The sequence below is a fragment of the Frigoribacterium sp. NPDC087798 genome (assembly GCF_044742985.1).
Lineage (GTDB): Bacteria > Actinomycetota > Actinomycetes > Actinomycetales > Microbacteriaceae > Frigoribacterium.
Map to the genome: position 1 here is coordinate 1185566 of NZ_JBIUVP010000001.1, position 56205 is coordinate 1241770.

The window sequence follows — 56205 nt, forward strand, 5'->3', positions numbered from 1 at the left end:
GCAACTGGTCGGGGTCGAGCAGGTACGAGGTGACGGCGCCGACCGCGTCGTCGACGTCGACGTCGAACCCGACGGTCTCGACGGCCTGCTGCACCCAGGGCTGGCGCGAGAGCTCCTGCAGGGCGGCGGGGGCCGTCTGCACGACGTGCCCGATCTGCTCGATCAGCGCGGGCACGACGGCCGCGACGATGCCCACGACGACCCCGACGACCAGCACGACGGCGACGACGACGCCGACCCAGCGCGGGGCGCCGGCGCGCGCGAGGCGTCGGACGACCGGTTCGAAGGCGAGCGCGAGGAAGAACGCGAGGCCGATGTAGACGAGGATCGTCGACAGGGCCATGAGGGCGACGATGATGCCGACGCCGAGCCCTCCGCCGAGGGTCGCGATGAGGCCGAACCGGAAGGCGCCGGGGCGCTGCATCGGGCTGGGGGGTGTGGCGGTCTGCGTGGCCGTACCGGCCGATCGACGCACGAGACGGGCGCGGGGTGACGAGGGCATCCGACCATCCTGACCTGCTCGAGCCGATCGAGGCCACGCCGACCCCGGTCGGCCGCGGTCCGAGTCGCACGATCACTCCATCGGCAGGGAGCTCCTCCGCCCGGTCACGTGCGAAGGCCCGCCCCGACTCTCGTCGGGACGGGCCTGTCTGCGTCCGTCGGGACGCGGGCCGCGAAGGGTCAGGCTCCTTGCACGTTCTCCTTCGACTGCTGGGCGCTGTCCTTCACGTCGCCCGCGGCGCTCGAGGCGTGGTCCTTCACGGTCGAGGCGGCGTCCTGCGCCGTGCCCTTGACCGAGGCGAACGCCTCCTGGGCGGGCTCCTTCAGGTTCGACGCCACGTCCTGCGCCGCACCCTTGACCGAGTCGATCGCCGGACCCGCTGCGTCCTTGGCGTCGGAGACGAGCTCCTTCTCCTTGTCCGAGGCGGGGATCAGCGACGACACGAGCCAGCCGGCTCCGAAGGCGATGAGGCCGACGGCGAGCGGGTTGCCCTTCGCCTTGCGCACGGCCGCCGACGAGGCGTCCGAGACGCTGCCCGCGGCGTCGTGACCGGCACCCGAGGTCGTCGAGGCCGCATCGTGCGCCGCACCCATGACCGACTCCTTGACGCCGGAGAAGCGGCTCTTCACCTTCTCGGTCTGACGATGCGCGATGCTCGACGGGTTCACCTTGTCGGCGAGCGCGTCGACGTCGTTGCCGAGTCCGGCGCGCGTGCGCTCGATCTCGGCGCGGATCTCGTCGGGCGTGCGGCTGCTGCCGTTCTGGTCGGTGGTGCTCATGCGGTGCCTCCAGGCGTGACGGTCTCGGGGATCTTCTTGAGGGAGTCGACCGTCTTCGGTGCCCCCTTGATGCTCTTCAGTTCTTTCCTCCCGCGCAGGAACAGCACGAGGGCGACGATCGCGTAGACGACCGCGATGATCAGCGACGACCAGCCGAGGCCGATCAGCACGCCGAGGCCCCACATGGCGGCCAGCGAGACGAACAGCAGGGCGAAGAGGGCGGTGAGACCCGCTCCGCCGAACATGCCCGCACCCTTGCCGGCTTTCTTGGCCGACTCGGTGAGCTCGGCCTTGGCCAGCTCGACCTCTTGACGGAAGAGGGTCGAGATGTCACCGGTCACGCCGGAGAGCAGGTCGCCGAGCGACGTGGTCGCGGCCTTGTCCTCCGGGGCGGGAGGCGTCGCCACGGGCTCGCGGAACGGGTCGCTCACGCGCGCGTCCCCGAGGTGCCGGGCCACGTCGTGGGCACGCTGGAGTCGGGCGTCGACGTGCCGACGCCGGGGACGTCGCCCTCGGTGACGACGTCGTACTCACCGGCCACGGGGCCGACGTCACCGACGAGACGGCTCGGCGCGGCGGCGGACGCAGGAGGCGCGGGCCGGCTCGCCGCACCTCCGGCGTCTCCGGTCGTGGCGGCGTGCTCGTCCCCGGCCTCAGCCGTCAGCGACTTGACGACGCGTCCGGCGAGCAGGCCGGAGACCGCGGCGATGGCGATGAACGTGCCGGGCTTGCGCGCCGCGTACGACTTCACGTCGTCCAGCAGGCTGCCCGGGTCGCGACCCTCGAGCCAACCGGCGACGCCGTGGGCGCGACCGGACAGGTTGCGGACCAGCTCGCCCGCGATGCCGCTGTCGGCGGAGTCGGCCATCGAGCCGAGCTGGTCGCCGACCTGGCGGAGGCCGGCCGCGGCCTTCTCCTGCTGGGCGCCGGCCTGCTCCTTGAGCTCGCCCGTCGCCTGGCCGAAGAGCTGCTTGGCCTGGCCGCCGGCCTCGGAAGCGACCTTGGAGACCTGCTCCTTGGCACTGCCGGCGACGTCGGAGGCCGCGGACTTCGCGTCGTCCGCGACGCCGGCCGCCTCGTCCTTCGCGGCACCGGCCTTGGCCTTCGCGGTGTCGGCGGCGCCGGTGCCGGTGCCGGAATCGGCGTCGGTGCCGGTGTGGTCGTGCCCGAGGTGCTCCTCGACGACCGGGGCCGCGGTCGCGCTGAAGTCGCTCGCCGTCGCGTCGGGGTCGGTGATGTCGGCGTACGCGCCGACCTGGTCGCCCAGGTCGGTCACGGCGTCGTCGCGGCGCAGGTGGTCGTGCCCGGAGGCGGCGCCGCGAAGCGGCTGCCCCTCGGAGGTGGTGTCGTAGACCGGGGTGGACGGGTCTCCGTCGTAGCGTTCGTCGTCGCTCATGTCGTGCCTCTCGGATCGTCGGCGACCGTCCGGGTGACGGTCGTGATCGGGGTAGGACCTGTCACTCTGTCCCTCTCCCGAGGGGCGGTGACCGGACATGGTGAAAACGCGACGGGGGGGGTTGACACCGGCCGGCCGGAAGGGGCGTGATCGGGACGGATCGTGTCGGGGAAACGCGACATGCCGCCCACGTTCGCACGTGAGCGGCATGTCGTGACCTGTCGGGGCCGGAGCCCGGGCGACTAGCTGTCCTTGCCGTCCGAGACCTCGCTGTCGTCGCTCTGCTCGGAGTCGTCGACGAGGCCCTGCTTCGACCCGTCGGCCAGGTCTTCGGTGTACTTCTTGTCGTCTTCGGTCATGTCGGTCGAACCGTCGGGGATGCCGTTGTCGTTGGTCATGCCCGCACGATACTCGCCGGCCCGCCGACCGGGCCGTCAGTGGAACTGGGGGACGATCAGCCACAGACCGACGAGCACGGCAGCGATCCCCACGGCGAAGCACAGCCCGCCGGCGACCGTGGCGCCCAGCGGTCTCGACTGCGACGGTCCCCCGCTCGGGACGGCGGCACCTGCCCCGCCGTCGGACTCGACGGCACCGTCCGCGAACAGACGGACCCCCGTCGCGAACGCGGTCACGATGACGGCGGTGGCGGCGAGCGCGGTCGCGAAGACCACGACGAAGGCGCCCCAGTCGACTCCCAAGAACATGGTCACTCCCCTCGTCCGCGGCTCGCGCCGACCCGTTCGGCGGCCGGGGCCTCGTCGCTGTCGTTGACGGTCTCGTGGGTCACCGGGTGCCGTCGGGCGAGGAGGGCGAAGGCGAGCCCACCGCCCAGGGCGAGCACCGCGACCACCACCAGGCCCGCCGTGCTCGAACTGGCCAGCCAGGCCGAGAGCCCTCCGACCAGCGCGGCGGCCGGCAGGGTCACCACCCAGGCCGACGCGATCCTGCCGACGACGCCCCAGTGCACCGTGGCGAGCTTCTTGCCCAGCCCTGCCCCGACGATGGACCCCGACGTCACCTGGGTCGTCGACAGGGCGAACCCGAGGTGGGACGAGATCAAGATGGTCGCGGCCGAGCTCGTCTCGGCCGCGAACCCCTGCGGGGCCTGGACGTCGGTGATGCGCTTGCCCACGGTGCGCATGATGCGCCAGCCCCCGAGGTAGGTGCCGAGCGCGATGGCGAGGCCACAGGCGAGGACCACCCAGAGCTGCGGGGCGCTGCCGGCTCCCTGGTAGCCGGCGGCGATCAGGGTCAACGTGATGACGCCCATCGTCTTCTGGGCGTCGTTCGTGCCGTGGGCGAGCGAGACCAGGGAGGCGCTGATCGTCTGCCCGTGCCGGAAGCCGGCGGTGGACCCCCGCAGGGTGGCCTGCCGCGTGATCCGGTAGGCCACGTAGGTGGCGACGAGGGCGACCACGCCCGCCACGACGGGCGAGATCAGGGCCGGCAGGACGACCTTCGACAGGACCACGCCGAAGTCGACGGCCCCCACGCCGGCACCGATGACCGCGGCCCCGATCAGACCGCCGAAGAGGGCGTGCGACGAGCTGGACGGCAGCCCGAGGTACCAGGTGGCGAGGTTCCAGATGACGGCTCCCACGAGACCGGCGAAGATCATGACCGGTGTCACCTGGACCCCGCCGTCTCCCTCGCGGATGATGCCGTTCGAGACGGTGCTCGCGACCTCGGTCGAGAGGAAGGCACCCACCAGGTTGAGGACGGCCGAGATGAGGACGGCGACCTTCGGCTTGAGGGCACCGGTGGCGACCGAGGTGGCCATGGCGTTGGCCGTGTCGTGGAAGCCGTTCGTGAAGTCGAAGACCAGCGCGATCACGACCACGAGCACCACGGTGACGAACACGTCCATCGGTACCGCCCTCCGGGACCCTCGCCGGTCACCGACCGATGACCGCGGCACGATGGCCCCGGTGCGACGCTAGGCCTCGTGGACGCGCTCGAAGATGAACGCCGAAGGAATCTTGCACATCATGCAAATGGACCGGAGGGCTCGGTGCTCACCACCGTCGGGACCGGCCGTTCCGCTAGGCGCAGCCCCGCGAGGCGCGTACGGTGGGCGCAGGCAGCCCCAGCTCCCGGTCGCCGTCCTCCCGCACCTCGGGAGGTGGTCCGACCGGAGGCACCGAGCACCCCGACCCGACGGACCCCATGGCACGCACCACCCTCCCCGAGACCGCACCCGAGCAAGTGACCGAGTGGCCGTCGCTCGACAGCGACGACCACTTCACGGACGATCCCGCCCTCTGAGGAGCGATCCCCCACGGGGCGTCCCGCGCCTCCTCGGCGTCAGGCCGCCGTGCGTGACCGACGCGAGCGGGCCAGGACGAACGGCAACTGCGTCTCGTCGACCACGGGCACCCCGTAACGGAGGGCCTTGCGGACCTTGCCCGATGCGCAGGCGACGTCCGCGGCGACGACCAGCGACGTCTCGGTCGTGACCGCCGGCCAGACGACCAACCCGGCACGTTCGAGCGTCCGCACGAGGGCGTCCCTCTCCTGGCTGAGCGATCCGGTCAGCGCGACGTGTGCGCCGGGTGCCAGCGGACCGACGTCGGGCCGGGCCAGGGACGGCGTGCGGGGCTCCGGTGCCGCTCCGAGGGACTCGTCGAGCCCCTCGATGACCTCGAACTCGTCGAGCTCGTCGTCCTCCGCCGGACGGGGCGCGCGCTCGAGCACCGACGGCACGAGAGCCGCGTCGCGCCGGTGCGGGGCGATGCCGAGCATCTCGGCGACCGCGTCCACCTGCCGCCGTTCGTCGTCCGAGAGCACGTCGTGCGCCCAGACGGTCGAGACGAGGGAGGCGAAGTAGCGGTCGTGCACGAGCGCACGGGACAGGTCGTCGAGGTCGAGCTCGGCGGCGAGGGTCGCGAGGTTCCCGGCCTCGTCCCTCGAGAGGTAGCCGTCGGACAGTGCCTTGTCGAGCATCGCCGCGTACTGGTCCTGACGACGGTCGAGGCCGAGCTGGGGCAGCAGCTCGGTCGCCCGCTCGAGGAAGCGCGGCTCGGTGGGCGCCGGCTCGACGGACAGGCCGTAGACGTCGCGATCGAGGTCGAGGTCGACGGGACCCGCGAGGTGCGTGCCGCCCGCGGGGCTCGCCGGGGGCACCGCCGCCGGAGCCGTGGGCCCCACGGCGCCGGACGCCGAGAGGACGGCGGAGGGGGCGGGCGCGAGGTCGCGCACCCGGGCGACCCGGCGCCGGGCCCGCCAGGCCGCGCGGCCGGGGACGTGGCCTCCGTCGTCGGCGCCACCCGCGCCTCCTGCGTACCGGGGGTGAGGCGTGGACCGCGGGGTCTCGGCCGTCGGCCATTGCTGCAGGGCGGCGTAGCGGCCCCAGTCCTGCCACCAGGCCGACTGGGCGTCACCCATGCGCAGGTAGGCGGACAGCAGCTGGGCGGTCGCCGCCGCGTCACCGAGCGACTCGTGGGCGACGGAGAGGTCGACGTCGATGGCCGCGCAGCAGTCGGCGAGCGTGCGGCCGGCGCCGGGAAGGTACGTGGGGGCGAGCTTCATCGTGCAGAGTGCGCCCGACCCGTCGGCCCCGAGCGGTGACACGAGCCCGAGGCGCGCGAACTCGGCGGCCAGGAACTGCGCCTCGAAGCGGGCGTTGTGCGCGACGACGACGCGTCCGCGCAGGCGGTCGCAGAGGTCGTCGACGACGTGCTCGAACCGGGGTGCCCCGCGGACGTCCGCGCTGCGGAGCCCGTGGACGTGGATGGGCCCGAGGTCCCGCGAGGGGTCGACGACGGTCTCGAACGACGCCTCGACCTCACCGTGGACGTCGAGGTGCACGATGCCGATCTCGATCACCCGATGGTGTCGCCCGGGCCAGAGACCCGTCGTCTCGACGTCGATGACCGCGTAGCCGCCGTGAACCATGTCATCCCTTTCGTCGGGGCGAGCCTGGCAGGTTGCCCGATGGGCATCCAGCCCGCAATCGGGTGACACCCGTCGTGGGGCGGTGGGGGGACGCGGGGTCAGGAGGCGCGGCTCGGTGCTTCCCGTCGGTCCCGTCGTCCGCCACGATGGGGGCATGACCGCCGCACCCGTCTCCGTCACCGCCGCGACCGCCTCCGTCACGGCCCCGACCGCGTCCGTCACGGCCGTCTGCCGGGTGTCGGCCCTGCTGCCCGACTCGGGCACGATCGGCGTGACCGCCATCGACAAGCGCCCCGTGGACGGGCCCGTCCACGTGCGCCCCCTCGGCCTCCGTGCCGACGTGCAGGCCGACCGCAAGCACCACGGCGGGATCGACCAGGCGGTGTACGCCTTCGCCGACGAGGACGCCGCCCACTTCGCCGAGCTGCTCGGCCGCGAGGTGGTGCCGGGGCTGTTCGGCGAGAACCTGCGGACGTCCGGGGTCGACGTCACGGGCGCGGTGATCGGCGAACGCTGGGCCGTGGGCGGCACCCTCGTTCTCGAGGTCACGAAGCCTCGCGTCCCGTGCGGCACGTTCGCCCGCCGACTCGGCGAGGCCATGTGGGTCAAGCGGTTCTACGCCGAGGGCCGCCCCGGCACCTACCTGCGGGTGGTGAAGGCGGGGCCCGTCCAGGCGGGTGACGGCGTCACGGTGCTGTCACGACCGTCGCACGGGGTGACGATCGGCGAGGCCTTCACGGGGCTCGGGCCCGACCGGGCCGAGGCCCTCCTCGCGGCCGTCGACGGACCCGACCGCCTGAGGCTCACCGACGAGGTCCGGGGCTTCGCCGAGAAGGCCCTGCGAGGGCGCGTCCCCGCCTGAGCGCCGGCACGCACGCTCCACTAGCCTCGACCGAGAGGGCCCGGACGGGGCCCGCGCCAGAGGAGGCACCCATGTTCGAAGCCGAGAACATCCGCGACTGGATCGGCATGCCGGTCGTCGACCCCGACGGCGACAAGGTCGGCTCGCTCGAGAGCATCTACTTCGACACCGCCGCCGACCAGCCCGCCTTCGCCACGGTGACCGCCGGACTGCTCGGCCGCTCGCGCCTGGTCTTCGTGCCGCTGCAGGGTGCCGTCGTCGCCCCCAAGCACCTCAAGGTGCAGTTCGCGAAGAAGCTCGTCAAGGACGCCCCGTCGATCGAGACCGACGGCGAGCTCGAGGCAGCCCGCGAGCCCGCCGTGTTCGAGCACTACGGCCTCGTGTACCAGACCGGTGCGGCCGGCGAACGCCGCCTCGGCCGCCGCTGACCGCCGCCGCTCCCGACCGCGAAGGGCCCCGCCGCATCGGCGGGGCCCTTCGGCGTCCGCTCCGGCGGTGGTGCGCGGACGAGTGCAGAACGTGCAAAAATCAGGAGGCGCGGGTCGGTGACCCGCGCCTCCTGCGTCGTGCGCCCGCCCCGACGCCGCCGCCACGTGCTCCGGCCTCGTGCCGCCCCTCCCCCCTCGCCTCGCTCCCGTCGCCTCGCCCCACGCCCCCTTCGCCTCGCCTCACGCCCCCTTCGCCTCGCCTCACGGCCCGTGCCGCTGCCCGAAAGGCCACCCCATGACCCACGCCCCCGCCCCGACCGGCGCCACGTCGCCGTCCTCCCCCGGAGCGGGCCCCGGCCAGCCCGCCGGGGTGCCGCGTCACGCCTGGTACGCCCTCGTCGCCCTGCTCCTCGGCATGTTCATCGCCCTGCTCGACACGACGATCGTCAACGTCGCCCTGCCGACGATCCGCACGACGCTCGACGCCTCGGAGTCGACCCTGTCGTGGATCATCTCGGGGTACGCCCTCGCCTTCGGCCTCGCGTTGATCCCCGCCGGGCGCATCGGCGACCGCATCGGCCACAAGTGGGTCTACTTCACGGGAGTCCTGCTCTTCACGCTGGCGTCGCTCGCCTGTGGCCTCGCCCAGGACGACACCCAGCTCGTGGTGTTCCGCGTCGTGCAGGGCCTCGCCGGCGGCATCTTCGTGCCGGCCGTCACGGCGTTCATACAGTTGCTGTTCCCCGGTCGCTCGCGGGGCAAGGCCTTCGCCATCATGGGCGCCGTCATCGGCGTCTCGTCGGCGCTCGGTCCGATCATCGGCGGCCTGATCATCCAGGCCTTCGGCGACGAGAACGGGTGGCGTCTCGTCTTCTACGTCAACCTGCCGTTCGGCATCATCACCCTCGTCGCCGCCGCCGTCCTGCTGCCCAAGCGCGACGAGTCGGTGCCCCGTCCCGACCGCGGGCTCGACTGGATCGGCCTCGTGCTGGTCTCGGGCGCCTTCGTCGCCCTGCTCGTCCCGCTGATCCAGGGGCAGGACGAGGGCTGGCCGCTCTGGACCTACCTGACCATCGCCGCCGGCGTCGTGCTGCTCGCCCTGTTCGGCCTGTGGGAGGTCGCGTACACGAAGCGCGGCAAGACCCCCCTCGTCCCGCCCAAGCTGTTCGCGCACCCGTCGTTCACCGGTGGCGTCGTGCTCGCGCTCGTCTACTTCGCGGCCTTCACGAGCATCTTCTTCACGATCTCGCTGCTCTGGCAGTCGGGGCTCGGCCACAGCGCGTTGGCCTCGGGTGCCGTGGCGATCCCGTTCGCGGTCGGCAGCATCATCAGCTCGTCGCAGAGCAACCGCATCGCCGCCCGGCTCGGTCGCGGCGTGCTGATCCTCGGCACGGCCCTCGTCACCATCGGCCTCACCTGGATGTGGCTCGTGCTCGTCACGGTCGACGCCTCCGACCTGACCAACTGGATGCTGCTGGTCCCGCTGCTGCTCGCCGGCCTCGGCAACGGCTTCTTCATCGCGCCGAACGTCCAGTTCATCGTCGCGACGGTCGACCGGCAGGACGCCGGCTCGGCCAGCGCCGTCATCTCGGCGATCCAGCGCATCGGGTCGGCCGTGGGCATCGCGATCATCGGCAGCGTGCTCTTCGGCACGCTGACCATCTCGGGCCGCACGCCGGCCGACGTCGCCACCGGCTTCACCGACGCGGCGGCCCACGCCATGCTCGTCAGCGCGATCTTCGCCCTGGCCTCGTTCGTGCTCGTGTTCGCCCTGCCGCGTCGCGTCCCGCAGCAGCGCGGATAGCGCCGTCCGGGCGCCGCCACGCGCGGGTGGGGCCGGGATGCGAACCCGGCCCCCTCGTTCGGGCGGCACCAAGGAAGGTGAGGCACACTGCAACGATGCCCTCAGCCCTGCCGACCACAGAGCCGACCGTCCGCCCCGTCTCGACGACCCGTCGAGACCGGGTGCTGCCGCTCGACGGCCTGCGCACGCTGGCCATCGCCCTCGTCGTGCTCTACCACCTGCACGTGCCGGGCTTCGGCAGCGGTTTCGTGGGCGTCAACGTCTTCTTCGTGCTGTCGGGCTACCTGATCACCACGTTGCTGCTGCGCGAGCACGCGTCGACGGGACGCATCCGGCTCGGCCGGTTCTGGGTCCGCCGCCTGCTGCGGCTCTACCCGACGCTGCTCGCCGTCGTCGTGGTGGGCGTCTCGCTGTGGTGGCTCGTGGGTGACTACCAGGGCTCGACCCTCGGCCCGGTCGGTGCCGCCCTGATCGCCCTCACCTACACCGGCAACGTCGCCCGGGCGTTCTTCGACACCTCGCAGGGCGTCTTCGCGCCGATGTGGAGCCTGTCGATGGAAGAGCAGTTCTACCTCGTCTGGCCGCCGGTGCTGGTGCTGCTGCTCGCCGTCGCGGTCAGGCGCAAGGCCCTGGTCGCCGGCCTCTCGGTGGTCGTGGTCGCCTCGGCCGTCGCCACCTGGTTCCTCTACGACCGCCCCTCGGGCGGTGCGACCCCCGACATCTACTTCAGCCCCGTCCTCAACGTGGCCCCCCTGCTGATGGGCTGCGTGCTCGCGGTCGTCCTGCGGTCCGACCGCGTGCGGGCAGCCCTCGCCGGCCGCTGGGGAGCCCTCGCCACCTGGCTCGGATTCGCCGGGGTCGTGGGGTCGCTCTTCGTCATCGGATCGGGGTGGCAGCAGAGCGTCCTCACCTTCGCGGTCGCGTTGCCCGCCGTGGGCCTGGCCTCGATGCTCCTGATCGGTGGTCTCGTCACGGCGTCGTCCCCCGTCGCCTGGGTGCTGTCCCTGGCACCGGTCGCCTGGTTCGGACGGGCCGTCTCGTACCCGCTCTACCTCTGGCACGTCGTCTTCATCGCCCTCGTCGAACCGTACGTGCAGGGTGCGCTCGGCGTCGTCCTCGTGCTCGCGGCGGCGATCGGCACGTCCGTTCTCTCGCACCACTTCGTGGAGAAGCCGGCCCTCGCGCTGAAGGGCCGTTTCGAGCCCCGGGAGCCTCGCCGCGCCTCCTCGACCGTCTCACGCGACCGCGAGCTCACGAACGCCTGACGCCTGACTTCCGGCGCCTGACGCCTGACGCCAGGCGGGCCGGGGTCAGAGCCAGCCGCGCTCGCGCGCGACCCGGGCGGCGGCGTGCCGCGACGAACTGCCGGTCTTCTGCATCGCCGACGACAGGTAGTTGCGCACCGTGCCGGACGCGAGGTGCAGCCGGGCGCTGATCTCGCGCACCGAGAAGCCGTCGGTCGTCAGTCGCAACGTGTCGAGCTCGCGCTCGGTCAGCGGGCAGTCGTCCATCATCGCCGAGGCCGAGATGTCGGCGTCGATGTAACGGCGGCCGTCGTGCACCTGCACGATCACCCGTTCGAGCTCGTCGGGGTCGACCGACTTCGGCAGGAACCCCCGCACCCCGGCACGGAGGGCACGACGGAGCACGCCGGGGCGGCCGTGACGGGTCAGCAGCACGACCGCCTGCTCGGGTCGTCGACCCAGGATCGCGATCGCCGCGTCGATGCCGTCCATGCCGGGCATCTCGAGGTCGAGCAGCACGACGTCGGGCTCGTGCAGCGCGGCGAGGGCCACGGCCTCGGCACCGTCGGCGGCCTGGGCGACGACGGTGATCGTGTCGCTCAGGTCGAGCAGGGCGGCGATCGATCGACGCAGCAGGGTCTCGTCGTCGGCGAGCAGCACGCGGATCATGCGGACCTCGTGCCGGTCGACGCCCCCGGGGCCGCCGCGGGGCCGCCCCGGCCCGTGTCGCCGTCGGCCGGGATGCTCCGCCGGCTCCCGTCGCCGTCGCCCTCGCCTCGACCCGGAACCGGCCGTTCTCGAGCCGGGTGGTCACCGTGCCGCCGACCGCGGCGAACCTCTCGCCGAGACGGGCGAGGCCGCTGAGTCCGCGCAGGGGCTCGGGGGCACCGTCGTTGACGACCTCGACCGACTCGGGGCCGAGCACGATGGAGACCCGCTCCGCCTGGGCGTGACGCAGCACGTTCGTCGTGGCCTCACGCACGACGTGGCCGAAGAGGTCGTCGGCCGGGTGACCGACGGGAGGGACGCCCGTGACCTCGAGCTCGATGCCCGCCGCCCGGATCAGTTCGGCCGAGTTGGCCAGTTCGCCGGCGAGCGTGAGCGTGCGTTCGCCGTAGGCCAGCCGCCGGGTCTCGGCGATCGTCTGCACGATCAGCTGCTCGGCCTCGCGGAGGTGCCGTCGCGCGGCGGCCGGGTCGCGGTCCAGGGTCTTGTCGGCCAACTGCAGCTGCAGGCGACCGACGTGCAGGGCCTGCCCCTGGATGTCGTGCAGGTCGACCGAGAACCGGTACCGCTCGCGCATCACGGCGAGCTCGGACTGGGTCTCGCGGGCCGCGTCGATCTCGAGGTACAGGTCGAACCCGTACCGGTTCAGCCGACAGATCCCGTAGAGCGACAGCAGGCCGATCACGACCACCGTCGACAGCCCCACGAGCGGTGCGGCCGCGTCGACCTCGACGACCACCACGGGCACGAGCGCCGCGACCACGGCGGCGACGACCCATCGCCAGGAGGCGGACGGGGGCGTCGTCGCCAGGTACCCGACCGTGAGGCCGAAGGGGAAGAGCAGCAGGGCGTTGTGCCCGCCGAGCGGGACCGCCAGCCAGACGAGGTACGAGACGACGAGACCGGCGACGGCCAACGGCACGGGTGGGCGGCGTTCCCAGAAGAACGAGTGGGCCGTGACGAGCGCCCCCGCGGCGCCGGAGGCCGCCACCAGCCACCAGGAGGCGCCCTCTGCCACCAGCGTCACGACCAGGACGAGGGTGGTGAAGAGCGCGAGCGCCACGAACGACCACGTGACGTACCGCCGCATGCGCGCGAGCGGGGGCAGGTGGCCGCCCGGTCGAGGACGCACGGCCAGCGGGAGGTGGGGCATGCGACCACGCTAACGGAGGCCGCCGACGCACGGAGGTGCCCGATGTCACGGCCGAGCATGACCGATGTCACACGGCACGGGTGGCACGCCGGCACTACCCGTCGTCCGCCCGGCACGAGATCGTCGAGGTCATGACGAACTCCACCGACACCACGCCCCGACCGGCCGTCGCGCCCGGCTCCGCCGAGCGCGGCGACGCCGTCATCTCGACGCACGGCCTCCGCTGTTCGTACGGCTCGTTCACCGCCGTCGACGGCCTCGACCTGACCGTCCACCGCGGCGAGCTGTACGCGCTCCTCGGCACGAACGGTGCCGGCAAGACCACCACGCTCGAGGTGCTCGAAGGGCATCGCACGGCCGACGCGGGCCGGGTCGAGGTGCTCGGCGGCGATCCGACCGACCGGGGGCGCATCCGACCGCGCATCGGCACGATGTTGCAGGACTCGGGCCTCGCCCCCGAGCTCACCGTGCGCGAGAGCGTCCAGCTGTCGGGCGCCGTCTCGGGTCGCGACGACGACGTCGACCGCGTGCTCGGCCTCGTCGGCGTCGACCACAAGGCCTCGGCCCGGGTCGCACGGCTCTCGGGCGGCGAGCGGCGGCGGGTCGACTTCGCCGCGGCCGTCTGGGGCACGCCCGAGCTGGTCTTCCTCGACGAACCCACCACGGGGCTCGACCCCGCGGCACGGGACGCGCTCTGGGCCGTGGTCGCCGGACTCCGGGAGGCGGGGGTCACCTTCGTCCTGACCACCCACTACCTCGAGGAAGCCGCCGAGAACGCCGACCGCATCGGTCTGATGCACCGCGGGCGCATCCGTCGCGAAGGGACCGTCGCCGACCTCACCGCCGGCAGCACGACCTCCATCCGCTTCGTGGCCCCCGGCCCGCTGGACGGCCTCCCGCTGCAGGTCGCCCGGACCGAGAACGACCTCGTCGTGATCGAGACCGACGACGCCCAGCGCGACCTCGGGGCGTTGCTCGGCTGGGCGACCGACGCCGATCGCCCGTTGGCCCGTCTCACGGTGCACGAGTCGGGACTCGACGACGTGTTCCGCGACCTCGGCCGCGCCTCCTGACCGTCGACCGTCGCCGACTCCGCTCCCCACGCCCATCCCCGAAAGGACATCCCATGACCACCGTGACCCGTCCCTCCCCCACCCGGTCGGCAGGCTCGCGACGTCGTTCCGGCCCGCTCGCCATCGCCCTCGCCGAGCTGCGCATGCTCGTGCGCAACCGCACCGTCGCCCTCTGCGCCCTGCTGCTGCCCCTGGGCTTCGGGGCCCTCACCTACGCCTTCGACTCGTACGGCACGGCCGGCATGCTCGCCGGCGTGCAGATCATCGGCATGGTGGGCCTCGGCGTCTACGTCACCGCGACGACCACCCTCGCGGCCCGTCGACAGTCCCTGTACCTGAAGCGGTTGCGCAGCGGGTCCGTCGGCGACGCGGGCATCATCGCCGGGCTCGTGCTGCCCGTCGTGGCGGTCAGCGTCGCGCAACTCGTCATCGTGCTCGGCGTGCTCGCGCTCCGCCAGCCCCCGGTGCACCCCGGGCTGCTGATCGTGGCCGTCCTGGTCGCCGAGGCCATGTTCGCCGGCTTCGCCCTGGCCACGGCCGGGTTCAGCACCTCGCCCGAGCACGCCCAGTACACGACCATGCCGCTCTACCTGATCACGCTCGGGGTGGCGATCTGGTGGACGGTCACGGGTGCCGACGACCTGCTCTGGCTCAAGCGCATCCTGCCCGGGGGCGGACTGATGGAACTGATCACCCTCGCCTGGAACGGCGGCGACCTGTCGCTCGTGTCCGTGCTGCTGGCACCGACGCTGGTCTGGGCCGCCCTCGGAGCCCTCGCGGCCACGAAGGCCTTCCGGTGGGAACCTCGGCACTGAGCGGCCCCGACCTCGTCCCGAGGGCCGACGCGGCTTCGTCAGGGTCGACGCGGCTTCGTCAGGGCCGATGCGGCTAGGTCAGGGCCGACGCGGCCGGGCGACGGCGGGCACGCCCACCGCGACCGACCCGGCCGGGACGTCCTTGGTCACGACCGCGTTGGCCCCGACGACGCTGCCGCTGCCCACGGTGACGCCGCCGAGCACGGCGGCCCCGGCACCGATCATCACGCCGTCACCGACGGTGGGGTGCCGGCGGCCGAGCGCGCCTCCGCGTCCCTTGCCCCCGAGGGTCACTCCGTGGAAGATCGTGCAGTCGTCACCGACGACCGCGGTCTCGCCGATCACCACGCCCATGCCGTGGTCGATGAACAGGCGGGCCCCGAGGCGGGCCCCGGGGTGGATCTCGACGCCGGTCAGCGATCGGACCATCTGCGACAGCAGGCGGGCGGCGAACCGCGACCCGAGGAGGCGCGGTGCCGGCCCCGCACGCCACAGTCGCGAGGTCACGCGGTGCGCCCACACCGCGTGCAGGCCCGAGTAGACGAGGGCGGTCTCGAGGCGTCCTCGGGCAGCCGGGTCGTGCCTCCGGACGGTGTCGAGGTCCTCGCGGAGGCGCGCGACCAACCGCACCCTAGGCGTCCGCGAGGTCCTGGAACAGCACGGTCGACAGGTAACGCTCTCCGGTGTCGCAGACGATGGCGACGATGCGCTTGCCGGCGTTCTCGGGTCGCTTCGCGATCTCGAGCGCGGCGTGGATGATCGCCCCCGACGAGATGCCCGAGAGGATGCCCTCCTTCGTGGCGAGGTCGCGCGCGACGCGCAGGGCGTCGTCGAGCTGCACGGGGAACACCTCGTCGATCTGCGAGCGGTCGAGCACCTCGGGCACGAAGTTCGCCCCGATGCCCTGGATCTTGTGCGGGCTGGCCGTGCCCTCGCTCAGCAGGGGCGAGTCGGCGGGCTCGACCGCGACGACCTTCACGCCGGGGACCTTCTCGTGCAGCACCTGACCGACGCCCGTGATGGTGCCGCCGGTCCCGACGCCCGCCACGAAGAAGTCGATCTTCCCGTCGGTGTCGCGCAGGATCTCGGGCGCGGTCGTGCGGCGGTGGATCTCGGCGTTGGCCTGCGTCTCGAACTGCTGGGCCCAGATCGCGTTCTCGGTCTCGGCGGCGATCTGCTTGGCACGTTCGACGGCGCCCTTCATGCCCTCGGGTCCGGGGGTCAGCACGATCGTCGCGCCGTAGGCCTTCATGACGGTGCGTCGTTCGACGCTCATCGTCTCGGGCATCGTGACGATCACCCGGTAGCCGCGGGCGGCGCCGACCAGGGCCAGCGAGATGCCCGTGTTGCCGCTCGAGCCCTCGACGATCGTGCCGCCGGGCTTCAGGTCGCCGGAGGCCTCGGCCGCGTCGACGATGGCGACGCCGAGACGGTCCTTCACGCTGGCACCCGGGTTGTAGAACTCGAGCTTGGCCAGCACCTCGGCCCCGCCCTCGGCGGGCAGCGAGTTGAGCTTGACGAGCGGGGTGTTGCCGAAGGCCGAGGTGATGTCGGCGTGGATTCCGGGCATGCGCGGGTCTCTTCCGTGAACGGGGGTCTGTGCGGACGGATCGATGCTCATCTTAGGCAGCCGTCCTGCACCGTCCCCCTGTGTGTCCCCGAGCGACGTGTGCGTCCCCCGCCGCCTGCCACCCCGCCGCCGCCGTCCCGCCACCCCGCCACCCCGTCGCCGCCCCCCGCCACCCCGCCACCCCGCCACCCCGCCACCCCGCCACGAAGTGGTCACAGCACCATGCCTAGATCTGGCGGTGTGGCCACATCCTGGCGTTCTGCCGTGGCCTGAGCTCGACCTCGAGGTCTCGGAGAACCCTGGCGAGCGGTAGGCGGAGCGCAACGTCCTCGGCGTCGCATCGACCGATCGCCGTGATCGCACCCGATCGCACGAGTCGCCGCTCACGGGCCTTTTCGGCCTTCACCACCGCCGACGGCACCCGTCCCGCACGCATCGCCGCGTCGTCGTACTTGGCCTTGCCATCGAACTCGAGCGCCACGTCACCCATCACGAAGTCGCAACGTCCCGCCAGCCCTGCGCCGTCGAAGATCTCGACCTGCATCACGGGCTCGGGAGCACCGAGCTCGAGGAGCGCGAGCCGACAGAGCGATTCGCCGCCGTTCTCCGCCCAGGGCGTGCCGAACGCCGTGACCTGACGAGCCGTCGCGAGTCCTCGGGCACCGGGTTCGCGGTCCAGGCGCTCGAACAGCAGACGGCGCATGGCGTCTGCCGCCGCGTCCACGCCCGACCGGTGACCGGCGGACGGATGCGGGTCGCGTCGCGCGGGCACGTCGAAACATCCCGCCCGGGCGGCGGCGCGGCGAAGGACGGCGTCGACACAGAGCACTCCGTCGGCGAACGACGCCGTCCGCGACCTGTCGACCGCCGTACGCCCCTCGCTCGTCACGACGAGCCCGTCGACCGTGACCGTGTCGCGGGCATCGATCGGACCCGGGTGGCGAACGACTCGTGCGGTCGCCTGCGTCCGGTCCCGACTGGGATCGATGACGTGGATGGGCCCCCGCGGCCAGTCGACGCTCGGCAGCCCGTGGAGGGCGACGGCGGAGCCGTGCGACACGACGACCCGAGGCGACAGGCCTGCCATGACCGCTCTCGTCGTCAGGACGTGCCGTCGACGTCCGTCGAGACGCGCCCAGTCGGCCGCGTCGACGTAGGCCCCGGGGTGCACCCGATGCAGAAGGCCGCGACTCGCGTCACGTCGCAGGGCGGTGCCGTACCTGCTCTGAGAACCGTAGGTGGCGGCGAAGACGAGGGGTGGAAGCGCGTCGGTCACGCACCCGAGAGTGTCCCCGCAGCCCACCCTCGAGAGCCGAGCTGCGCCTCCTTGTGGACGGCCTCCACGCAGCCATCGCTGTGTGCGAGACGCGCACTGTCGCACAACACCGAGAAATGGTCACAGCACCCGGATTAATCGGGGTGCTGTGACCATCTCGTGGCGGGGTGCGGCGGCGCGGCGGCGGCGGCGCGGCGGCAGCGCAGGAGGCGCGGTGCGGGACTACGCGCCCGTCACCTTCCCGGGGTTGAACACGCGCCCCGGGTCGGCCGAGTCGAACAGCCCCTGCATGACGGCCACGCCCTCGGGCGAGACGTCCTGCGCGAGCCACGGCTGGTGCTCGAGCCCGACGCCGTGGTGGTGCGAGACGGTCGCCCCGGTGTCGATGAACGCCTGCTGGATGGCGTGCTTGACCACGTCGTACTCGGCCTCGGCGTCGTCACCGTGCTCGAAGGCGAAGGTGAAGTACAGGCACGCGCCCGAGTGGTACGAGTGCGACAGGTGGCCCATGATCCAGCCCTGCTTGCCGATGCTGTCGAAGGCCTGGTTCGCCGCGGCGTAGACGCGCGACGACACGAGGCGCAGCTTCGACCAGGGGGCGGCGGTCTCGGAGACGTCCGCCGCGCCTCCGTGGTCCATGAAGAAGTCGCGCAGGTAGGGCGTGTCGAACTTCTTCTGGTCGTAGAGCTTGCCCGGCCCCTTGCCGACGCTCATGCCCTTGTTCGCCTTGACGATCTTGGCGACGGCCTTCTGGGTGTGGGCGACGTGCTCGGGACTGCCCTCGTAGCCGATGAACGACAGGCACATCGCGTCGACGTCCCAGCCCTTGGCCTTCAGGATGGTCGGCAGCAGGTCGGTGACCTTCTGCGAGATGCCCTTGCCCGGCTTCGACGTGGCGAACGAGAAGGCGGTCTCATGTGCGTCGCTCACGCGGGTGACCGACGGGCTCACGTCGCTCTCGGCGATGGCCTGCATGGCGGCGAGGCCGTCGTGCCACGACGGGAACAGGTAGGCGAGGATCTCGCGCTTCTCGGGCAGGCGGTGCACCTGGGCGGTGACCTCGGTGATGACGCCGAGACGTCCTTCGCTGCCGATGATCATCTCGCGCAGCGACGGACCCGTCGACGCGCTCGGCACGGCGCGGATCGAGAGCACGCCGCCGGGGCGCACGACCCGCAGCCCCTTGGTGATGTCGGCGATGTCGCCGTACTTGTCGCTCTGCATGCCCGACGAACGGGTGGCGACCCAGCCGCCCATGGTCGAGTGGGTGAAGCTGTCCGGGAAGTGCCCGAGGGTCCAACCGCGGGCGTTGAGCTGCTCCTCGAGGTCGGGGCCCTGACCGCCGGCCTGGATGCGCGCCAGTCCGCCGTCCTCGTCGATGTCGAGCACCTTGTCGAGCCGGCCCATGTCGAGCGAGACGATCGTGCGCTCCTCCGCGGGCAGCGGTTCGAGGCTGCCGACGATGTTGCTGCCGCCGCCGAAGGGGATGAGGACGAGGTCGCTCGCGACGGCCAGGTCGACGATGCGCTGGATCTCGTCCTCGTCGGCCGGGTACACGACGACGTCGGGCACCCGGTCGAGACGTCCGGCGCGGATGCGGATCAGGTCGCGGATGCTCTTGCCGTACGTGTGGACGACCCGGTCGTGGTCGTCGGTGACGACCTGGCCGTCGCCCACGATCTGCACGAGCGAGTCGAGCACCTCGGTGCCGACCCGGGACGAGGGGACGTCGAGGTCGTCGAACGAGAGGCCGGTGTCGTGCCCCTGGGACAACTCGACGCCCACGATCTTCTTGACGAAGGGGGCGAAGGCGGGCTTGTCGTCGTGGTGGAAGGCGACGCCCTCGACGCCCCAGCCCCACCACTTCATGTGCTTGACGCCGTCGACGGCAGGACTCTTCTTCTGTTGGACGTCGGTCACGGGCGTTCTCCTTCGAGCGGGTCTGACGGGCCCAGGATGCGGGCGGTGTTGGCGTCCTTCAGACGCAGGATCTCGGTGCGCACGCGCGTCGAGAAGTCGGTGACGGACTCGCCGTCGTGGGGCCGCATCGGGTCGCCGAACGCGACTCCGACGGGCAGTCGGCCGGGCCGGGGCCAGCTGCGGCCGCGCGGTTGGGCGATGTTGGCGCCGATCAGGGCGAGCGGCACGACCGGCACGCCGCAGGCCGAGGCGAGGGCGGCGGCGCCGGGCTTGAAGGCGGCGACGGTGCCGTCCTTCGAGCGGGTGCCCTCGGGGAACACCAGCACGGGGTAGCCGCGCTGCAGCAGCGATCGAGCACTGACGGTGGGCTGCCCCTGGCGCCCGCGGGCGGCCGCCTTGGCCGCGGCACGTCGGCGGGCCGAGCTCTGCGGAGTCGACCCCGCCGACGCACCGGACGAGGAGGCGCGGGTCGCGTCGACCGCGGAGGCCGGGGTCCCCGAGCCCCGCTGCACCGGGAACGCGTTGAAGAACAGTTCGGTCAGCTGACGCCGCCAGGGCACGTCGAAGAAGTAGTCGGCCGCGGCGCCCGTGGCCAGGTAGCGCGCGAGCTTGCGCGGCAGGGCACCGAGGATGAGCGGGGCGTCCAGGTGGCTCGAGTGGTTCGCGACGACGATGAAGCCCCCGGTGAGGCCCTCGACCCGGTCGCGGTCGATGACCGTCACGTCGGTGATCGACCAGATCGTCGGCTTGAGCACCATGCGCTGCGCGACGTAGCGGGCCATCGCGTGTCGCCGCGAGCTGAAGCGGTCGCGGACGTCGCTCGCGACGTCACCGGCACGCTGGGCGACGCCACCGGCCCGCTGGGCGACGTCCCCGGCTCGCTGGGCGACGTCGGCCCTGACGTCGTCGACCCGCTGGGCCACGGCGTCGAGGCGGGCGTGGTCGCGGCGTCGTTCTCCGTCGTCCTTCACGCTCACTGCCCCACCGGCTTGCGGCGGCTCGACGAGATCGCGCCGGACGCGGCCCGGACGGCGCCCTTGGGGGCGTGCCGGACCAATCCCATCAGCACCTTGTACCGAAGCGTGGGCATGGAGATCACCTTGCCTTTGTCGACGTCGCGCAGACAGGCGACCACGAGTTGTTCGGTGCTGAGCCACAGGGCGTTGGGTATGGACGACGACTTTATGCCGGCACGCTGATGGAACTCCGTCCGCACCCAGCCCGGCAGGAGGGCCGTGACGCCCACGCCGGTGCCCTTGAGCTCGACCGAGAGACCCTCGCTGTACGAGGTCACCCACGCCTTGATCGCCGAGTAGCTGCCCATGGCCATCAGCCCCGCGGTGCTCGACACGTTGACGATGCGACCGCGGCCGCGCTCGCGCATGGACCTCGCCGCCGCACCCGAGAGCACGAGCACGGCCCGGCACATGACCTCGAACGCGAGGTCGTGCGCGGCGACGTCGGTGGAGGTCAGCGGGGTGTGCATGCCGAAACCGGCATTGTTCACCAGCAGGTCGACGGGGCGGGTCGGATCGGCCAGCCGCTCGGCCACCCGGTCGACGTCGCGACGGTCCCCGAGGTCGGCCGCGAGCACCTCGACGTCACGGCCGAGCGCGCGCAGGGCGGTCGCCGTCTCGTCGAGTCGGGTGAGGTCACGAGCGACCAGGACGATGTCCCAGCCGCGCATGGAGAGTTGGCGGGCGAATTCGGCTCCGATGCCGGACGTGCCCCCGGTGACGAGCGCTACAGCCATGCCGCTTACGATACGGTGCTGAGAGCAGACTGCGCGCATCGAGACACGTTCGAGGCCCTTCTCGCCTCGTCCACTTCTGCCCCGGAGGACCCCCTGTCATGACGACCAGAGATGCCCCGCGCGCCGACCCCGACTTCGACATCCGCGAGTTCACCAAGACGGCCCAGGGCAACTGGCGCCCCGACCTCGACCTGTCCGGCTTCGCCGACCGCCCCCTGGGCCCCGACGCCCTGCGCCTCGTCCGCCATCTCGGGCGTCTCGAGAGCGCCACGATGGAGAACCTGCGCAACCTCCTGGTGACGGCCACCCACAAGGACACTCGGGTCACCGCGTTCCTCGTGACGTGGGCGTTCGAGAAGTTCTGGCTGGCCGACGCCCTCGACGCCGTCCTCGAGGCCCACGGCGAGCCCCGCAACCGCGACGTGACCGAGGGGCCCAAGCGGCACGCCGCCTCCGAGGCCGTCGAGCGCCGTGGCCCGATCACCCGGGCCCTCCAGGCCATCACCGTCGGCTCCCCCATCGTCGCCGTGCACACGACGACGGGGGCCGTCGACGAATGGGTGCTCCGAGAGGCATACGACCGCCTCGACGAGCTCGCGGCACACCCCACGCTGACCGCCGTGATCGACCGGGCGAGGGTCGTGAAGGGTCGTCACGAGCAGTTCTTCGCGAGCGAGGCCGACTGGCGCCTGCGCGACTCGCGCCGGTCGGTGAAGATGACCCGCGCCTCCCTGCTGACGGCCGTCTGGCCGATCGGCGCCGTCGAGCGCGCCGACTCCGAGCGCACCTTCTTCGACGCCACCGTCTTCGGCGGGGCCGAGGGCCACCTGCGCGCCGACCGCGTGGGCGCGCAGGTCGCCGACCTGCCGGGCCTGGACGCCTCCGTCGGGGCGGCCGTGACCAGAAAGCTGACCGCATGAGCTCCACCCCCGGCCTCGCGCTGCCCGACCAGACCCCGGGCGCCACCCGAGTCGACCTCGGCGACTCGCACGTCCTGCTCACCGGCGGCACCGGCTTCGTCGGCCAGGCGATCCTCGAGCGTCTGCTCTCGTCGCACCCCGGCACGACGGTCACGCTCCTCATCCGACCGAAGGCCGGCACCTCGGCCGAGGGGCGTCTGCGGCACCTGCTGAAGAAGCCGGTCTTCGCCTCGTGGCGCGAGGCCGTCGGGGCCGAGGGCGTCGAGAAGGCCCTCGCCGAGCGGCTCCGGGTGATCGAGAGCGGTCTGGGCGACCTGCCCGACCTGCCCGACGACCTCGACGTCGTCATCCACAGCGCGTCCACGGTGTCGTTCGACCCGCCGATCGACCAGGCCTTCGAGACCAACGTCGGCGGGGCGGTCGGGCTCTACGAGGCCCTGCGGAAGACGGGCACCGACCCGCACGTCGTGCACGTGTCGACCGCCTACGTCGGCGGCATCCGCAAGGGCGTGTTCCCCGAGGCGTCGCTCGGCCACACCGTCGACTGGCGTGTCGAGCGCGCCGCCGCCGCCGACGCCCGCGCCCGGGTCGAGGCCGCCTCCCGCCAGCCCGAGACGCTTCGCACCTTCCTCGCCCAGGGTCGTGCGGCGCACGGCAAGACCGGTCCGCAGGCGGTCGCCACGGCCGCAGAAGACGCCCGCGTCGCCTGGGTCAAGGCCCGTCTCGTCGACTACGGACGCACCCGGGCCGAGACGCTCGGCTGGACCGACGTCTACACGCTGACCAAGGCCTTCGCCGAGCGCGCCGCCGAAGAGCTCTGGGCCGAGGCCGGGCACCGCCTGTCGGTCGTCCGACCGGCGATCGTCGAGAGCGCCCACCGGCACCCCTACCCCGGCTGGATCGACGGCTTCAAGGTCGCCGACCCGCTGATCATGTCGTACGCCCGCGGGCTGCTGCCCGAGTTCCCCGGCGTGCCCGACAGCGTGCTCGACGTGATCCCGGTCGACTACGTCGTCAACGTCATCCTCACCGTCGCGGCGAACCCGGTCGAGGCCGGCAGCCCCCAGTACTTCCACGCCAGCTCGGGCGGCAGCAACCCGTTCTCGATCCTGCGCATGTTCGAGAACCTCAAGGCGTTCTTCACGGCCAACCCGCTGCCCCGCGACGAGCACTCGTCGATCGAGGCGCCGCACTGGAACTTCCCGGGCGTGCGCAAGGTCGAGGGCGCCATCCGTACAGCGAACCGTGTCAACGACGTCCGCGAGGCCGTGCTCACGCGACTGCCGAGCACGCTGCGCACCCGGACGGCGCTGGCCGGGGTCCAGACGCGGCGGGCCGACCTCGAGTCGCTGCAGAGCCTCACCGACCTCTACCGCCACTACGTGCAGTCCGAGATCATCTTCGACGACCGACGCACCCGGGCCCTGCACGCCGGACTCCCCGCGGGCTCGCCCGCCGACATCGGCTTCGACGTGACCGACGTCGACTGGGAGGCCTACTTCCAAGAAGTGCACTTCCCGTCCATCACCTCGATGACCCGGGCGTTCTCGGTGCGACCCGCCGCGTCGGCCGCCGTCGCCGACACGCGGGCCCTGCCGCCGCGCGACGACGTCGTGGCCGTGTTCGACCTCGAGGGCACGGTGCTCGACAGCAACATCGTCGAGCAGTACCTCTGGGTGCGCTCGGCCGGGTTCCGCAAGGCCGCCTGGCCCGGCGAGGTCGCCAGCCTGCTCACCTCGCTGCCGCGCTACCTCCGGGCCGAGGGCCGCGACCGCGGCGAGTTCATCCGCACGTTCTCCCGACGGTACGAGGGCATGCCCGTCGCGCGGCTCTCGGGCGTGGTCCGGTCACGCGGCTACGCTGACACGGTCCTGCGCCACACCCTCCCCGACGCGCTCGCCCGACTGGCCGAGCACCGTGCCGCCGGGCACCGCACGGTCCTGGTCACGGGCTCGATCGACACCCTGACGACTCCCCTGGCACACCTCTTCGACGACGTCGTCGCCAGCACGATGCACCAGCGCAGCGGCGTCTACACGGGTTACCTCGCACAGCCTCCGCTGGTCGACGAGGCCCGCGCCGCCTGGCTGCGCCAGTACGCCCAGGCGAACGACATCGATCTCTCGGGGTCGTACGGTTATGGTGACTCGTTCGCCGACCTCGCCTGGCTCGAGATGGTCGGCCACCCGAACGCGGTCAACCCCGACAGCAATCTGGCACGCGAGGCGCTCCGAAGAAGATGGAGCATCCGCGATTGGACTCGCAGCGGCCCCCACGGCAGAAGCGGCACCAGCACCACGAGCGGCACCAGCAGCACCACAGCGAAAGGAGACGGAGGCAGGGCCTGAGCCCGCGCCTCCTGACATCACATGGCCTTCGACATCGACAAGTTCGCCGCGACCTCCGAACGCCTGAGCTGGGACGACCTCGACCTCGACCACTTCCGGAAGAACCCGCTCTCGGCCGACTCGCTGCGGACGCTGCGCTACATGGCCGACGTCGAGTACCACACGGTCTGCTACACCCGTGACCTCCTCACGACTCCTTCTCACAAAGAGAACGAGATGACCACGTTCATGACGATGTGGAACCGCGAGGAGTTCTGGCACGGCGAGGCCCTCGCCGCGATCCTCGAGGTCCACGGCATCACGGTCGACTACGACCAGCTCCGCGCGAACCGGCTCAAGCTCGGCTGGCGTGAACGCCTCGACCCGGTCAAGCAGGGACTGCTCGGCAAGATCGTCGGCTCCGACTTCGTCGCCGTCCACATGTCGTGGGGCGCGGCCAACGAGTACTCGGCCGTGTCGGCGTACAAGCGCATGGCCGAGCTCGAGCAGGACCCGGTCCTCGCCGAGCTGCTGAAGCGCATCGCCAAGCAAGAGGCCCGCCACGTCGCGTTCTACGTCTCGCAGGCCCGTGAGCGTCTGCTCGCGAGCAAGAAGGCGCAGAAGCTGACGCGGTTCCTGCTGTCGAAGGTCTGGGCCCCGGTGGGCTCGTCCATCATGGAGGTCGACGACGTCAAGTTCGTCTTCGGCCAGCTGATGAGCGGCGAAGAGGGCCGCAAGGCCGCCGTCAAGCTCGACCAGAACATCTCGAACCTGCCGGGCATGAGCGGTCTGACGATCTTCCAGAAGGCCCTCGACGGCCTGGGCATCCGCGCGGACTCGGTCGGCGGCTCCTCCGCCGGTTCGGTCGCCACGGCGTGAAGACCAGCCACCTGAGGCACTTCCTGGTCGCGGCCGACGTGCTGCACTTCCCGGTGGCGGCCGACAAGCTCGGCATCTCGCGGCAGAAGCTCGAATCGTCGATCGAGGCCCTCGAGCTCGAGTTCGGTGCGAAGCTGTTCGACCGCGACGTCACGCCGTACCGGTTGACCAAGGCCGGCAAGGCGGCGGTGGTCGTCGCCGAGGACGAACTGGCGAGTCCTTCCACCCCGACCCCGCCGCCACCCCCGCCGGCCGGCGGCAAGGCCAAGGCGTCGAAGGGCAAGGGCCGTACGCCCGCCGTCAAGGGCCAGCCCAAGCCGTTCAAGAAGCGCCAGGGCCGCTAGCAGCGTCTGAGGCGGGCCGCCCGCTCGCCACCGCATCACACCACACCACGAAGTGGACACGGCACCGTGTTTTCGCCTGGTGCGGTGTCCACTTCGTGGCGGAGTACGCCTCATGGCGAGATGGTCACGTCGTGGCGGCGTCGGGCCCGACCGTGGCGAACCAGTCCGCGTACCGCGTGTTCCGTGCCATGCGGCGGGTCTCGTCGGGGGCGTCGTCGTCCCACCACACCGGGCCGCGTTCGCCGAGCGACGTCTTCGCGGCGTCGACCCGGGCCCGCGCGTCCTCGACGGCGGCAGCGTCGTCGGCGGCCAGCGCCGTCTTCTTCGCGCGCCGCGCCTCCATCAGGTCGTGGACCAAGGAGGTGCGGGTCGCCTCGTCGAGGCGAGGGTCCGTCCGGCGCCACAGCCGGCCGCGGACGACGAGGTACCGCCCGTCGGGCGTGACCAGGGGTTCGGCGCTCATCCGTCGCGTCGGTGACGCTGCACGAGGGAGTGCAGGAGGGGAAAGCTCCGGGTCACGGTCTGCCAGAGGGTCTCACGGTCGAGGCGATCGTAGTGATGGACGACGAAGTCGCGATTCTTGGCGGCGAGTGAGAACTCGACCTCGTGGAACCTCGTGCCGTCGTACGCGACCAAGCGCTTGCACAGGTCACCGGCCCGGTTGGCCAGCGCCTCGAACGCCAACGGAAGCGCAGGGTCGCCGTCGAACGCCTCGCGACCACGGGACACGAGCTCGGCCGAGGCCGCCAGGGTCGCGTCGAGGTCGACCAGCCGACGTTCGGCGCGGTCCGGAGAGGGGTTCACACGGGCACCGCTTGTGTCAGGATCTCGCGGTCGGCCTCGGGGTCGAGCCCCCGCCGGGACACGACGTCGACCGGACGCTGGAACACGGCTTCCATGTCGATCTCGAACTGCGCGAAGTCGAAGTAGGTCGCCTCGGCCCCCGGATCGACCAGGAGGTCGATGTCACTGTCGTCGGTCTCGGTCCCGCGAGCGACCGACCCGAAGACGCTGACGGCGTCGATGTGGCTCAGGCCCGCGAGGCGCCGGACGAGACCGGCACGCGAGGTGATCTCGTCCAGCAGCGAAACGCCCTCTCGACCAGACGGGGGACGCTCGGACATCTCGACGAAACGGCTCCACGGCACGATGACGACCTCGGGGCGGCGGTGCGGCCCCACGGCAACGGCCGGACGGTCGGGGTCGAGCCGGAAGTCCCTCATGAGGCGGCTGAAGCCGCTGCGGGCATCAGCCACGGCGAGGACGTCGGCGCTTCGGATGGAGGTCTCCATGGAGACGATGCTAGCGCGGAGCCCCTCATCGTGTACATCTTTCTGTACATCTGCTCTCAGGCCCGCGCGACGGCCTGCCTCGCGAGCTCGCGCTGCACGCTGAGGGCGAGCTCGCGCAGCATGACGAGGTCGACGCTCTCGACCGTGCGGGGCTCGGGGTCGGCGACGCAGAGCGCTCCGATGCGGACGCCCTCGGGGCTCTCGACCGGGTAGCCGGCGTAGAACCGCGCCGGCGCCTCGACGCCGAACCGTTCGTCGGCCCAGGCGTCCTCGACGATGAACGGCTGGCCGCCGGCGACCGTGTGGGCGCAGAACGAGAGCGCCATGGGCAGCTCGCGGTCGCCGCCCCCGGCGAGGGCCTTGTTCCAGTGTCGGTCGGCGGTGACGAGGGAGAACGCGGCCCCGCTCGCGCCGAGCAGGGTCCGCGCCCGTTCGACGATGTCGTCGAAGCGTTCTTCGGGGTCGGTGTCGAGGAGGCCCAATGCCCTGATCGCCTCCACGCGGTCGACCTCGGCCTGAGGGGCGTGCCGGCGCGCCCGGGCCACGCCGCCGCCGGCGGACATCTGCGCGTCGAGCATGGGCGCGAGCATCTCGGCCTGCGCCTCGCCCCAGCGGGCGTACTTGGCGATCAGCTTGTCCCGGTCGTCGTGGCCCGAGAGCGGCGACGGAGGCATGAGCACGTGCACGCGGGGGTGGGTCGAGCAGACGTCCCGGATGGTCTCGTTCAGCTCGGCCGCGTGTCGGTCGACGAGGCCCCCGCCGGCGATGCGGAACACCGTCACCTCGCTGGGCGACTGGACGCCCGTGACGAGCACGGGACTGCTCGCGCCCCCGGTCTCGGTCTCGATGTGCACGAGCAGGTCGACGAACGCGCGCCGCCACTTCGTGACGTCGGTCATGGCGAGGGCGTCGTTGATGCCCGTCACCACGACCACGGCGTCGTAGCGCGTGAGGTCGCGGTGTCCGAGCACCCGCCGGGCGGACACCGTCCCCATCGAGGGATCGGCCACGACGTCGACGTCGACCCCGCGACCCGTGGCCTGCGAGACCGCCCGCGCGAGGTGACCCGCGAGCCCCAGGTCGTGGCTGCGGACGCCCCACCCGACGGCGGGCCCGCTGCCGAACAGCAGCACGCGATCGGGGCTGACGCCGGGAGCGTGCGTCCGGGCGACGCTCTCGGGCCTGGGCAGCCCCAGGCGTCGGTCGAACCAGCGGTTGCGCTGGCGGATCATCCCGCGCACGAGCGGGCTGACGAAACGGTTCATGCCGGGTTCCTCCCACAGCGGTGGCCTGATCGACGAGGGCTCCGCGTGGTGAGGGCCGAGCGGTGTCCCTCCATGCTCTCGCCCGGGTACCGGGCGGGACAGCCCCAGGTCGGGGGCCGCCGGACGGTGCGTCCCTCAGACCGCGCGGGGGGGGTCCGACCCCGGCGGCGGCTGGGCGAGCAACCGCGCGAGGTCCACGTCGACGAGATCACGGAGGCGCTGGTCGCGTTCGTCGGGATACGCCGGGTCGACCGCCTCGACGGCCGACACCTTCGTGACGATCGCGGCCCCGACGTCGCCCCAGGCCCGGTCGACCGCCGCCGCGACGATGTCGCGCACGAAGTCGTCGTCGGACTGCAGCTCGTCCAGCCGGTCGGCCACGGCCGTGTAGGTCTTCTCCCGGAACCAGAGGGTGTCGTCGTCCCCGCGCCGGTAGTCGTGCTGGTGTCGCGACCGGCCCTTGGCCTTGAGGGCCTTCGCCCGTTCGCCGCCGATCCGTTCGTTCTGCTCGCGTTGTTCCGCCGCGAGGCGACCGAGGATGGTGCGCACGGCCTCGCGGGTGCGCTCGTGGTCGAAGTGCTCGTCGTCGCGGAGGGCACGGATGACGATCGAGTTGGCCACCGAGACGACGGCGGCCGCACGCGAGATGAGCACCCCTTCTGCGACGGCGCGCTCGAGGGCGGCGGGATCGGGCGTCGCCGGCTCGGAGGGGGCCCCGCGCGTCTTGCCGAACTTCATCGCGCCTCTCTCTCGACCGGGTGGGCGCCGGAGCGCCGGGTGACGGACCGACGATGGCCCGACGTCCCATTAAAGACCCACGGCGGGGTCCGTCGCCCCGGGGTGGGACGATGGACCCCGCCGCGACGGAGACGACGGATCAGGCCGTGGCGGCCAGCGCCGACGAGGTCTCGCGGACGAAGTCGTCGAGGTCGCCGGGGTCACGCGACGTGACGAGCGTGAAGCCCTGCTCGACGTCGGTCACCACCGAACGGTCGACCCAGCTGCCGCCGGCGTTGCGGACGTCGGTCTGCAGCGACGCATAGGAGGTGAGCTCCTTGCCCGTCACGAGGCCGGCCTCGATGAGCGCCCACGGGCCGTGGCAGATCGCCGCGATCGGCTTGCCCGCCGTGGCGAAGGCCTTCACCAGGTCGACGGCGTCGCTCTCGGTGCGGAGGGTGTCCGCGTTGATGGTGCCGCCGGGAACGAGCAGGAGGTCGTGGTCGGCGGCGTCGACCTCGGCGATGGTCGTGTCGGGGCGGACGGTCTGCCCCGGGTCCTTGTCGCCGACGAGCGTCTGGATCGGCTCGGTGGAGACGCCGGCGACGACGACGGTGGCGCCCTGCTCGCGCAGCTTCGCGACGGGGACGACGAGCTCGTCCTGCTCGACGCCGTAGTTGGTGACGATCGCGAGAACGCGGCGTCCGGTGAGTTCGGTGCTTGCCATGGTGATGCTCCTCTCGGGGCCGGTCGGGGCCCGGTGTGCGACGCCTCCCGTCTACGCGGGCGGGCTGGGTCGTGGCTGGCTCGGTGTACCCCACCCGCGCCTCCGGACCGCGGCCCCTCCCGATCAGCTGGCCAGGAGCGCCCTGGCGGTCCCCTCGTCGAGGATGAGGTCGGTGACCAGGCCCGCGGCGAGCGCACCTCGGACGCTGACCACCTTGGCCTCCCCCGCGACGACGCAGACGCGACGCGGCGTGCGTCGGATGGTCGCCAGGTCGGGCCCGGTCGCGCGCCGGTTGAGCTCGATGTCGGCCGACGAGCCGTCCTCGCGGAAGAACACGGTCGCGACGTCGCCCACCACGTGGTCGTGGGCCAGGCTGTCGTGGTCGCTCTGCTCGAGGTAACCACCCGAGTAGACGTGGCTCGGGACGTGTGCCTCGCGCGAGCCGACGCCGAAGACGACGAGGTCCATGGCGCCCTGCAGCGAGAGGACGCGTCGGGTGCTGCGCTCCCGCCACAGGGCGCTCTTGGTGGCGGGGTCGTCGAAGAACGCGGGCACGGGGAACTGCTGGATCAGGGCGCCGTACGCGTGGCCGAACCGACGCAGGATCTCGCTGGCGTACTCGATGCCGGTCGTGCGGGTGTTCGCCGCACCGTTGAGCTGGACGAAGACGGTGTTGTGCGTGGTCTTGGGCACCAGGTACCGGCTGACCGCACTGACGGTGGAGCCCCAGGCGACGCCGACGACCATGTTCGAGTCGACGTACTGGGTGAGCGTTCGTGCAGCCGACAGCGCGACCCGGTCGAGCCGGTCGACGTCGCTGGTCTGGTCGGGCACCGGGACCACGTGCGCGACCACGCCGAACCGCCGGTGCAGCCCGTCGCCCACGGCCGTCGGCTGGTCGAGCGGGGACTTGATCTGGATGTCGACAAGGCCCGTCTCGCGTGCCGCCTTCAGGAGGCGCGACACCGACGAGCGGGACGTCTGCAGTTCGTGCGCGATCGCCTCCATCGTGAGGTCCTGCATGTAGTAGAGGTGCGCGGCGCGCAGGGCCTCCTGCGTGCGTTCGGACGTGTCGCCAGCGACCAACGGGACCTCCTTGCACGTTCGTGCAGATACGTTGCACCTTGTGTGCATCGGGACGACGATGAATCTACCGGCCCGCAGGACGAGTCGGTCACCACCACCTGACATCGCATCTCGAAAGAAGCAGTGACCATGTCGAAGAAGACAGACTCGATCCGTCCCAACGTGCAGCGCATCGTCGACCGCCCGACGGCACAGGTGCTCGTCGTCGGCGGTGGCATCAACGGCATCGCGACCTTCCGCGACCTCGCCCTCCAGGGCGTCGACGTCGTGCTCGTCGAACGGGCCGACTACGCGTCCGGCGCGTCCGCCGCGTCGTCCCACATGATCCACGGCGGCATCCGCTACCTCGAGAACGGCGAGTTCCGTCTCGTCCGCGAGAGCGTCGAAGAGCGCAACGGCCTGCTGAAGATCGCCCCGCACTACGTCAAGCCGCTGCAGACCACGATGCCGATCTTCTCGACGTTCAGCGGCATCATGAACGCCCCCTTGCGCATGCTGACGCACAAGCAGCGCTCCACGAAGGAGCGCGGCGCACTGCTGATCAAGGTCGGCATGACCATGTACGACTCGTTCTCGCGTGACGGCGGCTCGGTGCCCCGTCACAAGTTCCTCGGTCGCAAGAAGGCGCTGGCCGAGATGCCGCACCTCAACAAGGCCCTCAAGTACACGGGCACCTACTACGACGCGTCGGTGCACGAGCCCGAGCGCCTCGCGCTCGACGTGCTGAAGGACGGCCTGGCCGCCGGCGACAACGCCCGCAGCGCCAACTACCTCGAGGCCGTCGGGACCGCCGACGGCGGCGTGACCCTGCGCGACGTCGTCAGCGGGACCGAGTTCACGGTGAAGGCCGACGTCGTCATCAACGCGTCGGGCCCCTGGACCGACCTCACCAACAAGGCCTTCGGTGCCGAGTCTCAGTACATGGGCGGCACCAAGGGGTCGCACATCGTCGTCGACAGCCCCGAGTTGCTCGAGGCCACGAACGGTCGCGAGATCTTCTTCGAGAACAACGACGGCCGCATCGTCCTGATCTACCCGCTCAAGGGTCGCGTGCTCATCGGCACGACCGACCTCGAGGCCGACATGGCCGAGCCGGCCGTCTGCACCGAAGAAGAGGTCGACTACTTCTTCGACCTGGTGAAGCACGTCTACCCCGACATCGAGCTCACCCGCGACCACATCGTCTACCGCTACTCGGGCGTCCGCCCCCTGCCCAAGCACGACGACCTCGCCGCGGGCTTCGTGTCGCGCGACTACCGCATCGTCGAGACCGAGGTCGCCGAGCTGCCCGGCACGGCCGTCCTCAGCCTGGTCGGCGGCAAGTGGACCACCTTCCGTGCCCTGTCGGCGCACCTCTCGACCGAGGCGACGACGAAGCTCGGCGTGAAGCGCACGGTCGACACCACCGGCATGGCGATCGGCGGCGGCAAGGGCTTCCCCACCACCGAGGGCGCCCGCACCACCTGGGTCGCGGCCCACGCCGACGGGCTCGACCGTGACCAGGTCGACCGTCTGCTCACCCGCTACGGCACCCGCGCCTCCGAAGTCATCGAAGTGCTGCTCGACCAGCCGTCGCAGGCCCTCGAGGCCGACTCGACGCTGACCACGGCCGAGATCGCCTACTTCGCCGAGCACGAGGACGCCGTCCACCTGGCCGACGTCGTCCTGCGCCGCACGAACCTCGCGTTCGTCGGGGGCGTCACCATCGAGTTGCTCACCGAGATCGCGGACGTCATGGCCCGCTCGCTCGGATGGACGACCGAGCAGCGCGACGACGAGATCGAGCAGACCCTGACGACCCTGCGCGACTCGCACGGCGTCGAGGTCCACTCGCAGCACGTGCCTGCGGCGGCCCCCGCCGCGGCGACGAACTGACGACACCGACCCGATCGAGAAGCCCCGCCCCTCACTCCGAGGGGCGGGGCTTCGTCGTCGTCGCCGGGGATCTCGTGACCTGACATTGACATGTCGACTTCGCTGCCCATCGGGCAAAATGTGACGTTTCCGTATTAGGATGCTGGCCGGGCAGACGCCCGTGAGGATCTAGGAGGCCGCATGCCGATTCCCGTCACTCCCCCTGCCGCCGAACGACAGTTGCTGCGCGACACGGTCCGCAGCCGCATCCGTGACGCGATCATCGACGGCACGCTCGAACCGGGCGAACGCCTGCACGACGACGAGCTGATCGCCTGGCTGCAGGTGTCGCGCACCCCGATCCGCGAGGCACTCGGCGACCTCGTGCGCGCCGGCCTCGTCGAGATGGCACCGAACCGCTACACGAAGGTCGCGACGCCGAAGGCCGAAGAAGCCGTCCAGGCGGTCCAGACCCTGGGCGTGCTCTTCGGCGGCGCCGTCCGGCTGGCCGTCCCGAACCTGCCGGACGCCGTCAAGCGAGAGATCGTGCGGGCCATCGACGTCTGCCTCGGCGACCTCGACCGTGAAGACGCCCCGGCGTTGAACGCCCACGCCATCGCGCTCTTCTCGACCTACGTCGACCACTGCGGCAATCCGTCACTGGTCAAGGTCTGCACCGACGTCACCGACGGCCTCGCCTACAAACTGCGCGTGCCGAACATCGTGCAGGTGCTGCAGTGGGACTCGATGGCCGACTCGTTCGCCGCCCTGCGCGAGGCGACCGAGGCCGGTGACCCCATCGCCGCCGAACTCGCCGCCGAGGACCTGCACGCCCTGCCCGGCCAGCGCCCCGTCGCCTGAGCGGGCGGGCGCGGCCAACCGGGCGGGCGGGCGCGGCCGACCGGGCGCGTACGGCCGACCGTCCTTCGGTCCGTCAGACCGCCGTGACGTCGTCGACCTCGCCGACGAGTTCTTCGATGATGTCCTCCAGGAACAGCACGCCGGTGGTGACGCCCTCGGCCGAGACGGAGCGGGCGACGTGCGCGCCGACCCGGCGCATCGAGGCCAGGGCGTCCTCGAGGTCGGTGTCGCCGCCCACGGCGCCCAGGCGGCGGATGCGCTTCTCGGGCACGGGTGCCTCGAAGGCCCCGTCGCCGGTGAGGTCCATGACGTCCTTGAGGTGCAGGTAGCCCGTGGGCTGGCCGTCTCCGTCGGTGAGCACGTACCGCGAGTACCCCCGGGCCGCCACGGCGCGCTGCACGTCGGCCGGAGTCGACCCCGGCGCCAGGTGCACCATCTCGTCGAGGGGCACCTCGACGTCGCGCACCTTGCGGGTGGTGAACTCGAACGCCGCCGACAGGGTGCCCGACGAGTCCGTCAGCGTGCCCTCGCGGGTCGACTGCTGGACGATCGTGGCGACCTCGTCGAGCGTGTACGAGCTCGTCGCCTCGTCCTTCGGCTCGACCCGGAAGAGCCTCAGCACGCCGTTGGCGATCGCGTTGAGCGACCAGATGACCGGCTTGAAGACCGTCGCCACGAACACGAGCGGGGGCGCCAGGATGAGCGCCGCCCGGTCGGGCACCGAGAACGACAGGTTCTTCGGGATCATCTCCCCGACGACCACGTGCAAGAACGTGACGAGCACGAGCGCCACGACGAACGCGACGACGCCGATCGCCTCGGCCGAGAGGCTGGTGAGACCGAGCGGGATCTCGAGCAGGTGGTGGATCGCCGGCTCCGAGACGTTCAAGATGACCAGCGAGCAGACGGTGATGCCCAACTGGCTGGTGGCCAGCATGAGCGTCGCGTGTTCCATCGCCCACAGGGTCTTCTTCGCGGCCTTGCTGCCGGCCTCGGCACGCGGCTCGATCTGCGAGCGGCGTGCCGAGATGACGGCGAACTCGGCGCCGACGAAGAATCCGTTGACGATCAGCAGCACGACCAGCCAGACGATTCCGGGCAGGTACTCGTTCATCGGTCGACCCCTTCGGTCAGCGAGGCGACCACGCGGTCGTGCTCGGTCGTGGGTGCGGCGGCGTCGAGGCCGCCGTCAGGTGGGGCCGGGACGAAACGCAGGCGTTCGAGGCGTCCGTTCGCGACGCGTTCGACCCGCAGGCTGCCGCTGCCGCTCTCGAGGGCGACCTCGTCGCCGACCTCGGGCAGGCGGTCGAGCCGGTCGATGACGAACCCGGCCACCGTCTCGTAGTCGCCGTCGTCGGGCACGCGGATGCCAGCCCGGTCGGCCAGCTCGTCGGGCCGGAGGGCACCGTCGAAGAGCACGGTGCCGGCCTGGCGCACGATGCCCACGCGGGCCCGGTCGTGCTCGTCCTCGAGCTCGCCGACGAGCTCTTCGACGACGTCCTCGAGCGTGACGAGGCCGGCGGTGCCGCCGAACTCGTCACGCACCACGGCCATCTGCAGGCCGCCGTGGCGCAGCAGGCCGAGCAGCGAGTCGGTGCCCATGCTCTCGGGCACGAAGCGCGCCTCCTGCATGAGGGCGGTCGCGACGACGGAGGCGCGCCCGGCGAGCGGGACCGCGAACGCGTGCTTCACGTGCACGACCCCGACGATGTCGTCGCTGTCGTCGCCGATCACGGGGAACCGCGAGAAGCCCGAGGTCAGGGCGGCCTCGACGACGTCGGCGGCCGAGCCGGTCGACGCGATGGTCGTCATGCGGACGCGCGGCGTCATCACCTCGGAGGCGTCGTGCTGCGAGAAGCGCAGGGTACGACCCAGCAGGGTCGCGTGGTCCTGGTCGAGCTGGCCCTCGAGGGCCGACCGGCGCACGAGCGAACTCAGCTCTTCGGCCGAGCGGGCACCCGAGAGCTCTTCTTTGGGCTCGATGCCCATGGCGCGGATGGCCGCGTTGGCGGTGTTGTTGAAGAGCAGGATGAGCGGCTTGAACACCGTGGTGAACGCGGCCTGGAACGGCACGACGAACTTCGCGGTGGCGAGCGGCAGCGCGAGGGCGAAGTTCTTCGGCACGAGCTCGCCGACGACCATCGAGAAGAGGGTCGCGAGCACGATCCCCGCGACGCTGCCGACGACCGGGACGGCCGCGGCGGGCACGCCGAGCGAGCCGAGCGGACCGCTCAGCATCGAACTGATGGCGGGCTCGAAGGTGTACCCGGTCAGCAGGGTCGTCAGCGTGATGCCGAGCTGCGCACCGGAGAGGTGCGTCGAGGTGATGCGCAACGCCTTGATCGTGGGACCGAGGCGTTTCTCGCCCCGGTCGCGCCGCGCCTCCAACTCGTTCCGGTCGAGGTTGACCAGCGAGAACTCGGACGCGACGAAGAAGCCGGTGCCGACGGTGAGCACGAGGCCGATGCCGACCATGACCCAGTCATTCATGTCGCCCCTCCCCGTCTGTGACGACCGCGTGTGCGGTCAGGCGTGGGAGAGGCCAGGGCATGTGAGAGGGGGGTTCGTCCATGACCGAGAACAGTAAGCAGATCCCCCGACCGATGCCTGAGAACGTGCAGTCGGTGCAGTCGACCCGCCCTCGAGCCGAGGAGGCGCGGGTCAGGCCGGAGGAGCCGCCGCCGTCGTCGAGGTGGTCGGCGTGGGGGCCTCCGGCGTCGAGATCGTGGGCGTCGGGATGGTCGGCGGCAGGGCGGGCGGCGTGGCCCGCAGGTCGGCCACGCGGTCGGCCGGCTCGGTGCGGGCGAGGAACCCGATGCGCGACTCGCGCACGTGCCAGCCCATCAGCTCGGCGGCCCCGGCCTCGTCGCCGGCGTCGATCGCCGCGAGGATGCGTCGGTGGTCGGGCCAGAGCCGCTTGCCTCGCGAGAAGGTGTCGAGGGCGTACAGCCACTCGATCTTGTTCGACAGCTGGCGCAGCAGGGTGGCCAGGGTGGCGCTCCCGCTCAGCTGCGCCACGCCCACGTGGAACCGGTCGTTGAGCTCGACGAGACGGTCGAGGTCGCCGGCCTCGACGGCGGCGTCCCCGTCGTCGAGCAGCTGGCCGAGCACGCGCCGCGTGCGCCACCAGTCCTCGGGCGGGCGCGGCTCGCCGAACAGCTCGCGCGCCCGCAGGGCGGCGCGTCGCGCGGTCGAGATCTCGAGGGCCTCGCGGACGGCGAAGAGGTCGTCGGCCTCGTCGACCGGGATCGCCGCGACCCGGCTGCCCACGTGAGGCGTCGACTCGACGAACCCCTCGGCCTCGAGCGCACGCAGCGCTTCGCGCACGGGGACGCGTGAGACCCCGTGGCGGCGGGCGACCGACGCCTCGGTGATGCGCGTCCCCGGCACGAGGGCGCCCTCGACGATCTCGCGACGCAGGGCGTCGACGAGGACGACGGGCGTCGGGCCCTCAGAGGGCGAGGCTGGCACCGGGGATGGCTCCCAACAGTTCGGTCGTGTACTCGGCACGGGGCGACAAGAAGATGTCGTCGACGCTACCGCGCTCGACCACGGCGCCCTTGCGCATCACCACCACGTCGTGCGCGATCTGCCTCACGACCGCCAGGTCGTGCGTGATGAACAGGTAGCTGAGGCCGAGCCGACGCTGCAGGTCGCCGAGCAGCTCGAGGATCTGCTCCTGCACGAGCACGTCGAGCGCCGAGACGGCCTCGTCGCAGATGAGCAGCTCGGGCTCGAGCGCCAACGCCCGGGCGATGGCCACGCGCTGACGCTGCCCGCCGGACAGCTCGTTCGGACGGCTCTGCGCGACCGACCGCGGCAGGGCGACCTGGTCGAGCAGCTCGGCGACCCGGTGCCGACGCGAGGCACGGTCGCCGACGCCGAAGATGCGCAACGGCTCGTCGATCAGCCGCTCGACGCTGGAGGTCGGGTCGAGCGAACCGTAGGGGTCCTGGAAGACGGGCTGCACCCGGCGACGCAGCGCGCGACGGGACGCACCGCGGCTCGTCGTGATGCTCTCGCCGTCGATCAGGGCCGACCCGCTCGTCGCCGACTCGAGGCCGAGCACGATGCGGGCCACGGTCGTCTTGCCCGAGCCGGACTCCCCCACGATCGCCGTCGTGGTGCCGCGCGGCACCTCGAACGAGACGTGGTCGACGGCCCGCACCTGCTCGCCACGGCGACCACGGAGGCGGAACTCCTTGACCAGGTCGGTGACGGTCAGGATCGGGTCGACCCGCGCCTCCTTCGCGTCCGTCGCCTCGTCGAGGACGGCCTCGCCGCGACGGAGGGCGGTGGCCGAGGCCAGCGTCGGCGCCGCCGCGACGAGGCGCTTCGTGTACTCGTGCTGCGGGCGACGCAGGATCTGCTCGGGCGTGCCCTGCTCGACGACGCGTCCCTCGAGCATCACGACGATGCGGTCGGTGCGGTCGGCGGCGAGCCCCAGGTCGTGGGTGATGAAGAGCAGGGAGGTGCCACGGCTCTCGACCAGCGTCTGGAGGTGGTTCAGGATCTGCCGCTGCACCGTCACGTCGAGCGCGCTGGTCGGCTCGTCGGCGATGAGCAACTGCGGCTCCCGGGCCAGGGCGATCGCGATGAGCACGCGCTGGCGCATGCCGCCCGAGAACTCGTGGGGGAACTGCCCCGCCCGGCGCTCGGCCTCGGGGATGCCCGCCTCGCTCATCAGCGCGACGACGCGGCGCTGGACCTCGTCGTGGCCGCGGAGGCCGTGGGTGCGCAGCGCGTCGGCGATCTGCGCGCCGACCTTCATCGACGGGTTCAGGTTGGTCGACGGGTCCTGCGGCACGAGGCCGATCCGGGCGCCGCGCACCTGACGCATGGGGGCCTCGGTCGTCTGCGCGAGGTCGAGGGTGCCGCCGTCGGGCCCCGCCAGCTCGATCGTGCCGCCCGTGATGTGGCCGGCCCCGGGCAGCAGGCGCAGGATGGCGGCGACCACCGTCGACTTGCCCGAGCCGGACTGGCCGACGATCGCCACCCGCTCGCCCGGCAGGACGTCGAGGTCGACGCCGTGGACGGCGGGGGTGTCGCCGAACGAGACGCGGAGGTCGCGCACGCTCAGCAGGGTGGAGGTCGGGTTCTCAGCGTCCTGCGGCATAGGCCTGGGCTCCTCGGGGGTTGGCGGCGGCGGAGAGCACGCCGGTCTCGGGGTCTCGCGACACGCTGGACAGCCGGCCCAGGGACCAACCGCCGGCGCGGGTGACGACGTGGCCGCGGGCGACCAGCGCGTCGATGACGTCGTCGCCCAGACGGTCCTCGACCACGACGCCACCGGGCTCCCAGGTGCGCGGCCAGAAGCTGCCAGGGAACGACGTGGTGTGCAGGGCCGGGGCGTCGATGGCCTGCTGCGGGGTGTAGCCGCCGACGATCGTGCGCAGCAGGTAGAGCAGCTGCCACTGGTCCTGCTGGTCGCCGCCGGGCGAACCGAGCGCGACGACGGGCTCGCCGTCCTTCAGGACGAGCGTGGGCGTCAGCGTGGTGCGCGGGCGGGTGCCGGGCGCGAGCGTCGACGCCGTGCCCTCGTCGAGCCACGACATCTGCAGCCGGCTGCCGAGGCAGAAGCCGAGCTCGGGGATCGTCGGCGACGACTGCAACCAGCCACCCGACGGGGTCGCCGACACGACGTTGCCCCAGCGGTCGACGACGTCGAGGTGGCAGGTGTCGCCGCGCGTCTCGCCGGTGGGCTCGGTGAACGGCTCGGCCAGACGGTCGGCAGGAGGCGCGGTGGCGGTCGTCGGGGCGTCCTCGGTCGGTGCGACGGGTGCGTCGGCTGCGTCGGCTGCGTCGGCTGCGTCGGCTGCGTCGGCGCGAACCGGTGCCCGACCGGGGGCGGCGACGGTGGGCTCGCCGACGCCGGCCGGTGCCTCGCTGAGCGCGGGTGGCAGGTACTCGGTGCGCATCGTGGGCAGGGCGAACGGATCGCGCCCCGGGACGTCGCCCGGTCGCAGCTCGTGAGACGCCCGCTCGCCGATCAGCGCGCGGCGCCGGTCGGCGTAGTCCGCGGACAACAGCACGTCGAGGGGCACGTCCCCGGGGCCGTACCAGGCCTCGCGATCGGCCATCGCGAGCTTCTGTGCCTCGACGATGGTGTGGGCGCCGTCGGCGGTCGACGGGTCGAGCAGGGCGTCGTCGAGCGGCTCGAGCAGCGCCAGCACCTGCAGCAGGGCGGGACCCTGACCCCAGGCGCCGGTCTTGGCGACGGTGTGGCCGCGGAACTCGATCGTGGTCGCCGGCTCGGTCGTGGCCCGGAAGGCGGCGAGGTCGGCGGCCGTGACCACGCCCGCGTGGTCGGTGCCCGACGAATGACGGTGCGGAGTGCGGACGAACGCGTCGATCGCCTGCGCGACGTGTCCGCTGCCCCACTCGACCCGCGCCTCCTCGATCTTCGACTCGCGGGACGCGTCGGGGCCGAGGGCCTCGCCCGCCGCGACCAGCTCGTCGAGGACGGCCGCGTAGGCCGGGTTCGTCAGCAGGTCGCCCTCACGCGGCACCTCGCCGCCCGGCATCCACTGGGCGGCGGAGGTGGGCCAGTGCTCGGTGAACAGGTCGGCGACGGTCTCGATGGTCGACGCCACGCGCGCCACGATCGGGTGGCCGTCGCGGGCGTAGCCGATCGCGTAGGCCAGGACGTCGGCGAGGGACCACGTGCCGTGCTCGGCCAGCAGCTTCAGCCAGGCGTCGACCGCACCGGGGACGGCGGCCGCGAGGGCTCCCGACCCGGGGACGAGCTCGAGGCCCTCGGCCAGGTAGTGCTCGCGGGTGGCCCCGGCCGGGGCGGGGCCCTGGCCGACGAGCACGGTCGGCGCGTCGGGGGCCTCGGCCGTCGCGTAGATCGCCGTGAGGTCGCCGCCGGGACCGTTGAGGTGCGGCTCGACGACGTGCAGGACGAAGGCGCCCGCGACGGCCGCGTCGAAGGCGTTGCCGCCGCGCTCGAGGACCGACTGGGCCGAGGCCGTCGCCAGCCAGTGCGTCGACGACGTCATGCCGAAGGTGCCGCGCAGGTCGGGGCGGGTGACGAACTCGTCAGGGGTGGTGTAGGTCACGAGGGGGTCACTTCCGGTCGCTGGCGGTGGGGTCGAGGGCGTCGCGCAGGGCGTCGCCGAACAGGTTGAAGCCGAGGCAGATCACGGCGATCGCGAGACCCGGCACGACGGCCGCGAAGGGCGCCTTGGCCAGGTACTGCTGCGCGTCGCTGAGCATGATGCCGAGACTGGCCGTCGGCGGCTGGATGCCCAGCCCGAGGAACGACAGGAGGGCCTCGCCGATCACGGCGACCGGCATGATGACCGTCGCCTGGACGATGATCGCCGAGACGCAGTTCGGCAGGACGTGCTGGAAGATCACCCGCAGCCCCGAGGCGTCCATGGTCGTCGCGGCGAGGACGAAGTCGGTCGACTTGATCCGGAGCGTCTCGCCGCGCACCACGCGGATCATCGTCGGCACCTGCGCGATGCCGAGGGCGACCACCGCGTTCGTCAGGCTCGGACCGCTGATCGCGGCGAGCGCGACCGCGATGATCAGGAACGGGAACGCCAGCATGACGTCGGTGAGGCGCGAGATCACGCCGTCGAGCCACCGCCAGTAGCCGGCCAGCAACCCGAGCGGCGTGCCGACCACGACGGCCAGCAGCACCGACAGCACGCCGACCTGCAGCGAGACGCGGATGCCGTAGACGGTGCGCGAGAGGATGTCGCGGCCGAGGTCGTCCGTGCCGAGCACGTAGCCGACCGTGCCGGGCACCTGGAACGGCAGCTCGAAGTTCACCCGGGTCGGGTCGTACGGGGCGATGAGGGGCGCGGCGAGGCCGGCGACGAGCACGACGAGCAGCATGACGCCGCCCGTGACGCCGAGCTTGTTGCGGACGAGGCCGCGCCAGACGCGTCCCCGCCCCGACCCGAGGCCCGCCCCTGCGGCGGTGGGTGTCTCGATGACGGTCACGATGCGCCTCCTACCCTGATGCGCGGGTTGATGACGGAGTACAGGACGTCCACCGCCAGGTTGATCAGGATGTAACCGACCGTGATGATCAGCACGACGGCCTGGATCACGGGGTAGTCACGGGTGAACACCGAGTCGAGCGTGAGCTTGCCGAAGCCCGGCAGCGCGAAGATGCGCTCCGTCACCACGGCGCCCGAGATCAGGCCGCCGAGTTGCAGGCCGACGATCGTGACGACCACGATCATCGAGTTGCGCAGGCCGTAGCGCATCAGCACCCGCCCACGCCCGAGCCCCTTGGCCCGCGCGGTGCGCACGTAGTCGGTCTTCATCGTCTCGATCATCGAGGCCCGGGTCTGCCGCATGATGACCGCGGCGAGGCTCGTGCCGAGGATCAGCGCCGGCAGGGTCAGGTGGTAGAACGCGCTCGCCGGGTTCTCGGCCACCGGCACGTAGCCCGACGCCGGGAACAGGCCGAGGCCCGCCGCGAGCCAGAGGATCGCGAGGATGCCGAGCCAGAAGTTCGGCACCGACAGACCGACCACGGCGGCGGCGTTGGCCATCCACTCGGGCCAGCGTCCGCGGTAGCGCTCGGCGACGACGCCGAGGGCGACGCCCACGACGACCGCCACGACGATGGCGTAGAGGGCGAGCCACAGCGTGACCGGCAGGGTGGCCCCGATCAGCTCGGTGACCGGGGTGCCGGTGCGGGTGGACTCACCGAAGTCGCCGCGGACGAAGTTGCCGACGAACCGGCCGTACTGCACCAGCAGCGAGTCGTCGAGGCCGAGGTCGGCCCGGATCGCGGCGACGCGCTCGGGCGTCGCCTCTTCTCCGGCGAGGGCCAGGGCCGGGTCGCCGGGCAGCTGGCGCACGCCCCAGAACACGACGATCGAGGCGATCACGAGTGTGACGGCCGACTGCCAGAGCCGGGTGAACAGGTAACGGGTCATCAGGTCACTCCCCCTCGACGAACGCGGCGTTGCTGAGCCGCACCACGCCGTCGGCGTAGGTGGACACCCCGGCGACCTCGTTCGTCAGCGCGGTCAGGCTGCGGGTGCGGTACAGGTAGATCAGCGGCTCGTCCTCCTGCACCTGCGTCACGGCCTCGCCATAGAGCGCCGCACGCTCGTCGACGTCGATGGACGCGGCGGCGTCGGCCAGCAGCTCGTCGACCCGGGGGTTGCTGTAGCCCGAGTAGTTGTTGCCGCCACCGGTGCGCAGGAAGTTCATCATGTTGCCGTTCGGGTCGACGCGGCCCGACCAGCCGAGCTGCAGCGCGTCGAAGTCGCCGCGCGACTGGACGTCGAGCAGGGTCGAGTACTCGACCGGGGTGATCGACAGGCGGAACCCACCGTCGGCGACCTGGGCCTGCAACGCCTGGGCGAGGCGCAGCGTGTCGGCGTTGTTGCTGGCCTGGATCTCGATCTCGTAGGGCGTCGTCACGCCCGCCTCGGCGAGGAGGCGCTTCGCCCCCTCGGGGTCGTAGCCCGGGCAGGCGTCGCTGGCATCGGTGGCGAACGGACTCGTCGGCGGGATCGGCGAGCAGGCGGTGTCGTTCCACCCGCCGAAGACGCTCTGCACCAGCGCGTCCCGGTCGATCGACATGGCCAGCGCCTGACGGACGCGCACGTCGCTCGCCAAGGGGGTGTCGATCTGGACGGGATCGGTCCCGACGCCGTCCTGGTTGCCGATGTTCACGGTGATGCCCTGGTAGCCGAACGAACCGACCTGCAACACCGTGAGGCCGTCGTCCGCCATGAGGGAGTCGACGTCCATCGTCGACATCGAGTCGGCGACCTGCACGTCACCCGCACGGACGTTCGCCGCACGGATGCTCGCGTCGGTGATGATGCGGTACGTGATCGAGTCGAGGTGCACGTCCTCGGCGTCGTAGTAGAGGGGGTCGCGCTCGACCGAGATCGAGGTCTGCGGCACGCGGTCGACGAACTTGAAGGGGCCCACGCAGACCGGGGCGTCGCCGAAGTCGTCGCCCTCGGCCTCGAGCGCCGTCGGGGACATGATCATCCCCGCGCGGTCGGCGAGGGCCGCGGTGAGCGGGGCGAAGGGGCGCTCGTAGGTCAGGCGCACCGTGTCGTCGTCGAGGGCCTCGACCCCGGTCACCGGGCCGAGCTCGCTGGCCCGCGACGAGTCGGGCTTGTCGAGGTGACGACGCAGCGTCGTGACGACGGCCTGGGCGTCCAACGGGGTGCCGTCCGCGAACACGGCGTCGGTGCGCACGGGGATGTCGACCGTCAACCCGCCGTCCGACAACGTCGGCAGCTCGGTCGCCAGCAGCGGCACGAGGTCACCCTCGGCGTCGATGTCGTACAGCTTCTGGCACACGGTCTCCATGACGTAGCGCGTGTAGAGCGACGACGACGTGGTGGGGTCGAGGGCGTCCGGCTCGGCGGACAGCGCCATGACCAGGTCGCCCCCCTCGACGATGGTCCGGTCGCCGATCGGCGCGGTGGTCACGTCGGTCTTGTCGGGCGGGTTCGTCCCGGCGGGTTGCTGCGGGACGCAGGCCGTCAGGGCGAGCGTCGCGGCGGCGGCGAGGGCCGGCAGCGCGAGGGCCCGGCGCAGGCGGCGACGCCCGGCCGGGGAGCTCGCGGCGCGGGCCGTGCTCGCGGCGCGGGCCGGGCTCGCGGCGCGGGACGCGCTCGCGGCGCGGGACGCGTCGGCGCTCGCGGCGCGGGTCGGGCGGGGTGGGCGGGCCATCGGGCCTCCGATGCTCGGGTGGTATCGGTCTGTGCGGCGTGGATTGCATACAATCCTGCCGCACGCCCCAGTTTTGTATACGAATTGTTTCGCGCGGGTAAAACGTGGCCCGGCCGGTCCGGCTCCGGCCCGTCTCGCCTAGAGACGCACCCGCCCGCACCCACCCGCACCCGCACCCGCACCCGCACCGAGGTCGCACCACGATCGCGTCACGAAACCACGCTCGGGGTTGGTTCGACGACTCGGAAGTGGTGCGACCTGAGCGTCACGGCAAGGGCAGCCCTGCTGAGCGGAGGTTCGCCGCCAGGCGGGGTGGGTGCGACAACTCGTCCCAGACCGTTCGCGCGAATCCGTTGACCTCGGGCCGGTTGCGGATGCGGTCCTCTCGGATCTTCTCGTCCACGACGACTTGTCCGGGCGACCGGCCCTTCTTCCACCGCCCTTCCGCGTACTTGATCCGTCCGTCGAATTCGAGCACGACGCCGAACCGGGGCCACCAGAAGTCGACGACGTCGACGAAGAGGCCGCCGTCTCCCCAGGTGAAATGCTGCTGGAGCACCGGAGGAGGCGCGCCCAGCTCGTGCAGGACGACCCGCGTCAGCGACTCCCCCGGGGATTCGGCCTCGGGCGTCGCGAAGGCGACCGCCCGGCGTGCACTCGGCAGGCCTCGTGCCGACCCACGTCCGTCGAGGACGTGCCGCACGTCATCTGCGGTGGCGAGCCCCCTCCGCACGAGGGCATCGAGGGCGACCACCGCGTCACGGAACGACGACGTGAGGGCGAGATCGGCTGCTGTTCGAGCCGGAGAGGTGAGGGAAAGTGGAGGGAGCGACCGCACCTCCTCACCGGAGAGCGGTCCCGGGTGCCGCACGACGTTCGCCGTCGTCTGGGTCGTGCGGCGGTCCGGGTCGACGACGTGCACGCGGCTCGGCCACTCACCGAGGGCCGGCAGCTCCCAGCATGCGGCCGCCGACGCATGAGACACCACCATCCGCGAAGCGAGCCGCGGCATGACGGCGAGGACGAGGATCAGGTGGCGATCCCGAGAGGAGGCCGCTCGCCACGCGGCAGCGTCGACGGCTGCCCCACGACGCACCCGGACGAACTCACCCCGCTCGACACCACGACGCACGGCCTCGGACTCCCGCCGCCCGTGCTCGAGCCGGTCGGACCGGATGATGTGGGGCAGATGTTCGATCACAGGGAGAGACTGCCGTCACATGGCGGCCCGCCAGTGGTTGTCCACAGGCAGGGCGACGACGAGGTCACACCACGTCTGCGGCATCGAACCGCCCGACGGGGCAGTTCGACGACTCGACAGTGGTGCGAATTCGTGCAGAGTGGGGCGAAGAAGCCGCGAGGAGGCGAGGAGGCGCGGGGCGGCTACTCGAGGTTGGCGTGGCGGGGCCAGAGCTCGTCGGCATCGGCACCCGAGCGCTTCCACAGCGCGTGGAAGACGGCGTCACCGACCAGCACGACGGTCTGCTCGAACAGCCCGCCGGCGTACTGCGACGACGCGGCTCCCGAGCGGTCCTGCTTGTCGGCGGCGGGCACCACGAGCACGGCCTCGGCCAGGTCGGCCAGCGGCGAGTCGGCCGCGGTGGTGATGGCGGCCACCCGCGCGCCGGCGTCGACGGCCGTCCGGGCCGCGGCGACGATGCCGGACGTCGTGCCCGAACCGCTCGCGGTGAGCAGCACGTCCCCGTCGGCGATGGCCGGCGTCGTGACCTCGCCGACGACGTGGACCTCGAGTCCGAGGTGCATCAACCGCATCGCGGTCATGCGGAGGGCGAGACCCGAGCGACCCGCACCGTGGACGAAGACGCGCTCGGCGTCGTCGAGCAGGTCGGCGAAGGCGTCGAGCTGGCCGGACGTGTCGGACGAGTCGTCGCCTCCGGCGTCCGCGTCGAGCACCGCCGAGACGGCGGCGTCGACCTCGTCGGCCACGAGCTCGAGGGCGGTGGCGACGGAACCGTGGTCGTCGTCGGGGGTCGTGCTGTCTGCGGGGGTCACGGGTACCAGCCTGCTCGCCCCGCGCCTCCCGCGTCCAGGTTCGGGCCGGCGGTCCGCGTCGACGGGCTCCGGGCGGGGGTGCGACCACAAGGGGGGCCACCGTCGACCCGCACTGGGGGCAGCCCGGCTGCCGACCGCTGCCTAGCCTGGGACAGGGGGACGAGACACCGAGAGACACCCGAGGAGCACCACGTGACCAGGACGGTCGACACACCCGCGCACCCGACGCGCAGCTACGAGCGGCTGAGGCCTGCCATGCGCCTGTTCTACCTGTGGACGCTCTCGCGTTCCCGGCACGTGCCCTCGCCACGCGGACGGCCGACCTACCGGGCGGACTCCCCCGACCCCGACACCGTGCTGCTGATCGGCACGGGTCCGACCCACGGCTTCGGCGTGACGAGCCACGAGCAGGCCCTCACCGGTCAGATCGCCAAGGAGACCTCGAAGAGCACCGGTCGCGCCTGCTCGGTCGACTACATCGGCGACGAGATGATGAACGCCGGTTCGGCCCGTTCGTGGATCGGCGACCACGACCTCAGCCTGTACGACACGGTCGTCGTGATGCTCGGCCTCAACGACGCCGTCATGCTCACCCCGCTCGAGGGATGGCAGCGTGACGTGACGACACTCGTCACCGACCTGACCCGCCGCGTCCACCCCACCGCCCGCATCATGCTGGTCGGCGTGCAACCTGTGCGCTCGGTCACGCGGTTCGACAACCCGTTCGGATCGGTCGCGGACCGGCACGCCGCCCGCATGAACGAGATCACCGAGCGGATCGCCGCGCAGCACCCGTCGGCCTCGTACTTCCGGCTGCCCCCGGGAGAGCTGCAGCCCGGTCGCCCGCACGGCTGCGAGACGATGTACCGGCAGTGGGGCGCCGTGGTCGCCGACCGGGTGGCCCCGACCCTCGACGTCGTGCGCCGCGGCGAGACCGTCGAGCACATCGGACGCACGTCCGTCGCGCCCGTCGTGCCCGAGCGGGTCGCCGCCCAGCTCGAGGTGGCCCGACTGGCGGCGTCGGTGGCCGCACCGGCCCCGGTCGACCCGGTCGTCGCGCAGCTGGAGGCCGCGCGAGCGGCCGTCGCCCGACTCGAGGCCGAGCAGGACCTCGCGCGTCTCGAGGCCGAGCAGGCCGTCGCGGCACGCCCGGCGGACGCACCCGCGTCGGCACGCCCGGCGGACGCACCCGCGTCGGCCCCCGCAGCCGCAGCCGCACCCGCACCCGCACCAGCGCCGACCCCGGCGGACGCACCCGGGACCGCCCTCGGAACCGGGGCCACCCCGTCGACCGACACCGCGCCTCCTGCCCGTCCGCGTCGGGCCCTGCCCGAGCCGACCTTCGAGTGGTCGGGAGCCGAGAAGCTGGTCGAGCTCGCGAGCAGCGGCGGGTCCGACACCCTGCAGGACCTCGCCCGCCGAGCCGAGAAGGAGTTCGGCGTCGACGTCGCGGTCGTCTCGCTGCTCGACGGCAAGAAGCTGTACTACGCGGTCAACACCGAGCTGCTGCCGGTCTCGATCCCCCGCGAGCTGACGTTCTGCGACGTGACCGTCGCGGCCGACGCGCCCGTGATCGTCGAGGACGCCCGCAAGGACGACCGGTTCAAGGACAACCCCTACCTCGACCTCAACCACGGGTACTTCTACGCCGGGCACCCGATCCACTCGTCGTCCGGCGAGGCGATCGGCACCTTCTGCCTGCACAACACGCGGCCCCGCAAGGCGAAGAGCGTGTCGTCCGAGAAGCTGGCCGAGTTCGCCCGGCTCGCCGAACTCGAGCTGCAGAGCTACGAGACGGCCGAGGGCGGTCACGACCTGCCGACGATGTACGAGACCCGGGAGGCGGCGGTCGCGGCGGCCGTGTCGGGTCGCGCACCGCAGGCGGCCGCGCTGGCACAGGGCGTGGCCGACGCCACGGGCGTCGTCGCCGCGCCCCGGCCCGCGGCTACGCCCACGACCGCGGCTGCGGTCGCGGGTGCGGTCCCCGTGGTCGCGGCTGCTGCCGCACCGACCACCCCGGCCCCCACGCGCGTCGGGCGCCACGCCGCCCCCTGACCGCGACCTGCGGGCGAGGACGCACCACGCCCGCGTCGTCGAACCACCCGAGAGCGTGGTTCGACGACGCGACGGTGGTGCGACCGGCACACCGGCACACCGGCACGCCGTCACGCCGTCACGCCGTCACGCTCGGTGACGCGCCCTTCCGCTGCTTCAGCCACAGCACGAGCACGAAGCTGAAGATCACGAGCACCATCCACGAGCCGATCTTGCTGGGGTGCACGAGGCTCCAGCCGTCGACCTGTGAGGCGTAGGTCCAGGCACCGAGCAGGGTCGCGGCGTTCTCGGCGATCCAGATGAACAGCCCGATGAGGGCGAACGACACGAGCAGGGGCATGCGGCGGTCGACGCCCCGCACGCGGAAGGTCACCGACCGCCGGGCGATCAGCAGCGCGGCGACGCCGAGCAGCACCCAGCGCAGGTCGGCGATCCAGTGGTTCGTGAAGAAGTTCACGTAGAAGCCGACGGCGACGGCCATGGTCGCCGCCATCGGCACGGGGTCGACGCGGAGGTCGAGCCGGCGCCATGCCTGGCAGATGTAGCTCGCGACGGCCGCGTACATGAAGCCGCTGTAGAGCGGCACGTCCCCCAGGCGCAGCACGCCGGGCTCGGGGTACGACCACGAGCCGATCGCGACCTTGAAGACCTCGAGCCCGAGCCCCAGGACGTGGAAGACGCAGATGACGAGCAGCTCGTCCCGGGTCTCGAGCCGCGTCGCGACGAGGACGACCTGCACGAGCAGGCACCAGATCAGCATCGCGTCGTAGCGCGGCACGCCCACGTCGACCACGCGGGTCACGGCGAGCCCGGCGAAGATCGCGACGGCGAACGCGCACGAGAGGGCCTGGGCGCGGCCGAAGGCCAGCAGGTCGAGCAGGGACTCGCGCGCCCGGGCGACGCGACCCGGACCGTGACGCGGGACGACCTCGACTGCGGACACCGTGCCTCCTCGGTTCGTCGTCGGTGCCGGCCGGGTGGCCGCGCCGTCGCGCCCCGTGGGTGCGACCTCGTCCACGCTACGAACCCCGAGGAGGCGCGGCGTCCGCCCCGAGGACCACCGGCCTCCCCCGCGGGTCGCGTCCGCGGACACGCGAGAGCCCCCTCGCCGTGCGGCGAGGGGGCTCTCGTGGGGTGCTCGTCGGCGTCCCGCGCTGCGGGTCGCTGGTACGCACCGTCGACGGGCCGGGCGTCAGCCCGTCCGAAGTCGTGCACCGGGCCGGGGCCCGGGACGGTCAGATCTGGTCGTCGTCCACCAGGCCCGCCACGAAGGGGTAGCGGTCGGCCACGTACTCGTGGAGGTCGGGGTGGACGAGGGTGTCGAGCGAGGGAAGTGAGGAGGTCATGGTCGGGCCGTTCAGTCGAGGTCGTCGGTGTCGTCGAGGGCCGTGTCGAAGTACGACACGTGGTCGCCGACCTGGTCGGCGAGGATGCGCTGGGCGAAGGTCACGACGCGCGCCTCAGGCCGACATCGCGTGGGCCGGGGCGGTCACGAGGAAGTCGGCGTAGGTGGGCTCGTCGACCCGGGCGACGGCCGAGACGGCTGCCGAGATCGGCGCGGCGAGGGCGACGGCCGCGACTCGCGCCCGACGACGACGGGGGTAGGTCTCGATGCGGACGGCCGGGACGCGGGGGTCGCGGCGGTAGAGGCCCGCGTCGACGCGACCGGTGGTCGGGCGGGTCGCCGCGGGGCGGGCCGAACCGACCGTTCCCCGGACGAGGGAGACGAGTTGCTCGTGGCCGAGGCCCTGGAGCGAGGTGCTGCTGGTGTTCATGTTCTTCTCATTTCTGGTGACCCTGCGTCACCTGAGGAACCTGCTGGAACTCCGGCACCGCCCGTGAAGTCGGTGCCCGTACCGCCGTGAACCGGTACGTCCACCACTGTGGCAGGCCGATTGCTAGATGAACTAGCCAGATCGGGAAGAGTGCGCATTGCGGACATGGCTCGGTCCTCGCCTGCACGATCTGCGTTCTTCTTCGTTTTTCTGCTTTTGTCTTGTTTTCTCTGTGGAAGCGACGTACAGTCGGCCCACGCCGGCAGCACGCGTGCCGGCAGCACCGCGAGACGACGAGGAGGTCGCATGTACGCCACCGAACGGCACGAGTCGATCGCCGAAGCCCTGCGCTCGGCGGGTCGGGTGTCGGTCAGCGATCTCGCCCTGCGTCTCGACGTCACGGCCGAGACGGTCCGCCGAGACCTCGACGCCCTCGAACAGGCGGGCCTGCTCCAGCGCGTGCACGGCGGTGCCGTCGCCGCCGGCCGCTCCAGCGTCAGCGAACTCAGCCTGAGCGAGCGCGAGACCCGGCACAGCCCCGAGAAGACCTCGGTGGCCCAGGCCGCCGCGCACCTCGTGCCGCCGACGTTCACGGGCTCGATCGCCCTCGACGCCGGCACCACCACCGCCGCCGTCGCCGCCGAACTCGCCCGCTGGACGCCGGCGACGCCCGGCACCGTCCTCACCGTCATCACCAACGCCGTCCCGATCGCGGCGCTGCTGCAGCACAGCCCCCACGTCGACCTGCACCTGCTCGGCGGACGCGTCCGCGGGCTGACCAGCGCCGCCGTCGGGACCAGCACGGTCGAGCAGATCCAGGCGCTCCGCCCCGACATCGTCTTCGTCGGCGCGAACGGCGTCAGCGCCGGCTTCGGCCTGTCGACCCCCGACGAGTTCGAAGGCGCCGTCAAGTCGGCGTACGTCCGTGCCGGACGCCGCGTCGTGGCCGTGGTCGACCAGACCAAACACGGCGAGGAGGCGCTGGTGCGGTTCGCGCGCCTGGCCGAGATCGACACCGTGGTCACCGACGCGCCCCCCGCGCCCGACCTGGGCGAGGCCCTCGAGCTCGCCGACGTCGAGGTGATCGTCGCATGAGCGCCCCGACCCCCACGCCCCGCCCCGTCGTGGCCCCGATCGACACCGCCCCGCAGCCAGGAGGCACCCGCATGATCCTCACCGTCACCGCGAACCCCTCGCTCGACCGCACGATCGAGCTGCCGGGCACCCTGCAGCGCGGGGCGGTCCAGCGCTCGGTCAGCACGACCGACGAGCCCGGCGGCAAGGGCGTCAACGTGTCCCGGGCCCTGGCGGCGTCGGGCGCCGAGACGGTGGCCCTGCTGCCCGGCGCCCTCGACGACCCGGTCCTCGTCGCCCTGCGCGAGCGAGGCGTGCCCACCGTCAACCTGCCGATCGGCCAGCGCCTCCGGGCCAACGTCACCCTGACCGAACCCGACGGCACGACCACCAAGATCAACGAGCTCGGCCCCGACCTCGGCTCCCACGTGGACGAGCTCACGGCCCTCGTCGTCGAACACGCGGCCCTCGCCTCGTGGCTGGTGCTCGCCGGCTCGCTGCCGCCCGGCCTGCCGACGACCTGGCTGGCCGACGTCGTCCGGGCCGTGCGCGCCTCCTGCGGTGACGCCGCCCCGCGCATCGCGGTCGACTCGTCGGGCGAGCCGTTCGCGGCCCTGATCGCGTCGGGCGTCGGCATCGACCTCGTCAAGCCCAACGCCGACGAGCTCGCCGAGATCGTCGGCGGCGACCCCGAGGCGTACGAGGCCGACCCGGCCTCGGCCGTCGCCGGGGCCCGACGCCTGCGCGAGCTGGGCGTCGAGACCGTGCTGCTCACCCTCGGCAGCGCGGGCGCCCTGTTGATCGACGACGAGGGCTCGTGGTTCGCCGCCGCCCCCGTCATCACCGCCCTGAGCACGGTGGGCGCCGGCGACTCGTCGCTGTCGGGCTACCTGCTCGCCGAGACCGCCGGGGCACCCGCCCCGGCCCGCCTCGCCCAGGCCGTCGCGTCCGGAGCCGCCGCCGCGGCCCTGCCCGGCAGCATCGTCCCCCGCCTCGACCAGACCTTCCCTGACGACATCGACGTCGTCCCGGTGGCCCCCGCGGCCGTCGGGCACCTCTGAGCAGCGTCGCCCAACCCCAAGGAGCAGAACAGCATGTCATCCCTCATCAGCACCGACCTCGTCGGTCTCGACGAAGACCTGGGCGGCACGTCGACCGACGTCATCCGCGCCCTGGCCGCGCGCGTCGCGGCCTCGGGCCGCGCCGGCTCGGCCGACTCGCTCGCCGACGACGCCATCAAGCGTGAAGCCTCGGTCGGCACCGGCGTCCCCGGCGGCATCGCGATCCCCCACGCGCGGTCGGCCTCGGTCACCGAGCCCACCCTCGCCTTCTCCCGGCTCGCGCGCACGGTCGGCTTCGGTGCCCCCGACGGCGACGCCGACATCGTCTTCATGATCGCGGTGCCCGAGGGCGCCGACGGCGACCACATGACGGTCCTCTCGACCCTCGCCCGCGCCCTCATCCGCGACGACTTCACCGCCGCCCTCCGCGCCGCGAAGACCCCGGCCGACATCGTGCAGCTCGTCGACGACGAGGTCAGCGGCGAGGTCGCCGAGACGCGCGGCGCCACCGCCGCCTCCGCGGCCGGGGCGACCAGCGCCTCCTCGTCCGCGGCCGACGCCACAGGCGACGGCGCGCGGCGCCCGAAGCTGGTCGGCGTCACCGCCTGCCCCACCGGCATCGCCCACACCTTCATGGCCGCCGACGCCCTCGTCGCCGCGGCGAAGCGCCTCGGCGCCGACCTGCAGATCGAGCCGCAGGGCTCGGGCACGGTCACCCCCCTCGACCCGGCCGTCATCGCCGAGGCCGACGCCGTGATCTTCGCCGTCGACGTCGACGTACGCGACCAGGGCCGCTTCGCCGGCAAGCCCGTCGTCCGCGGACCGGTCAAGCGCGGCGTCGACGCTCCCGACGCCATGGTGAAGGAGGCGCTGGCCGCCGCCAAGGACCCGAACGCCGCCCGCGTGGGCGGCACGGCCGGTGCCGCCGGTGCCGCCGCGGGCTCGACCACCGAGAAGCAGGGCTTCGGCTCGTCGCTCAAGCGCTGGCTGCTGACCGGCGTCTCGTACATGATCCCGTTCGTCGCCGGTGGCGGCCTGCTGCTCGCCCTGGGCTTCCTGCTCTCGGGTTACGAGATCGCCGGCAACGCCGCGACCGTGCTGACCGACTACTCGCTGTTCAACCTGCCGCCCGAGGGCCTGCCGTACTTCCTCGGTGCCGCCGCGTTCCAGATCGGCAACCTGTCGATGGGCTTCCTCGTCGCCGCCCTGGCCGGTTACATCGCCTACGCCATCGCCGATCGACCCGGCATCGCGCCCGGTTTCGTCGCCGGTGCCGTCGCGGTCTTCATGGGGGCCGGCTTCATCGGCGGTCTCGTCGGTGGTCTGCTCGCCGGCTTCGCCGCCTACTGGATCGGCAAGCCCGACGTGCCCCGCTGGCTGCGCGGCCTGATGCCCGTCGTGATCATCCCGCTGCTCGCGTCGATCTTCGCCTCGGGTCTGCTCGTGCTCGTGCTCGGCGGCCCGATCGCCGCCCTGACCGTCGCCCTGACCGACTTCCTCAACGGCCTCAGCGGCACCGGGGCGATCGTCCTGGGCGTCATCCTCGGCCTCATGATGTGCATCGACCTCGGTGGTCCGGTCAACAAGGTCGCCTACTCGTTCGCCGTCGCCGGCCTGTCCGCGGGCTCCATCAGCGACAACCCGGCCCCCCTGATGATCATGGCCGCCGTGATGGGCGCCGGCATGGTGCCGCCGCTGGCCATGGCCCTCGCGTCGACCGTCCTCTACCGCAAGGGCTTCTCGCAGGTCGAGCGCTCCAACGGCACGGCCGCCTGGCTGCTGGGCGCCTCGTTCATCTCCGAAGGCGCGATCCCCTTCGCCGCGGCCGACCCGCTGCGCGTGATCCCCGCCAGCATGGTCGGAGGCGCGGTGACCGGAGCCATCTCGATGGCCGCCGGCGTCACGTCGCAGGCCCCCCACGGTGGCATCTTCGTGTTCTTCGCGATCGGCAACCTGGGCATGTGGGCGTTGGCGATCGTCGCCGGCACCGTCGTGAGCGCGTTCGTGCTCGTCCTGCTGAAGAAGTTCGTCCGCCGGGGTGCGGCCGCCGGGGCCGACGCGTCGGCCGAGGCCGCCGAGGCCGGTTCGGTCGTCGGCCAGCGCAGCCCCGTCGCCGCGTAGCAGCGACGCGGCCCCGCACCGACGCCGTCGAGGCGACCACACGAGGAGGCGCGTTCCGGGAAGTCCCGGAGCGCGCCTCCTCGGCTGTGGACGGGCCGCGGACGGGCGGCCGCGTCCTCTACCCTGGCGTGAGCAACCGATTGGACCCCACGCCGTGACCGACATGAGCCTGAGGCTCCCCACCACCCATTTCCGTGCCGTGTTCGACCTGGGCCAGCGCCCGGCCGCGCAGACGCCGCTGCCGACCGCGCTCGGCAAGCCGAACCTCTACGCCGAGTACGACGACGACGACCTGATCACCGCCCTGTACGTCGGCTACGAGACCGGACAGGTGCACCTCGAGACCACGCCCTCGGGCGACGTCGAGCACCACTTCCACCTCGCGAACGGTGACGACAGCGACCTCAGCCCCTTCGGCGGCGCCGACACGCGGGTGCTCGTCGAGTGGTCGACCCGGCTGATCGTCGACCTGCACCGCCGCATGCCCGACCTGCTCGACGAGGTCGACGAGGCAGCGGCCTGGCACGACGCCGGCTTCGACCTCTACGTCTGCGAGGTCGAAGAACCACGCAAGCTCGACCTGGTCGAGGTCGACATCGAGGGCGAGCTGCTGACCCTGCCCTGGCTCGGCTCGGGTGCCGTCGAACACGACCACATCGAGGGCGACGACCACCCGATCGCGCTGACCTGGACGCCCCAGGGCGCGTCCGAGGGCGTGCCGATCGCCGAGGCCTGGCTCGACCCCCGGACCGATCAGCCCCGGACGAAGGCCCTGCCCGGCGTCGACTGGGAGGCCGTGGGCTGGGGTCGCGACGAGGTGCTGCCCTGGCTCGAGGCGATCTACATGAACCACCACGTGCTGCCCGACGCGGCCGGCACGATCCTCACGGGCGTGCTCGAACGGCTGGGCGGGATCGACGGCACCGACTAGCCGGGGGGCCTTCGCACCGCGTTTCGTGCACGGCACCGCGTCTCGTCGCGGTGCCGTGCACGAAAGGCGGTGCGGTGCGGTGCGGTGCGGTGCGGTGCGGTGCAGTGCAGTGCGGTGCGGTGCGGTGCGGTGCGGTGCGGTGCAGTGCAGTGCAGTGCAGTGCAGTGCAGTGCAGTGCGGTGCGGGCTGCCAGGATGGCGCGATGAGCGACTCGCCCGCACCGCGCCTCCTGAACCTGTTGCTCCTCGACGTCACCGACGAGGCCCGCGACGACCCCGCGTTCGAGCGCGAGCTCGACGACCTGTCCACCTCGGTGGTCGCCGCCGCCGAGCAGGTCGGGTTCACGGTGCGCCGGGTGCCGGCCAACCGGCTCGGCGACGTGCGCGCCGCCTTCGCCGAGGCGGACGCGGTGCTCGTCACCGGTGGCGAGGACGTCGACCCGAGCCACTACGGCGGTCCCCTCGACCACCCGGGGCGGGGCCAGACCTTCGCCGACGCCGACCGGGTGCAGATCGAGGTGGTGCGCGGGTCCGTGGAGGCACGGCTGCCGCTGGTCGGCATCTGTCGCGGCATGCAGGTGGTCGACGTCGCCCTCGGCGGCGACCTCGTGCAGCACCTCGAGCACCCCGGCCACGTGAACCCGGACGACGTCTCGGACAGCATGGTCGACCACCCGGTCCGCCTCGCCGACGACAGCACCCTGGCCTCGATGCTCGGCACGACGTCGCTGGTCGTGCGCAGCTCGCACCACCAGGCGGTGGGACGCCTGGGCGAGGGGCTGCGCGCGGTGGCCTGGGCCGACGACGGCACGGTCGAGGCCGTCGAGCACGTCACGGCTCCGGTGTGGTGCGTGCAGTGGCACCCCGAGGACCGGGGGGCCACCGGCACGGTGCTGACCGACCTGCTGGTCGCCGCGCGCGACGCCGCCCTCGGTCGAGCCGGCGACCGGTCGCGGGGGGGGGCCCCCCGGGGGGGGGCCCCCCCCCCGGGGGGGGGGGGGGGGGGGCGGGGGGGGGGGGCGGGCCGGGGGG

General features: G+C 72.1%; 52 protein-coding genes and 1 pseudogene (1 of these 53 running past the window's edge). 18 read left to right on the forward strand and 35 right to left on the reverse strand.

The genetic code is table 11. The annotated features are described in order from the left end of the window. The 8 genes from ACIOSR_RS05500 to ACIOSR_RS05535 all read right to left on the reverse strand — a co-directional run. A protein-coding gene (locus tag ACIOSR_RS05500) for an AI-2E family transporter (protein ID WP_123570632.1) crosses the window boundary here: on the reverse strand, window positions 1–502 show its start. The gene continues 623 nt to the left of window position 1, outside the view; 502 of the gene's 1125 nt are visible here — the first part of the coding sequence; its start codon is at window positions 500–502; its stop codon lies beyond the left edge, outside the window. A 179-nt stretch (window positions 503–681) separates the two neighbouring features. Continuing rightward, on the reverse strand, window positions 682–1281 hold the full coding sequence (locus tag ACIOSR_RS05505) for a DUF3618 domain-containing protein (protein ID WP_402752036.1): 600 nt from the start codon (window positions 1279–1281) through the stop codon (window positions 682–684). Next, complete coding sequence (locus ACIOSR_RS05510; protein WP_082460459.1) at window positions 1278–1712, reverse strand: phage holin family protein; 435 nt, start codon at window positions 1710–1712, stop codon at window positions 1278–1280. The genes ACIOSR_RS05505 and ACIOSR_RS05510 overlap by 4 nt, the downstream gene beginning before the upstream one ends. Further along, window positions 1709–2677: a hypothetical protein gene (locus ACIOSR_RS05515; protein WP_402752037.1), complete on the reverse strand. Its 969-nt coding sequence runs from the start codon at window positions 2675–2677 to the stop codon at window positions 1709–1711. The genes ACIOSR_RS05510 and ACIOSR_RS05515 overlap by 4 nt, the downstream gene beginning before the upstream one ends. A gap of 242 nt (window positions 2678–2919) precedes the next feature. Next, entirely contained in the window at window positions 2920–3075 is a 156-nt protein-coding gene (locus ACIOSR_RS05520) for a hypothetical protein (protein ID WP_157485374.1), read from the reverse strand. Between the two features lie 36 nt (window positions 3076–3111). After that, on the reverse strand, window positions 3112–3384 hold the full coding sequence (locus ACIOSR_RS05525; protein WP_402752038.1) for a hypothetical protein: 273 nt from the start codon (window positions 3382–3384) through the stop codon (window positions 3112–3114). 2 nt (window positions 3385–3386) lie between these two features. Beyond that, window positions 3387–4547: an anion permease gene (locus ACIOSR_RS05530; protein ID WP_402752039.1), complete on the reverse strand. Its 1161-nt coding sequence runs from the start codon at window positions 4545–4547 to the stop codon at window positions 3387–3389. 437 nt (window positions 4548–4984) lie between these two features. Then, window positions 4985–6574 (reverse strand): 3'-5' exonuclease, encoded by a 1590-nt coding sequence (locus ACIOSR_RS05535; RefSeq protein ID WP_159828014.1) that lies wholly within the window; start codon window positions 6572–6574, stop codon window positions 4985–4987. Between the two features lie 154 nt (window positions 6575–6728). Here ACIOSR_RS05535 and ACIOSR_RS05540 point away from each other — a divergent pair, with 154 nt between their 5' ends. From ACIOSR_RS05540 to ACIOSR_RS05555, 4 genes are all read left to right on the forward strand, one after another. Next, window positions 6729–7436 carry an MOSC domain-containing protein gene (locus ACIOSR_RS05540; RefSeq protein ID WP_159828011.1) on the forward strand — a complete coding sequence of 236 codons (708 nt, stop codon included), beginning with the start codon at window positions 6729–6731 and terminating at the stop codon, window positions 7434–7436. A 71-nt stretch (window positions 7437–7507) separates the two neighbouring features. Beyond that, on the forward strand, window positions 7508–7864 hold the full coding sequence (locus ACIOSR_RS05545) for a PRC-barrel domain-containing protein (protein ID WP_043596802.1): 357 nt from the start codon (window positions 7508–7510) through the stop codon (window positions 7862–7864). 295 nt (window positions 7865–8159) lie between these two features. Continuing rightward, on the forward strand, window positions 8160–9668 hold the full coding sequence (locus tag ACIOSR_RS05550; protein ID WP_056046829.1) for an MFS transporter: 1509 nt from the start codon (window positions 8160–8162) through the stop codon (window positions 9666–9668). A 95-nt stretch (window positions 9669–9763) separates the two neighbouring features. Then, window positions 9764–10933, forward strand: a complete 1170-nt coding sequence (locus ACIOSR_RS05555) for an acyltransferase family protein (RefSeq protein WP_402752040.1) — start codon at window positions 9764–9766, stop codon at window positions 10931–10933. 45 nt (window positions 10934–10978) lie between these two features. On the opposite strand, the gene ACIOSR_RS05560 is transcribed toward ACIOSR_RS05555, so the two are convergent. Both ACIOSR_RS05560 and ACIOSR_RS05565 read right to left on the reverse strand, forming a co-directional pair. Further along, on the reverse strand, window positions 10979–11581 hold the full coding sequence (locus ACIOSR_RS05560; protein ID WP_056046833.1) for a response regulator transcription factor: 603 nt from the start codon (window positions 11579–11581) through the stop codon (window positions 10979–10981). Between the two features lie 496 nt (window positions 11582–12077). Then, window positions 12078–12791: pseudogene (locus ACIOSR_RS05565) on the reverse strand (histidine kinase); the annotation flags it as partial. Window positions 12792–12922: 131 nt separating this feature from the next. On the opposite strand from ACIOSR_RS05565, the gene ACIOSR_RS05570 reads away from it, so the two are divergent. Beyond that, window positions 12923–13864, forward strand: coding sequence for an ABC transporter ATP-binding protein (locus tag ACIOSR_RS05570; RefSeq protein ID WP_173151606.1), 942 nt, complete (start codon window positions 12923–12925; stop codon window positions 13862–13864). 53 nt (window positions 13865–13917) lie between these two features. Continuing rightward, complete coding sequence (locus ACIOSR_RS05575) at window positions 13918–14679, forward strand: ABC transporter permease (protein WP_402752041.1); 762 nt, start codon at window positions 13918–13920, stop codon at window positions 14677–14679. A 78-nt stretch (window positions 14680–14757) separates the two neighbouring features. Here the strand turns inward: ACIOSR_RS05575 and epsC are convergent, their stop codons facing one another. From epsC to ACIOSR_RS05605, 6 genes are all read right to left on the reverse strand, one after another. Next, window positions 14758–15309, reverse strand: coding sequence for a serine O-acetyltransferase EpsC (gene epsC / locus ACIOSR_RS05580; RefSeq protein WP_402752042.1), 552 nt, complete (start codon window positions 15307–15309; stop codon window positions 14758–14760). Between the two features lies 1 nt (window position 15310). After that, on the reverse strand, window positions 15311–16249 hold the full coding sequence (gene cysK / locus ACIOSR_RS05585; RefSeq protein WP_402752043.1) for a cysteine synthase A: 939 nt from the start codon (window positions 16247–16249) through the stop codon (window positions 15311–15313). A 226-nt stretch (window positions 16250–16475) separates the two neighbouring features. Continuing rightward, window positions 16476–17336 (reverse strand): hypothetical protein, encoded by an 861-nt coding sequence (locus ACIOSR_RS05590; protein WP_173151612.1) that lies wholly within the window; start codon window positions 17334–17336, stop codon window positions 16476–16478. A 411-nt stretch (window positions 17337–17747) separates the two neighbouring features. Further along, on the reverse strand, window positions 17748–19445 hold the full coding sequence (locus ACIOSR_RS05595; RefSeq protein ID WP_324289756.1) for an FAD-binding oxidoreductase: 1698 nt from the start codon (window positions 19443–19445) through the stop codon (window positions 17748–17750). Continuing rightward, window positions 19442–20422: a lysophospholipid acyltransferase family protein gene (locus ACIOSR_RS05600; protein WP_162234609.1), complete on the reverse strand. Its 981-nt coding sequence runs from the start codon at window positions 20420–20422 to the stop codon at window positions 19442–19444. Before ACIOSR_RS05600 ends, ACIOSR_RS05595 begins: the two co-directional genes overlap by 4 nt. Beyond that, window positions 20419–21198 carry an SDR family oxidoreductase gene (locus tag ACIOSR_RS05605; RefSeq protein ID WP_056046842.1) on the reverse strand — a complete coding sequence of 260 codons (780 nt, stop codon included), beginning with the start codon at window positions 21196–21198 and terminating at the stop codon, window positions 20419–20421. Before ACIOSR_RS05605 ends, ACIOSR_RS05600 begins: the two co-directional genes overlap by 4 nt. Window positions 21199–21296: 98 nt before the next feature. Here ACIOSR_RS05605 and ACIOSR_RS05610 point away from each other — a divergent pair, with 98 nt between their 5' ends. The 4 genes from ACIOSR_RS05610 to ACIOSR_RS05625 are packed head-to-tail and all read left to right on the forward strand — an operon-like array spanning window position 21297 to window position 25668. Further along, window positions 21297–22118 (forward strand): hypothetical protein, encoded by an 822-nt coding sequence (locus ACIOSR_RS05610; RefSeq protein ID WP_402752044.1) that lies wholly within the window; start codon window positions 21297–21299, stop codon window positions 22116–22118. Beyond that, window positions 22115–24466 carry an SDR family oxidoreductase gene (locus ACIOSR_RS05615; RefSeq protein WP_402752045.1) on the forward strand — a complete coding sequence of 784 codons (2352 nt, stop codon included), beginning with the start codon at window positions 22115–22117 and terminating at the stop codon, window positions 24464–24466. The genes ACIOSR_RS05610 and ACIOSR_RS05615 overlap by 4 nt, the downstream gene beginning before the upstream one ends. Window positions 24467–24487: 21 nt before the next feature. Beyond that, a complete protein-coding gene (locus tag ACIOSR_RS05620; RefSeq protein ID WP_055970915.1) occupies window positions 24488–25324 on the forward strand; it encodes a hypothetical protein in 837 nt (278 codons plus the stop codon). Next, complete coding sequence (locus ACIOSR_RS05625; RefSeq protein ID WP_043595703.1) at window positions 25321–25668, forward strand: LysR family transcriptional regulator; 348 nt, start codon at window positions 25321–25323, stop codon at window positions 25666–25668. Before ACIOSR_RS05620 ends, ACIOSR_RS05625 begins: the two co-directional genes overlap by 4 nt. Window positions 25669–25792: 124 nt before the next feature. Here the strand turns inward: ACIOSR_RS05625 and ACIOSR_RS05630 are convergent, their stop codons facing one another. From ACIOSR_RS05630 to ACIOSR_RS05660, 7 genes are all read right to left on the reverse strand, one after another. Then, window positions 25793–26131: a hypothetical protein gene (locus tag ACIOSR_RS05630; RefSeq protein WP_173151620.1), complete on the reverse strand. Its 339-nt coding sequence runs from the start codon at window positions 26129–26131 to the stop codon at window positions 25793–25795. After that, window positions 26128–26472, reverse strand: a complete 345-nt coding sequence (locus ACIOSR_RS05635; protein WP_402752046.1) for a HepT-like ribonuclease domain-containing protein — start codon at window positions 26470–26472, stop codon at window positions 26128–26130. The genes ACIOSR_RS05630 and ACIOSR_RS05635 overlap by 4 nt, the downstream gene beginning before the upstream one ends. After that, window positions 26469–26960 carry a nucleotidyltransferase family protein gene (locus ACIOSR_RS05640; protein ID WP_056046851.1) on the reverse strand — a complete coding sequence of 164 codons (492 nt, stop codon included), beginning with the start codon at window positions 26958–26960 and terminating at the stop codon, window positions 26469–26471. The genes ACIOSR_RS05635 and ACIOSR_RS05640 overlap by 4 nt, the downstream gene beginning before the upstream one ends. 56 nt (window positions 26961–27016) lie before the next feature. Further along, window positions 27017–28225 carry a GAF domain-containing protein gene (locus tag ACIOSR_RS05645; protein ID WP_159825943.1) on the reverse strand — a complete coding sequence of 403 codons (1209 nt, stop codon included), beginning with the start codon at window positions 28223–28225 and terminating at the stop codon, window positions 27017–27019. 135 nt (window positions 28226–28360) lie between these two features. Then, window positions 28361–28963, reverse strand: a complete 603-nt coding sequence (locus tag ACIOSR_RS05650; protein WP_402752047.1) for a hypothetical protein — start codon at window positions 28961–28963, stop codon at window positions 28361–28363. A gap of 139 nt (window positions 28964–29102) precedes the next feature. Further along, on the reverse strand, window positions 29103–29669 hold the full coding sequence (locus ACIOSR_RS05655; protein WP_123570651.1) for a type 1 glutamine amidotransferase domain-containing protein: 567 nt from the start codon (window positions 29667–29669) through the stop codon (window positions 29103–29105). Window positions 29670–29792: 123 nt separating this feature from the next. Then, entirely contained in the window at window positions 29793–30692 is a 900-nt protein-coding gene (locus tag ACIOSR_RS05660; protein WP_233568409.1) for a sugar-binding transcriptional regulator, read from the reverse strand. Window positions 30693–30884: 192 nt separating this feature from the next. Here ACIOSR_RS05660 and ACIOSR_RS05665 point away from each other — a divergent pair, with 192 nt between their 5' ends. Further along, window positions 30885–32630, forward strand: coding sequence for an FAD-dependent oxidoreductase (locus tag ACIOSR_RS05665; protein WP_402752048.1), 1746 nt, complete (start codon window positions 30885–30887; stop codon window positions 32628–32630). A gap of 180 nt (window positions 32631–32810) precedes the next feature. Then, window positions 32811–33470 (forward strand): GntR family transcriptional regulator, encoded by a 660-nt coding sequence (locus ACIOSR_RS05670; RefSeq protein WP_056046860.1) that lies wholly within the window; start codon window positions 32811–32813, stop codon window positions 33468–33470. A gap of 73 nt (window positions 33471–33543) precedes the next feature. On the opposite strand, the gene ACIOSR_RS05675 is transcribed toward ACIOSR_RS05670, so the two are convergent. The 10 genes from ACIOSR_RS05675 to hxlB form a co-directional block, all read right to left on the reverse strand. After that, window positions 33544–34584: a hemolysin family protein gene (locus ACIOSR_RS05675; protein ID WP_402752049.1), complete on the reverse strand. Its 1041-nt coding sequence runs from the start codon at window positions 34582–34584 to the stop codon at window positions 33544–33546. Then, window positions 34581–35960, reverse strand: a complete 1380-nt coding sequence (locus tag ACIOSR_RS05680; RefSeq protein ID WP_173151630.1) for a hemolysin family protein — start codon at window positions 35958–35960, stop codon at window positions 34581–34583. Before ACIOSR_RS05680 ends, ACIOSR_RS05675 begins: the two co-directional genes overlap by 4 nt. A 171-nt stretch (window positions 35961–36131) precedes the next feature. Continuing rightward, window positions 36132–36941, reverse strand: a complete 810-nt coding sequence (locus ACIOSR_RS05685; RefSeq protein WP_371740373.1) for a GntR family transcriptional regulator — start codon at window positions 36939–36941, stop codon at window positions 36132–36134. After that, window positions 36922–38586, reverse strand: coding sequence for a dipeptide ABC transporter ATP-binding protein (locus tag ACIOSR_RS05690; RefSeq protein WP_402752050.1), 1665 nt, complete (start codon window positions 38584–38586; stop codon window positions 36922–36924). The genes ACIOSR_RS05685 and ACIOSR_RS05690 overlap by 20 nt, the downstream gene beginning before the upstream one ends. Continuing rightward, entirely contained in the window at window positions 38570–40531 is a 1962-nt protein-coding gene (locus ACIOSR_RS05695) for a gamma-glutamyltransferase family protein (RefSeq protein ID WP_402752051.1), read from the reverse strand. Before ACIOSR_RS05695 ends, ACIOSR_RS05690 begins: the two co-directional genes overlap by 17 nt. Window positions 40532–40538: 7 nt before the next feature. Continuing rightward, entirely contained in the window at window positions 40539–41426 is an 888-nt protein-coding gene (locus ACIOSR_RS05700; RefSeq protein ID WP_236556928.1) for an ABC transporter permease, read from the reverse strand. Then, window positions 41423–42376: an ABC transporter permease gene (locus ACIOSR_RS05705; RefSeq protein WP_402752052.1), complete on the reverse strand. Its 954-nt coding sequence runs from the start codon at window positions 42374–42376 to the stop codon at window positions 41423–41425. Before ACIOSR_RS05705 ends, ACIOSR_RS05700 begins: the two co-directional genes overlap by 4 nt. A 4-nt stretch (window positions 42377–42380) precedes the next feature. After that, on the reverse strand, window positions 42381–44144 hold the full coding sequence (locus tag ACIOSR_RS05710; protein WP_402752053.1) for an ABC transporter substrate-binding protein: 1764 nt from the start codon (window positions 44142–44144) through the stop codon (window positions 42381–42383). 265 nt (window positions 44145–44409) lie between these two features. After that, window positions 44410–45345, reverse strand: coding sequence for a hypothetical protein (locus ACIOSR_RS05715; RefSeq protein WP_402752054.1), 936 nt, complete (start codon window positions 45343–45345; stop codon window positions 44410–44412). A 182-nt stretch (window positions 45346–45527) separates the two neighbouring features. Next, window positions 45528–46157, reverse strand: a complete 630-nt coding sequence (gene hxlB / locus ACIOSR_RS05720) for a 6-phospho-3-hexuloisomerase (RefSeq protein ID WP_402752055.1) — start codon at window positions 46155–46157, stop codon at window positions 45528–45530. A gap of 192 nt (window positions 46158–46349) precedes the next feature. Between hxlB and ACIOSR_RS05725 the strand changes: the two genes are divergently transcribed. Further along, window positions 46350–48212: a GAF domain-containing protein gene (locus ACIOSR_RS05725; protein WP_402752056.1), complete on the forward strand. Its 1863-nt coding sequence runs from the start codon at window positions 46350–46352 to the stop codon at window positions 48210–48212. Between the two features lie 118 nt (window positions 48213–48330). Here the strand turns inward: ACIOSR_RS05725 and ACIOSR_RS05730 are convergent, their stop codons facing one another. Together ACIOSR_RS05730 and ACIOSR_RS05735 are read right to left on the reverse strand one after the other, a co-directional pair. Continuing rightward, window positions 48331–49155 (reverse strand): DUF817 domain-containing protein, encoded by an 825-nt coding sequence (locus ACIOSR_RS05730; RefSeq protein ID WP_402752057.1) that lies wholly within the window; start codon window positions 49153–49155, stop codon window positions 48331–48333. Between the two features lie 517 nt (window positions 49156–49672). Continuing rightward, window positions 49673–49987, reverse strand: a complete 315-nt coding sequence (locus ACIOSR_RS05735) for a hypothetical protein (protein WP_402752058.1) — start codon at window positions 49985–49987, stop codon at window positions 49673–49675. A 306-nt stretch (window positions 49988–50293) separates the two neighbouring features. Between ACIOSR_RS05735 and ACIOSR_RS05740 the strand changes: the two genes are divergently transcribed. From ACIOSR_RS05740 to ACIOSR_RS05760, 5 genes are all read left to right on the forward strand, one after another. Next, window positions 50294–51082 carry a DeoR/GlpR family DNA-binding transcription regulator gene (locus tag ACIOSR_RS05740; protein WP_056046880.1) on the forward strand — a complete coding sequence of 263 codons (789 nt, stop codon included), beginning with the start codon at window positions 50294–50296 and terminating at the stop codon, window positions 51080–51082. 71 nt (window positions 51083–51153) lie between these two features. Beyond that, the gene (locus ACIOSR_RS05745; RefSeq protein WP_159825498.1) at window positions 51154–52122 is read left to right on the forward strand and encodes a 1-phosphofructokinase family hexose kinase; all 969 of its coding nucleotides are present in this window, start codon (window positions 51154–51156) and stop codon (window positions 52120–52122) included. 33 nt (window positions 52123–52155) lie between these two features. Continuing rightward, on the forward strand, window positions 52156–54243 hold the full coding sequence (locus ACIOSR_RS05750) for a fructose-specific PTS transporter subunit EIIC (RefSeq protein ID WP_402752059.1): 2088 nt from the start codon (window positions 52156–52158) through the stop codon (window positions 54241–54243). A 154-nt stretch (window positions 54244–54397) separates the two neighbouring features. Next, a complete protein-coding gene (locus ACIOSR_RS05755; RefSeq protein WP_402752060.1) occupies window positions 54398–55174 on the forward strand; it encodes a hypothetical protein in 777 nt (258 codons plus the stop codon). 202 nt (window positions 55175–55376) lie between these two features. Next, on the forward strand, window positions 55377–56205 hold an 829-nt coding region (locus ACIOSR_RS05760; protein WP_402752061.1), incomplete at its 3' end, for a gamma-glutamyl-gamma-aminobutyrate hydrolase family protein.

Excerpts from the sequence above, each read along its gene's own strand:
- ACIOSR_RS05505 (WP_402752036.1), bottom strand. The coding sequence starts at position 1,281 with ATGAGCACCACCGACCAGAACGGCAGCAGCCGCACGCCCGACGAGATC.
- ACIOSR_RS05515 (WP_402752037.1), bottom strand. The coding sequence starts at position 2,677 with ATGAGCGACGACGAACGCTACGACGGAGACCCGTCCACCCCGGTCTAC.
- ACIOSR_RS05520 (WP_157485374.1), bottom strand. The coding sequence starts at position 3,075 with ATGACCAACGACAACGGCATCCCCGACGGTTCGACCGACATGACCGAA.
- ACIOSR_RS05525 (WP_402752038.1), bottom strand. The coding sequence starts at position 3,384 with ATGTTCTTGGGAGTCGACTGGGGCGCCTTCGTCGTGGTCTTCGCGACC.
- ACIOSR_RS05530 (WP_402752039.1), bottom strand. The coding sequence starts at position 4,547 with ATGGACGTGTTCGTCACCGTGGTGCTCGTGGTCGTGATCGCGCTGGTC.
- ACIOSR_RS05535 (WP_159828014.1), bottom strand. The coding sequence starts at position 6,574 with ATGGTTCACGGCGGCTACGCGGTCATCGACGTCGAGACGACGGGTCTC.
- ACIOSR_RS05540 (WP_159828011.1), top strand. The coding sequence starts at position 6,729 with ATGACCGCCGCACCCGTCTCCGTCACCGCCGCGACCGCCTCCGTCACG.
- ACIOSR_RS05545 (WP_043596802.1), top strand. The coding sequence starts at position 7,508 with ATGTTCGAAGCCGAGAACATCCGCGACTGGATCGGCATGCCGGTCGTC.
- ACIOSR_RS05550 (WP_056046829.1), top strand. The coding sequence starts at position 8,160 with ATGACCCACGCCCCCGCCCCGACCGGCGCCACGTCGCCGTCCTCCCCC.
- ACIOSR_RS05555 (WP_402752040.1), top strand. The coding sequence starts at position 9,764 with ATGCCCTCAGCCCTGCCGACCACAGAGCCGACCGTCCGCCCCGTCTCG.
- ACIOSR_RS05560 (WP_056046833.1), bottom strand. The coding sequence starts at position 11,581 with ATGATCCGCGTGCTGCTCGCCGACGACGAGACCCTGCTGCGTCGATCG.
- ACIOSR_RS05570 (WP_173151606.1), top strand. The coding sequence starts at position 12,923 with ATGACGAACTCCACCGACACCACGCCCCGACCGGCCGTCGCGCCCGGC.
- ACIOSR_RS05575 (WP_402752041.1), top strand. The coding sequence starts at position 13,918 with ATGACCACCGTGACCCGTCCCTCCCCCACCCGGTCGGCAGGCTCGCGA.
- cysK (WP_402752043.1), bottom strand. The coding sequence starts at position 16,249 with ATGCCCGGAATCCACGCCGACATCACCTCGGCCTTCGGCAACACCCCG.
- ACIOSR_RS05590 (WP_173151612.1), bottom strand. The coding sequence starts at position 17,336 with ATGGCAGGCCTGTCGCCTCGGGTCGTCGTGTCGCACGGCTCCGCCGTC.
- ACIOSR_RS05605 (WP_056046842.1), bottom strand. The coding sequence starts at position 21,198 with ATGGCTGTAGCGCTCGTCACCGGGGGCACGTCCGGCATCGGAGCCGAA.
- ACIOSR_RS05610 (WP_402752044.1), top strand. The coding sequence starts at position 21,297 with ATGACGACCAGAGATGCCCCGCGCGCCGACCCCGACTTCGACATCCGC.
- ACIOSR_RS05615 (WP_402752045.1), top strand. The coding sequence starts at position 22,115 with ATGAGCTCCACCCCCGGCCTCGCGCTGCCCGACCAGACCCCGGGCGCC.
- ACIOSR_RS05620 (WP_055970915.1), top strand. The coding sequence starts at position 24,488 with ATGGCCTTCGACATCGACAAGTTCGCCGCGACCTCCGAACGCCTGAGC.
- ACIOSR_RS05630 (WP_173151620.1), bottom strand. The coding sequence starts at position 26,131 with ATGAGCGCCGAACCCCTGGTCACGCCCGACGGGCGGTACCTCGTCGTC.
- ACIOSR_RS05640 (WP_056046851.1), bottom strand. The coding sequence starts at position 26,960 with ATGGAGACCTCCATCCGAAGCGCCGACGTCCTCGCCGTGGCTGATGCC.
- ACIOSR_RS05645 (WP_159825943.1), bottom strand. The coding sequence starts at position 28,225 with ATGAACCGTTTCGTCAGCCCGCTCGTGCGCGGGATGATCCGCCAGCGC.
- ACIOSR_RS05650 (WP_402752047.1), bottom strand. The coding sequence starts at position 28,963 with ATGAAGTTCGGCAAGACGCGCGGGGCCCCCTCCGAGCCGGCGACGCCC.
- ACIOSR_RS05655 (WP_123570651.1), bottom strand. The coding sequence starts at position 29,669 with ATGGCAAGCACCGAACTCACCGGACGCCGCGTTCTCGCGATCGTCACC.
- ACIOSR_RS05660 (WP_233568409.1), bottom strand. The coding sequence starts at position 30,692 with ATGCAGGACCTCACGATGGAGGCGATCGCGCACGAACTGCAGACGTCC.
- ACIOSR_RS05665 (WP_402752048.1), top strand. The coding sequence starts at position 30,885 with ATGTCGAAGAAGACAGACTCGATCCGTCCCAACGTGCAGCGCATCGTC.
- ACIOSR_RS05670 (WP_056046860.1), top strand. The coding sequence starts at position 32,811 with ATGCCGATTCCCGTCACTCCCCCTGCCGCCGAACGACAGTTGCTGCGC.
- ACIOSR_RS05675 (WP_402752049.1), bottom strand. The coding sequence starts at position 34,584 with ATGAACGAGTACCTGCCCGGAATCGTCTGGCTGGTCGTGCTGCTGATC.
- ACIOSR_RS05680 (WP_173151630.1), bottom strand. The coding sequence starts at position 35,960 with ATGAATGACTGGGTCATGGTCGGCATCGGCCTCGTGCTCACCGTCGGC.
- ACIOSR_RS05690 (WP_402752050.1), bottom strand. The coding sequence starts at position 38,586 with ATGCCGCAGGACGCTGAGAACCCGACCTCCACCCTGCTGAGCGTGCGC.
- ACIOSR_RS05705 (WP_402752052.1), bottom strand. The coding sequence starts at position 42,376 with ATGACCCGTTACCTGTTCACCCGGCTCTGGCAGTCGGCCGTCACACTC.
- ACIOSR_RS05710 (WP_402752053.1), bottom strand. The coding sequence starts at position 44,144 with ATGGCCCGCCCACCCCGCCCGACCCGCGCCGCGAGCGCCGACGCGTCC.
- ACIOSR_RS05735 (WP_402752058.1), bottom strand. The coding sequence starts at position 49,987 with ATGAACACCAGCAGCACCTCGCTCCAGGGCCTCGGCCACGAGCAACTC.
- ACIOSR_RS05740 (WP_056046880.1), top strand. The coding sequence starts at position 50,294 with ATGTACGCCACCGAACGGCACGAGTCGATCGCCGAAGCCCTGCGCTCG.
- ACIOSR_RS05745 (WP_159825498.1), top strand. The coding sequence starts at position 51,154 with ATGATCCTCACCGTCACCGCGAACCCCTCGCTCGACCGCACGATCGAG.
- ACIOSR_RS05750 (WP_402752059.1), top strand. The coding sequence starts at position 52,156 with ATGTCATCCCTCATCAGCACCGACCTCGTCGGTCTCGACGAAGACCTG.